The sequence below is a fragment of the Pseudoalteromonas holothuriae genome, from assembly GCF_945859825.1.
Classification (GTDB): Bacteria; Pseudomonadota; Gammaproteobacteria; order Enterobacterales; family Alteromonadaceae; genus Pseudoalteromonas; species Pseudoalteromonas holothuriae.
Genome location: NZ_CAMAPC010000018.1, coordinates 1 through 56,921, shown reverse-complemented (window position 1 = coordinate 56,921; position 56,921 = coordinate 1). Strand labels below are relative to the sequence as shown.

At 41.1% G+C, this 56,921-nt stretch carries 60 protein-coding genes (1 of these 60 running past the window's edge); 40 read left to right on the top strand and 20 right to left on the bottom strand.

The genetic code is table 11. The annotated features are described in order from the left end of the window. The 5 genes from OCI93_RS17270 to OCI93_RS17250 all read right to left on the bottom strand — a co-directional run. Positions 1-26 carry the 5' end (the start) of a YheU family protein gene (locus OCI93_RS17270; protein ID WP_261594666.1) on the bottom strand. The gene continues 223 nt to the left of window position 1, outside the view, so the window shows 26 of its 249 coding nt (coding positions 1-26); its start codon is at positions 24-26; its stop codon lies off the left edge, out of view. After that, positions 23-1,000 carry a hydrolase gene (locus tag OCI93_RS17265; RefSeq protein ID WP_261594665.1) on the bottom strand — a complete coding sequence of 326 codons (978 nt, stop codon included), beginning with the start codon at positions 998-1,000 and terminating at the stop codon, positions 23-25. The genes OCI93_RS17270 and OCI93_RS17265 overlap by 4 nt, the downstream gene beginning before the upstream one ends. A gap of 203 nt (positions 1,001-1,203) precedes the next feature. Next, entirely contained in the window at positions 1,204-1,344 is a 141-nt protein-coding gene (locus OCI93_RS17260; protein WP_261626912.1) for a hypothetical protein, read from the bottom strand. A gap of 119 nt (positions 1,345-1,463) precedes the next feature. Beyond that, complete coding sequence (locus tag OCI93_RS17255; protein ID WP_261626911.1) at positions 1,464-1,931, bottom strand: TIGR02444 family protein; 468 nt, start codon at positions 1,929-1,931, stop codon at positions 1,464-1,466. Next, a complete protein-coding gene (locus tag OCI93_RS17250) occupies positions 1,928-3,847 on the bottom strand; it encodes an ATP-binding cassette domain-containing protein (protein WP_261594661.1) in 1,920 nt (639 codons plus the stop codon). Before OCI93_RS17250 ends, OCI93_RS17255 begins: the two co-directional genes overlap by 4 nt. Before the next feature lie 173 nt (positions 3,848-4,020). Between OCI93_RS17250 and OCI93_RS17245 the strand changes: the two genes are divergently transcribed. Further along, complete coding sequence (locus tag OCI93_RS17245; protein WP_261626910.1) at positions 4,021-4,221, top strand: YheV family putative zinc ribbon protein; 201 nt, start codon at positions 4,021-4,023, stop codon at positions 4,219-4,221. Positions 4,222-4,238: 17 nt separating this feature from the next. Here OCI93_RS17245 and OCI93_RS17240 read toward each other — a convergent pair whose 3' ends face one another. Further along, positions 4,239-4,451, bottom strand: coding sequence for a SlyX family protein (locus tag OCI93_RS17240; RefSeq protein WP_261626909.1), 213 nt, complete (start codon positions 4,449-4,451; stop codon positions 4,239-4,241). Beyond that, a complete protein-coding gene (locus tag OCI93_RS17235; protein ID WP_261594658.1) occupies positions 4,448-5,437 on the bottom strand; it encodes a WD40 repeat domain-containing protein in 990 nt (329 codons plus the stop codon). The genes OCI93_RS17240 and OCI93_RS17235 overlap by 4 nt, the downstream gene beginning before the upstream one ends. A 254-nt stretch (positions 5,438-5,691) precedes the next feature. Between OCI93_RS17235 and fkpA the strand changes: the two genes are divergently transcribed. Next, positions 5,692-6,444 (top strand): FKBP-type peptidyl-prolyl cis-trans isomerase, encoded by a 753-nt coding sequence (gene fkpA / locus OCI93_RS17230; RefSeq protein ID WP_261594657.1) that lies wholly within the window; start codon positions 5,692-5,694, stop codon positions 6,442-6,444. Positions 6,445-6,519: 75 nt separating this feature from the next. Here fkpA and rsd read toward each other — a convergent pair whose 3' ends face one another. Then, positions 6,520-6,990 carry a sigma D regulator gene (gene rsd / locus OCI93_RS17225; protein WP_261594656.1) on the bottom strand — a complete coding sequence of 157 codons (471 nt, stop codon included), beginning with the start codon at positions 6,988-6,990 and terminating at the stop codon, positions 6,520-6,522. Between the two features lie 448 nt (positions 6,991-7,438). Between rsd and hemE the strand changes: the two genes are divergently transcribed. After that, positions 7,439-8,503, top strand: coding sequence for a uroporphyrinogen decarboxylase (hemE, locus tag OCI93_RS17220; protein WP_261594655.1), 1,065 nt, complete (start codon positions 7,439-7,441; stop codon positions 8,501-8,503). Between the two features lie 80 nt (positions 8,504-8,583). On the opposite strand, the gene speE is transcribed toward hemE, so the two are convergent. After that, complete coding sequence (gene speE, locus OCI93_RS17215) at positions 8,584-9,444, bottom strand: polyamine aminopropyltransferase (protein ID WP_261626908.1); 861 nt, start codon at positions 9,442-9,444, stop codon at positions 8,584-8,586. A gap of 393 nt (positions 9,445-9,837) precedes the next feature. Here speE and OCI93_RS17210 point away from each other — a divergent pair, with 393 nt between their 5' ends. The 5 genes from OCI93_RS17210 to OCI93_RS17190 all read left to right on the top strand — a co-directional run bounded on the left by OCI93_RS17210 (position 9,838) and on the right by OCI93_RS17190 (position 15,350). Continuing rightward, positions 9,838-10,107, top strand: a complete 270-nt coding sequence (locus OCI93_RS17210) for a hypothetical protein (RefSeq protein ID WP_261594653.1) — start codon at positions 9,838-9,840, stop codon at positions 10,105-10,107. Between the two features lie 221 nt (positions 10,108-10,328). Continuing rightward, positions 10,329-12,209: a biosynthetic arginine decarboxylase gene (speA, locus tag OCI93_RS17205; RefSeq protein WP_261626907.1), complete on the top strand. Its 1,881-nt coding sequence runs from the start codon at positions 10,329-10,331 to the stop codon at positions 12,207-12,209. 123 nt (positions 12,210-12,332) lie between these two features. Further along, entirely contained in the window at positions 12,333-13,208 is an 876-nt protein-coding gene (locus OCI93_RS17200) for an acyltransferase (protein WP_261594651.1), read from the top strand. A 19-nt stretch (positions 13,209-13,227) separates the two neighbouring features. Next, positions 13,228-14,148, top strand: coding sequence for an acetyltransferase (locus tag OCI93_RS17195; protein WP_261594650.1), 921 nt, complete (start codon positions 13,228-13,230; stop codon positions 14,146-14,148). After that, positions 14,145-15,350, top strand: a complete 1,206-nt coding sequence (locus OCI93_RS17190) for a mechanosensitive ion channel family protein (protein WP_261594649.1) — start codon at positions 14,145-14,147, stop codon at positions 15,348-15,350. Before OCI93_RS17195 ends, OCI93_RS17190 begins: the two co-directional genes overlap by 4 nt. Here the strand turns inward: OCI93_RS17190 and chrA are convergent. Next, positions 15,306-16,439: a chromate efflux transporter gene (chrA, locus tag OCI93_RS17185; protein WP_261626906.1), complete on the bottom strand. Its 1,134-nt coding sequence runs from the start codon at positions 16,437-16,439 to the stop codon at positions 15,306-15,308. The genes OCI93_RS17190 and chrA overlap by 45 nt on opposite strands. Positions 16,440-16,578: 139 nt before the next feature. Between chrA and OCI93_RS17180 the strand changes: the two genes are divergently transcribed. Then, on the top strand, positions 16,579-17,355 hold the full coding sequence (locus tag OCI93_RS17180; RefSeq protein ID WP_261626905.1) for a substrate-binding periplasmic protein: 777 nt from the start codon (positions 16,579-16,581) through the stop codon (positions 17,353-17,355). Positions 17,356-17,428: 73 nt separating this feature from the next. Beyond that, positions 17,429-18,058 carry a YiaD family glycine zipper/OmpA-like lipoprotein gene (locus OCI93_RS17175; protein WP_261594701.1) on the top strand — a complete coding sequence of 210 codons (630 nt, stop codon included), beginning with the start codon at positions 17,429-17,431 and terminating at the stop codon, positions 18,056-18,058. A 152-nt stretch (positions 18,059-18,210) separates the two neighbouring features. On the opposite strand, the gene OCI93_RS17170 is transcribed toward OCI93_RS17175, so the two are convergent. The 6 genes from OCI93_RS17170 to OCI93_RS17145 form a co-directional block, all read right to left on the bottom strand. Further along, positions 18,211-20,793 carry a serine hydrolase gene (locus OCI93_RS17170; RefSeq protein WP_261594646.1) on the bottom strand — a complete coding sequence of 861 codons (2,583 nt, stop codon included), beginning with the start codon at positions 20,791-20,793 and terminating at the stop codon, positions 18,211-18,213. A 204-nt stretch (positions 20,794-20,997) separates the two neighbouring features. Next, positions 20,998-23,091, bottom strand: a complete 2,094-nt coding sequence (locus OCI93_RS17165; protein ID WP_261626904.1) for a TonB-dependent receptor plug domain-containing protein — start codon at positions 23,089-23,091, stop codon at positions 20,998-21,000. Beyond that, positions 23,088-24,602: an amidohydrolase family protein gene (locus tag OCI93_RS17160; protein WP_261594644.1), complete on the bottom strand. Its 1,515-nt coding sequence runs from the start codon at positions 24,600-24,602 to the stop codon at positions 23,088-23,090. The genes OCI93_RS17165 and OCI93_RS17160 overlap by 4 nt, the downstream gene beginning before the upstream one ends. Positions 24,603-24,713: 111 nt before the next feature. After that, on the bottom strand, positions 24,714-25,754 hold the full coding sequence (locus OCI93_RS17155) for a helix-turn-helix domain-containing protein (protein WP_261626903.1): 1,041 nt from the start codon (positions 25,752-25,754) through the stop codon (positions 24,714-24,716). 283 nt (positions 25,755-26,037) lie between these two features. Further along, positions 26,038-26,382, bottom strand: coding sequence for a rhodanese-like domain-containing protein (locus tag OCI93_RS17150; RefSeq protein WP_261594642.1), 345 nt, complete (start codon positions 26,380-26,382; stop codon positions 26,038-26,040). 48 nt (positions 26,383-26,430) lie between these two features. Further along, entirely contained in the window at positions 26,431-26,559 is a 129-nt protein-coding gene (locus OCI93_RS17145) for a YgaP-like transmembrane domain (RefSeq protein ID WP_315942727.1), read from the bottom strand. 111 nt (positions 26,560-26,670) lie between these two features. Between OCI93_RS17145 and OCI93_RS17140 the strand changes: the two genes are divergently transcribed. Genes OCI93_RS17140 through OCI93_RS17130 form a run of 3 tightly spaced genes read left to right on the top strand, consistent with a single transcriptional unit; the run spans position 26,671 to position 31,311 of the window. Beyond that, on the top strand, positions 26,671-26,967 hold the full coding sequence (locus OCI93_RS17140) for an ArsR/SmtB family transcription factor (RefSeq protein ID WP_261594640.1): 297 nt from the start codon (positions 26,671-26,673) through the stop codon (positions 26,965-26,967). An 11-nt stretch (positions 26,968-26,978) separates the two neighbouring features. After that, the gene (locus OCI93_RS17135; RefSeq protein ID WP_261626902.1) at positions 26,979-30,266 is read left to right on the top strand and encodes an efflux RND transporter permease subunit; all 3,288 of its coding nucleotides are present in this window, start codon (positions 26,979-26,981) and stop codon (positions 30,264-30,266) included. Continuing rightward, positions 30,253-31,311, top strand: coding sequence for an efflux RND transporter periplasmic adaptor subunit (locus tag OCI93_RS17130; RefSeq protein WP_261626901.1), 1,059 nt, complete (start codon positions 30,253-30,255; stop codon positions 31,309-31,311). Before OCI93_RS17135 ends, OCI93_RS17130 begins: the two co-directional genes overlap by 14 nt. A gap of 24 nt (positions 31,312-31,335) precedes the next feature. On the opposite strand, the gene OCI93_RS17125 is transcribed toward OCI93_RS17130, so the two are convergent. Continuing rightward, positions 31,336-32,013, bottom strand: coding sequence for a nitroreductase family protein (locus OCI93_RS17125; protein WP_261594636.1), 678 nt, complete (start codon positions 32,011-32,013; stop codon positions 31,336-31,338). A gap of 764 nt (positions 32,014-32,777) precedes the next feature. Between OCI93_RS17125 and OCI93_RS17120 the strand changes: the two genes are divergently transcribed. The 6 genes from OCI93_RS17120 (at position 32,778) to OCI93_RS17095 (ending at position 38,220) form a co-directional block, all read left to right on the top strand. Continuing rightward, positions 32,778-33,506: a hypothetical protein gene (locus OCI93_RS17120; protein ID WP_261626900.1), complete on the top strand. Its 729-nt coding sequence runs from the start codon at positions 32,778-32,780 to the stop codon at positions 33,504-33,506. A 1-nt stretch (position 33,507) separates the two neighbouring features. Next, on the top strand, positions 33,508-34,206 hold the full coding sequence (locus OCI93_RS17115) for a hypothetical protein (protein ID WP_261594634.1): 699 nt from the start codon (positions 33,508-33,510) through the stop codon (positions 34,204-34,206). Between the two features lie 61 nt (positions 34,207-34,267). Then, entirely contained in the window at positions 34,268-34,882 is a 615-nt protein-coding gene (locus OCI93_RS17110) for a hypothetical protein (RefSeq protein WP_261626899.1), read from the top strand. 118 nt (positions 34,883-35,000) lie between these two features. Then, positions 35,001-35,663 (top strand): fumarylacetoacetate hydrolase family protein, encoded by a 663-nt coding sequence (locus OCI93_RS17105; RefSeq protein WP_261594631.1) that lies wholly within the window; start codon positions 35,001-35,003, stop codon positions 35,661-35,663. A 476-nt stretch (positions 35,664-36,139) separates the two neighbouring features. After that, positions 36,140-37,327: a formate-dependent phosphoribosylglycinamide formyltransferase gene (gene purT / locus OCI93_RS17100; protein ID WP_261626898.1), complete on the top strand. Its 1,188-nt coding sequence runs from the start codon at positions 36,140-36,142 to the stop codon at positions 37,325-37,327. After that, positions 37,327-38,220 (top strand): aldo/keto reductase, encoded by an 894-nt coding sequence (locus OCI93_RS17095; protein WP_261626933.1) that lies wholly within the window; start codon positions 37,327-37,329, stop codon positions 38,218-38,220. Before purT ends, OCI93_RS17095 begins: the two co-directional genes overlap by 1 nt. Positions 38,221-38,281: 61 nt before the next feature. On the opposite strand, the gene OCI93_RS17090 is transcribed toward OCI93_RS17095, so the two are convergent. Both OCI93_RS17090 and OCI93_RS17085 read right to left on the bottom strand, forming a co-directional pair. Next, entirely contained in the window at positions 38,282-38,950 is a 669-nt protein-coding gene (locus OCI93_RS17090; protein ID WP_261594629.1) for a TorF family putative porin, read from the bottom strand. A 233-nt stretch (positions 38,951-39,183) separates the two neighbouring features. Beyond that, complete coding sequence (locus OCI93_RS17085; RefSeq protein ID WP_261594628.1) at positions 39,184-40,350, bottom strand: hypothetical protein; 1,167 nt, start codon at positions 40,348-40,350, stop codon at positions 39,184-39,186. 262 nt (positions 40,351-40,612) lie between these two features. Here OCI93_RS17085 and OCI93_RS17080 point away from each other — a divergent pair, with 262 nt between their 5' ends. The 3 genes from OCI93_RS17080 to OCI93_RS17070 all read left to right on the top strand — a co-directional run bounded on the left by OCI93_RS17080 (position 40,613) and on the right by OCI93_RS17070 (position 44,114). Beyond that, on the top strand, positions 40,613-42,550 hold the full coding sequence (locus OCI93_RS17080; RefSeq protein WP_261626897.1) for an AsmA family protein: 1,938 nt from the start codon (positions 40,613-40,615) through the stop codon (positions 42,548-42,550). A gap of 71 nt (positions 42,551-42,621) precedes the next feature. After that, the gene (locus tag OCI93_RS17075) at positions 42,622-43,458 is read left to right on the top strand and encodes a phytanoyl-CoA dioxygenase family protein (protein WP_261626896.1); all 837 of its coding nucleotides are present in this window, start codon (positions 42,622-42,624) and stop codon (positions 43,456-43,458) included. 158 nt (positions 43,459-43,616) lie between these two features. Then, positions 43,617-44,114: a hypothetical protein gene (locus tag OCI93_RS17070; RefSeq protein ID WP_261626895.1), complete on the top strand. Its 498-nt coding sequence runs from the start codon at positions 43,617-43,619 to the stop codon at positions 44,112-44,114. A gap of 9 nt (positions 44,115-44,123) precedes the next feature. Here OCI93_RS17070 and OCI93_RS17065 read toward each other — a convergent pair whose 3' ends face one another. Then, on the bottom strand, positions 44,124-46,682 hold the full coding sequence (locus tag OCI93_RS17065; RefSeq protein ID WP_261626894.1) for a serine/threonine-protein kinase: 2,559 nt from the start codon (positions 46,680-46,682) through the stop codon (positions 44,124-44,126). Positions 46,683-46,831: 149 nt separating this feature from the next. Here OCI93_RS17065 and OCI93_RS17060 point away from each other — a divergent pair, with 149 nt between their 5' ends. The 18 genes from OCI93_RS17060 (at position 46,832) to rplQ (ending at position 56,439) form a co-directional block, all read left to right on the top strand. Further along, entirely contained in the window at positions 46,832-47,689 is an 858-nt protein-coding gene (locus tag OCI93_RS17060) for a polysaccharide deacetylase family protein (RefSeq protein WP_261626893.1), read from the top strand. A gap of 271 nt (positions 47,690-47,960) precedes the next feature. Beyond that, positions 47,961-48,329, top strand: coding sequence for a 50S ribosomal protein L14 (gene rplN, locus OCI93_RS17055; RefSeq protein ID WP_261594622.1), 369 nt, complete (start codon positions 47,961-47,963; stop codon positions 48,327-48,329). 10 nt (positions 48,330-48,339) lie between these two features. Further along, complete coding sequence (rplX, locus tag OCI93_RS17050) at positions 48,340-48,654, top strand: 50S ribosomal protein L24 (protein WP_261594621.1); 315 nt, start codon at positions 48,340-48,342, stop codon at positions 48,652-48,654. Between the two features lie 15 nt (positions 48,655-48,669). Next, positions 48,670-49,209, top strand: a complete 540-nt coding sequence (gene rplE / locus OCI93_RS17045) for a 50S ribosomal protein L5 (RefSeq protein WP_261594620.1) — start codon at positions 48,670-48,672, stop codon at positions 49,207-49,209. Positions 49,210-49,219: 10 nt separating this feature from the next. Next, complete coding sequence (rpsN, locus tag OCI93_RS17040; protein WP_261594619.1) at positions 49,220-49,525, top strand: 30S ribosomal protein S14; 306 nt, start codon at positions 49,220-49,222, stop codon at positions 49,523-49,525. Between the two features lie 20 nt (positions 49,526-49,545). Further along, positions 49,546-49,938 carry a 30S ribosomal protein S8 gene (gene rpsH, locus OCI93_RS17035; protein ID WP_261594618.1) on the top strand — a complete coding sequence of 131 codons (393 nt, stop codon included), beginning with the start codon at positions 49,546-49,548 and terminating at the stop codon, positions 49,936-49,938. A gap of 11 nt (positions 49,939-49,949) precedes the next feature. Next, positions 49,950-50,480, top strand: a complete 531-nt coding sequence (gene rplF / locus OCI93_RS17030; RefSeq protein ID WP_261594617.1) for a 50S ribosomal protein L6 — start codon at positions 49,950-49,952, stop codon at positions 50,478-50,480. A 9-nt stretch (positions 50,481-50,489) separates the two neighbouring features. Next, a complete protein-coding gene (gene rplR, locus OCI93_RS17025) occupies positions 50,490-50,840 on the top strand; it encodes a 50S ribosomal protein L18 (protein WP_261594616.1) in 351 nt (116 codons plus the stop codon). A gap of 9 nt (positions 50,841-50,849) precedes the next feature. Continuing rightward, positions 50,850-51,356 (top strand): 30S ribosomal protein S5, encoded by a 507-nt coding sequence (gene rpsE, locus OCI93_RS17020; protein WP_261594615.1) that lies wholly within the window; start codon positions 50,850-50,852, stop codon positions 51,354-51,356. Between the two features lie 6 nt (positions 51,357-51,362). After that, a complete protein-coding gene (rpmD, locus tag OCI93_RS17015) occupies positions 51,363-51,545 on the top strand; it encodes a 50S ribosomal protein L30 (RefSeq protein WP_016710201.1) in 183 nt (60 codons plus the stop codon). A 5-nt stretch (positions 51,546-51,550) separates the two neighbouring features. Beyond that, a complete protein-coding gene (gene rplO, locus OCI93_RS17010) occupies positions 51,551-51,985 on the top strand; it encodes a 50S ribosomal protein L15 (protein WP_261594614.1) in 435 nt (144 codons plus the stop codon). A gap of 12 nt (positions 51,986-51,997) precedes the next feature. Next, the gene (gene secY / locus OCI93_RS17005; protein WP_261594613.1) at positions 51,998-53,326 is read left to right on the top strand and encodes a preprotein translocase subunit SecY; all 1,329 of its coding nucleotides are present in this window, start codon (positions 51,998-52,000) and stop codon (positions 53,324-53,326) included. Positions 53,327-53,349: 23 nt separating this feature from the next. After that, positions 53,350-53,463 (top strand): 50S ribosomal protein L36, encoded by a 114-nt coding sequence (rpmJ, locus tag OCI93_RS17000; protein ID WP_002959476.1) that lies wholly within the window; start codon positions 53,350-53,352, stop codon positions 53,461-53,463. 129 nt (positions 53,464-53,592) lie between these two features. Then, a complete protein-coding gene (gene rpsM / locus OCI93_RS16995; protein WP_261594612.1) occupies positions 53,593-53,949 on the top strand; it encodes a 30S ribosomal protein S13 in 357 nt (118 codons plus the stop codon). Between the two features lie 13 nt (positions 53,950-53,962). After that, complete coding sequence (rpsK, locus tag OCI93_RS16990) at positions 53,963-54,349, top strand: 30S ribosomal protein S11 (protein ID WP_010363724.1); 387 nt, start codon at positions 53,963-53,965, stop codon at positions 54,347-54,349. Between the two features lie 21 nt (positions 54,350-54,370). Continuing rightward, positions 54,371-54,991 carry a 30S ribosomal protein S4 gene (rpsD, locus tag OCI93_RS16985; protein WP_171628000.1) on the top strand — a complete coding sequence of 207 codons (621 nt, stop codon included), beginning with the start codon at positions 54,371-54,373 and terminating at the stop codon, positions 54,989-54,991. 24 nt (positions 54,992-55,015) lie between these two features. Next, positions 55,016-56,002, top strand: a complete 987-nt coding sequence (locus tag OCI93_RS16980) for a DNA-directed RNA polymerase subunit alpha (RefSeq protein ID WP_261594611.1) — start codon at positions 55,016-55,018, stop codon at positions 56,000-56,002. Positions 56,003-56,040: 38 nt separating this feature from the next. Next, positions 56,041-56,439 carry a 50S ribosomal protein L17 gene (gene rplQ / locus OCI93_RS16975; protein ID WP_261594610.1) on the top strand — a complete coding sequence of 133 codons (399 nt, stop codon included), beginning with the start codon at positions 56,041-56,043 and terminating at the stop codon, positions 56,437-56,439. Positions 56,440-56,921: the final 482 nt, after the last annotated feature.

Here is a 56,921-nt window from a genome sequence, read left to right as displayed (position 1 = left end):
TTTAGTTGTTGATATGGAATGATCATTTTAATCTCTGCTGCAGCGAGTGGAAGTAGTGAGGTACTGCTTGTTCTAACCAAAATTCAGGCTTAAGTGGATTTTTACCGCCAATAAAGCCCACATGCCCTCCAGTCTCTGATACAGCAAGTGTTACGTTGCCACTAACTTGAGACGCGTTCGGCACTGCCTGAGATGACAGCATTGGGTCATCTTTGGCGTGAATAAGTAAAGTGGGTGTCTTAATATCATTTAGGTAACTTTGCGCACTGGCTTTTGTATAATAGTCTTCAGCTCCTTTAAAACCATGCAGTGGAGCTGTGATCAAATTGTCAAACTGCCATAGGTCATCAATTGCGTGCAGCTTTTTCTCGTCGATGGTGAGTACATCAGCAATGGTGTCGAGTTTGCGTGAAAATGAACGTTTCATTCTATCGAGCAAGTACTTTTGATATAAACCAAAACAGCTTTTGCGGATCACTTGGCACGATGAAGATAAATGGTGAGGAGCCGATATCACAGCAGCGCCTTGCAAACCACTTTGCTGCTGTTGTTCACCCAAATACTTAGCTAATACATTACCACCTAATGAAAATCCTACGGCATAAAGTGGTCTATCAGTAAAACGTTGTTTGAGCGTGTTTATTAAGAATTCAAGATCGGATGTTTCGCCACTATGATAGGCGCGTGGCAAGCGATTGGCCGCTCGTGAACAGTTACGAAAGTGCATTAATACGGCATCAAAGCCTTTTTGCGTTAATGCTTTGAGCATACCTTTAGCATAAAAACTATTAATATTGCCTTCAAGACCATGTAATACGATTGCTAAAGGCGCATTGGGGCGTTGCTCCTTTGCCCATGCTAACTCTAAAAAGTCCCCATCGGGCGTAGTGAGTTCTTCAAACTTAACCGGTACTTTTTGTAATGGACGAAAAAAGCGTGGCAGTATTGTTTGAGCATGTCGATTGCGCATCCACCATGCGCTGTTAAATAAGTAGTCCATAAAGCGTTTTTAAATTGAATGTGGTAGCAGTGTAACAAAGAACACCCAGACTGTTGAGCGTAAAATAAAAAGCACCTTACTAACTAGGTTAGTAAGGTGCTTTGTGCGTCGTGCTTAATTTGTTTGCTTTTGGGGGAACAGATTGTCAAAGTACCCTTAATATTAATTTAGCGCACCAGCGCCACGATCAACATGAACTTTAACTAACTGGGTACTTCAGCTTCTTGTATTTTTTTCACAAAGTAATAAACGTAGAAGATACCCAGCGCAATCACGGTGCCTAAGATCCCAAAAGAGAGAAACAATACTGGGTCACTGAAAAAATCTCTAAAGAATACGTTCATGGCTGATGCCTCCTAACTTGTCGATGGAGTAATCTTAGTCTAGGAGTAATAGGGCTGATATGATCTCGATCAAGTTTCAAAGTGAGTTGTATATGATGTTACTCAGAGCTTGATCTCGATCATGATTTTTTGTCTGTTAGGCTTGCTCTGAGTTGTTTAATTTGTATATCGCTAAGGTAAAACGACAGGTTATTGCTTGGTTTTTTACTTGATAGTGTAAATTTGTTAACTAGCTGAACTAGCTCAGATTGCTGTAATCTCTCTAATTGTAGTTCACTGTTTAATAATTGCTGGCGTGACTCGCTATAGCGCGGGTGCTTGATAAATTGTAGTTTGAGCTGTTGCCTGATATGTCTATGAGGAGTGAGCAGTTGCTCATCCATATCATGACACTTTGCCGCCAGTTGCGTAACTTCATATTCAGTAAGTTGCAGGTTTAAGTGTTCAAGGTAAAACAGCAACAAGCATAGATTAATATTTTTCTTCTGTTCATTTTGTAAATTCAGCAAGGTGTGTTGGGCACAACCTTGCTGGTATAGATCACATGAAAACGTCCAAAATGCTTGTTCGTTAAGTTGAACATTCATATGCAAATATTTTGCTCAAACTCAGCTTGCTTTTCCTCAAGCTCTTCTAATGCAAATAGCAAAGACTCTTCTACTTCATTGAGTAATGGTGTAATTGTGGCTTGCTTTGCGAGTAACTCAGTGAGCTTGGTTTTGTTTTCCTCTTGGTATAAATCGTTATCAGCAAGTTGTAGCTCAATATTGGTCAATTGCTCAGTGTATTTATCTAATGACTTTTCAAGTTTTTCAATATTTTTCTTTAGCGGTTGTACTGATTTTCTAAACTCAGCTTCAAGGCGCTTTTGCTCTTTGCGATTGTTACTTGAATGTGCTTTATCTTCGGTATCAGGTTTTTTAGTGGCTTCTTTGTTGGCGTTAAGTAACCATTGATAATATTCGTCTAAATCATAACCAAATTGCGTTACTTCACCGTTATCGACTAGGTAATATTCATCAGCGGTATTTTTTAGCATATGACGGTCGTGCGATACGGTGACCATCGCGCCTTCAAAGCCTTGCAAAGCCATAACCAGTGCATGGCGCATTTCTAAATCTAAATGGTTAGTAGGCTCATCTAATAATAATAAATTTGGCTTTTGGTATACCAGCATAGCAAGCACCAAGCGCGCTTTTTCACCTCCTGAAAATGGTGCAACAGGCTCTAACGCTTTATCGCCGTTAAAGGCGAAGCCCCCTAAAAAATCACGCAAAGATTGCTCACTTGCTTTTGGGTCTAAGCGTTGAAGATGGGTAATTGCGCTGGCACTTAAATCAAGTGACTCAAGTTGGTGTTGAGCAAAGTAACCAACCTGCAAACCTTGATGCATAAACACTTCACCAGCTTGTGGCAGGAGTTCGCCTGAGAGCAATTTGATCAATGTTGATTTACCCGCACCGTTACGACCTAACAATGCAATTCGGCTACCAGGTACTAAGTTAAGCTTTATTTTATGTAATATGGTTATCTCGCCATAGCCTGCTTGCGCACCATCTAGAGTCATTAATGGGTTTGGTAAGGTACTTGGTTGTGCAAACTCAAAGTCAAAAGGTGAGTCGGCATGCGCTGGCGCAAGTTTTTCCATGCGCTCTAGTGCTTTTACGCGGCTTTGTGCTTGTTTGGCCTTACTTGCTTTGGCCTTAAAACGGGTAATAAATTTTTCTAAATGTTCTATTTGTTCTTGCTGTTTTTCAAACAAGGCTTGATGCTGTGCCATGCGCTCTGCTTTTTGGCGTTCAAACTGTGAGTAATGGCCTTTGTATACATTGATTTTCTGTTGATCAATATGCCAAATTTGGTCGACTACGGCATCTAAAAACTCTCTATCGTGAGAGATTAGAACAAGTGTACCAGTATAAGCACGTAAAAAACGCTCCAACCAGTAAACCGCGTCTAAATCTAAGTGGTTGGTGGGCTCATCGAGTAATAGTAAGTCAGCATCACGAATAAGCGCTTGGGCTAAGTTTAAACGCATACGCCAACCACCGGAAAAGGCACTTACTGAATGACTAATTTGTTCGTTACTAAAGCCTAAACCGTGCAGAAGTTCACCTGCTTTTGCTTCAATACTGTAGCCCTTCATTAGCTCAAGCTGTTGATGTACAATTGCTTGCTTGGCTCCATCTTCAGCCTGTTCAGCTTCTTTAAGTGCCACGCGGCATAGGTAGTACTCAGGGTGGCCCTGCAACACATAATCTAACGCGCTGATATCCAGTGCTGGCGTTTCTTGTTTTACTGATGCGATTGACCAATCTTTTGGGATGGATAACTCACCAGCATCCAGTGTTAGCTCACCTTTTAACAGCGCGAAAAGGGAAGACTTGCCACAGCCATTAGCACCAACCAAGCCTACTTTATGTTCAGGAAATAAAGTGGCACTGGCATTTTTTAATAAACTTTTAGTACCACGCAGTAATTCAATATCAGTCAGCTGGATCATAGTGTTTTGTTGTTTAATCTGAATAAAGTGCATTGTAACATGAACGATTGTGTTTAAGTCAGCACCGATGTACTGATTATCCGTGTATATATTTTACGGTCGTATCTTAGCGCGTAGCTTTAGGGTAAAATTATAGCTAATGATGTTTGGCTGATAGTTGCAGAGGTATAACCATGAGGCAAAAGAAGCGTTTTATTGCAGGGGCATCTTGTCCAAAGTGTAAAGAACTCGACGTGATGATGTTGTTTAAAGAGCATGATGTGGAGAAAGTGGAGTGCGTAAAGTGCGGCTATGTCATGACACAACCTGAAGAGGCTGTGCAAGCTTCAACACGTCAGTTTGAGCAAGTAATTGGTGTATTTAAACCAGAGTAAACCTCTGGTTTAGTGTATTAGTAATGAGGCGGTGGTGGCTCTTGATGCTGAGGCATTAAACCTTCTTCTTGGCCTTCTTTGATTTTTTCACCCAGTAATTCTATTTGACGCTGCATTTTAGCAAGCCTTTGCTGGTGCATTTTGAGTTCATCATTGAGTGTGTCAATAGTATCATCTTGAAAAGATACTTTAGCTTCTAGCTCCATAACACGGTTTTCTAATTCAGTCATTGGGACTCCACATGATTAAAACGCTCTAATAAGCCACTTGAACTTTCGGTGATTAAAGCATTATTTTGTTCGACAAAGGTAACATCGAACACAACTGCCGATTTAGGCCGACTGCCTTCGCGCGGTTGCACTTTCCACAGCCCCAATTTTTGTCCATCTTTGACGCGCCAAAGTGTAAGTTCTCTGTTTGGCGAACCGGTGGCTAGAAGAGTGCCAGATTGATTGAAGCGGACCGCGCTGAATATCTTCTGGCGCGCAATATACTGTAATTGTGAAATGAGATCACCTGAAGTTAGCCGCCAAATACTGGCTTTTTTTAAACTATCGGCAGTGAATGCATATTGACCAGTCGCATCTAGCGCTACTTTCGTTACACGACTAGGGTGGTTGAAGCGGTGAATTACTTGTCCTGTGCGAGTATCCCAAAAATAAGCACTATAATCATTTGCCCCAGAGAGCGCAAAGTATCCATTAGGAGACAGGTCTATAGAATTTATTTTTTCTTGGTGACCTAGGAACTCTATGCGTCTTCCACTTTCTAAGTCCAGGTGCACAACCACGTTGTCGCTTCGTCCATAAAGTACATAACGTCCTTTATTACTAATAGCGATGTCTCTAATTGTGCCCGTTTGGATTTGATAAAAACCGAGGTTTTTGCCTGTGGTAATGTCCCAAATAGCAAAAGTTTCGTTTTCAGCTGTAACGGCAACGCTATTGTCATAGGCAATAGCTAATGAATGGACTAAGTTGCCATCAGGCTTTGATTGTTGCCATTGATATTTTAAGCCATGGACTTGATTGTCCCACAGGCTGACACCATGTTCTACAGATGACACTAAACTGTAACGACCATCATGTGAAATAGCAGCAGCAAAAGCGCCTCTGGTGGCATGCTCAATAGTTAAATCGGCTTTTTTATCAGCTGGTGTGCAGCTACTTAATAAAAATAGCGTTATTAACAGCAAGAAGCGATCAAGTTTGGGCATAATATAGGTATTTCCCCTTAACGCTGTGAGTTACACAAGGTAAACTATAAAAATCTAAACAATTTAAGTGTATTGTTACTTTGATAGTAGCGTATCGTTACCACAAAGTCGCTACAAGTCACAGAAAACGTTATATATCTGCATTGATGTCATACAAGTTGGCATCTATCGCGATGAATGGTAATGTGGCTAAATAGAATTAACCATTAATATAATATTAACAGGCAGCCGATGGGCTTGTCGGAGAAAAGAGAATGAAACAGACGATTAAATTGTCTTTGGTGGCAGCTGCAGTGCTTGCTCTGACTGCATGTAACCAAAAAGCAGAAGAAAAACCAGCTGAGTTAAAATTAGAAACAGAAGCACAACAGCAAGCCTATGGTATTGGTGCATCAGTGGGTAACTTTTTACAAAAAGATTTAGCTGATAAAACCAGTTTTGGTTTGGAGCTTGATCAAGCACTTTTAAAGCGTGGTTTTGAGGATGCACTTGCGGGTAATGCACAATTAGATGAAGCAAAAATTCGTGAAGTGTTGACTGCACTTGATACTTCAGTGCGTGAAAAGCAAGCTGAAAAAGTAAAACATGAAGCAGAAAAGAACAAAGCGGACGGTGAAAAGTACTTAGCTGAAAATGCGAAGAAAGAAGGCGTTGTTGTTACTGAGTCTGGTTTACAATATGAAGTGATTTCAGAAGGTGACGGTAAAAAGCCTGTTGATACTGATAAAGTAACTGTTCATTATAAAGGTACATTGTTAGATGGTACTGAATTCGATAGCTCATATGCTCGTGAGCAGCCTGCTACTTTTGGTCTGCGTCAAGTAATCAAAGGTTGGACTGAGGGTTTGCAGTTAATGTCTGTTGGTTCTAAGTATAAATTTACTATTCCAGCTGAACTAGGTTATGGTGAGCGTAATTTAGGTAAAATTCCGTCAAACTCAACGCTGGTTTTTGAAGTTGAACTACTTGAAATTCAAGATGAAGCTCAAAAAGCAGAAGCTGAATAAATTCGACTCAAAGCATTAAAAAAGGGCCCTATGGCCCTTTTTTAATGCTTAATACGTTCCGCTGCGTATTGAGCATTAATCGCTATGATTGGCGTACAAATTATCAATCAGTTCGTCTTCTAATTCAAAACGAGACTCTAACACTTCACCTAAGTGAGATAGGTCTTTATCAAAATCCTGTAACACCTGTTCCTGAGAATTTTCTGCATACTTATCATTAAAGTCTAAAGCCACATCGGTGGTACCAGCAATGCGTGGATACAGTGCTTGTGCAAGTTTAGCACTATCCGGACCCTTTTCTTCGCAAGCTTCTACTAAGTTATCGTAAATCTCAAAGTGCCCAGCTGAAAGGTAGTCCATTAGTATTTGACAAAAAGCTTGGATCTTCATCTGATCAGGCAAGGCATGATCTTTTTTGTCATAAGGAGAGAATCCTGCAAGTTTGTAGTACTGCAGTAATAATTCTTGTCGCTCTGCTAACCATGCATCAATAACACTATGGCTGCCTCCCCACTTTTCTTGGGCTCGTTCTAACCGTGAAAGCATAGTGATCTCCTATTGCGGATTGTTTCCTCTATAAAAAGGAAATCTGCGGCAAAGGTCAACCTATTTTTATTTTTATTGTAAAAAAACATAATAACTCATTGATAGTTAAGGGGTTCCTTTTTTGGGGTTTTCAAAAAGAAAAACCACCTACAAGAGGTGGTTTGAATGCAGTTTAGCTAGTTGATAACTATTGTTATTCTTATTCTAAAGGTGTTTTGTTGTTATTTTTGTAACGCGACAATTTTATACCAAGTTTTGACCTCTATTGTAAACACCTAGGCGACATGATTTTTGCCTATTTTTGATACTAATTTACTAACTTTTTGAGTTATAGGAACTTTAATTTAGATTATATGCGGATTAATTTGCGCTTGGGTTTAGATAGAGTGCTTGCCAAGATGGTGGTACAATCTGAACAATTTTTAAAGTTTTGGAGTCGAGATACGCTATGAGCGAATTGAAAAACGATCGTTATTTACGTGCGTTGATGAAACAACCTGTTGATGTCACTCCGGTGTGGATGATGCGTCAAGCAGGTCGTTATTTACCTGAATATCGTGCAACCCGAGCACAAGCTGGTGACTTCATGAGTTTGTGTCGAAATGCGGAGTTAGCTTGTGAGGTGACGTTACAGCCATTGCGTCGTTACCCGCTAGATGCAGCAATTTTATTTAGCGATATTCTGACGATTCCAGATGCAATGGGCTTAGGTCTGTATTTTGAAACTGGTGAAGGTCCTAAGTTTGAGCGCCCGATCAGTTCACTGCAAGATGTAAAAAATATCCCTAAGCTCGACCCGACTGATGAGCTGGGTTATGTAATGAATGCGGTGAGTACTATTCGTCGTGAACTCAAAGGTGAAGTACCTCTGATAGGCTTTTCTGGCTCGCCTTGGACACTGGCAACATATATGGTTGAAGGTGGCAGTAGCAAGGTGTTTGGTAAAATTAAGAAAATGGCATTTGCAGAGCCACAAACCCTGCATTTGTTGTTAGATAAATTAGCCGATTCAGTTATTGACTATTTAAATGCGCAAGTAGAGGCAGGTGCACAATCTTTGATGGTATTTGACTCATGGGGTGGAGTGTTAAGCCCACGTGATTATAAAGAGTTTTCTTTGCAATATATGCACAAAATTGTGGATGGCTTAATAAGAAATCACGATGGTCGCAAAGTGCCAGTAACGTTATTTACTAAAAATGGTGGCCAATGGATAGAGGCGATAGCTGCAACAGGCTGTGACGCTATTGGCCTTGATTGGACGATTGATATTGCAGATGCGAAACGTCGTGTTGGTGACAAAGTGGCACTACAAGGGAATATGGATCCTTCTATGCTTCATGGAACCCCTGAGCGTATTCGTGAAGAGGTACAATCTATTTTGGCTAGCTTTGGTGATGGTGCGGGCCACGTCTTTAACCTTGGTCATGGTATTACACCAGATGTTGACCCTGAAAATGCAGGTGTATTTATTAATGCGGTGCATGAGTTTAGCGCTAAATATCACAAGTGATGATTGGCTAAATGGCTAAATAGAAAAACCCAAGCATGCTTGGGTTTTTTGTGTTTTATTGGGTCATTTGAGACAGGCGCTTATTTAATAAATGCACGTTTCATAAAGTTAGGCGTGGCCAATGCGCCTTTGTGGATACCTGAGTTGTAATACTCAGTGTCAAATTTTGCATTGTCAGCGTCTTGTTCTCTAAAGCCGTTAAATGGTTCACCTTTACGTGCTAGAGTCGCAGACCAGAGGCCGCTAGGGTAGATGGGTTGTGGAAAAGGCAATGTATGTAAATCAACAAAGCCTACCTCGAGCATAGCATCACGCATATCTAACAATAAAGGCATGTGAGTAAGTGGTGACTCACTTTGTTGAACGAGAATACCTCCAGTGCGCAGAGCTTTTAAGCAGCTAGTGTAAAAGGCATGGTTAAATAGCCCTTCACCTGGACCAACTGGGTCTGTGCCATCAACGATAACTACGTCAACAGATTCAGGTGCAATTTCGCGCATGTACTTAATGCCATCGTCGAACATTACAGTAGCACGGGGGTCACTATTTGACTCACACAGCTCGGGAAAATATTTAAGCGACATTTGTGTAACAACTTCGTCTATGTCGATTTGTGTAACATTTTCAACGTCTGGGTGTTTTAATACTTCTCTAAGTGTACCGCAATCACCACCACCAATGATCACCACATTTTTAGGGGCTGGGTGAGAAAATAGTGCCGGATGGCTTATCATTTCATGATAAAAGAAATTTTCTCGAGAGCTGACCATAGTACAGCCATCGATAATCATGAGATTACCAAAGTTGGTTGTCTCATACATCTCAACATTTTGAAATGGAGACTGAATTTCATCCAATTTTTTGTTGATGCGCAACGAAAAGGCGCTGCCATCACGGTCACTCACCTCTGTAAACCAACGGTTTGCTTCTAAATTCGACATATCAATGTTCACACTTACTATAAATTGTTGGCAATTCTGCCAGTGCTTGCGCGTTAGCTCAATCTAAATTTACGTTAAAAGAAGTAACCTATCTGTTTATCGTACATAACACTGAACTATTTAATAATAGAGCAACTTTGAAATTTATGAGAAGCAATATTGCGCGCTTTTATTATTGACATATATGGTAGTGATAGGAAAAGCTAACAATGTAGCTTACGCTAGATACCATCGGCTTGGCGGTTTTAATTGTTGAGCAGGTATTTATATTCTTAAACTTACAGTCAAGGAATAAACCGTTTACATATTAAGCAAGAATAATGTAATGTTGGCATAGAGTACTCTAAAAGGTACTCAATGATTAATAACACTAAACTATAAAAAGGAAGATATATGAATATTAAATTGCACTTATCAGCTGTGGTAGCTGCAGGGGTTTTGCTACTAAGTGGTTGTAACTCTACCAGTGAGGGTAGTAGTGATACTCGTGTCGCAAAAGCAGATAATGCAGATTTGGTATGCGAATCTCGTCCAACAACAGGTAGTAACCTGCGGAAAAAGCGTTGCATGTCACGAGCGTTAGCGAAAGAGGTTCGTAAAGAAACCAGAGAAGCTATGCGTAGAGTTGAGGTTAAAGGTAGAGCTCAAAGTCATACTAAATAATTGATGTGACTATGCAGGTTTATTGTAAATCAATTGATAAGCCTGCGTATTGAAACTTACAGCATCGATTTCATAGGTTTATTTCACTGATAGTTACTTTAATTACCTAATAATACTTTCTTTTACACATCCCCTAATATGCTATTGACGAAATAAATTATGGTCGCTAATCCATACGCTGCGTATTAAAATAGGATTTTAGTAATTTAAAAGAGTGGGCTATGGATTGGGGTTTAGATACAGCACGTGAAATATACAATGTAACTCATTGGAGCGAAGGGTATTTCGATATTAATGGGCAAGGCGAGTTGGTCGCTTATCCAGATGGTGATAATAGTAAAACACCAATTTCATTCAATAGCCTCACCGAAGAGTTTAAAGCGCAAGGTTTAACCTTGCCCGTGTTAGTACGTTTTACCGATATCCTCAAGCATCGCGTAGATACCATGACTGAAGCGTTTGCTTTAGCATGTCAACAACGTGATTATCAAGGTCAATACAATTGCGTTTATCCGATAAAAGTTAATCAGCAGCGCTCTGTTGTGACTCAATTACTAGCACACCCAAGTGGCCAAGTTGGTTTAGAGGCTGGCTCAAAACCTGAATTAATGGCTATTTTAGGTATTGCAACACAGCCAATTACGATTGTTTGCAATGGTTATAAAGACAGTGAATTTTTGCGTCTAGCTTGTATTGGCCAAGCAATGGGGCATAAGGTCAATATTGTTGTAGAAAAGCTATCAGAATTAACCACACTTATTAAAGAGATAGATGACTTAGGCATTGAGCCTGCTATTGGCATTCGTATTCGTTTGAATTCGGTTGGAAAAGGTAAGTGGCAAAATACCGGGGGGGAGAAGGGTAAATTTGGTTTAACGGCGGGACAAGTACTCGATGCCGTTAATACGCTAAGAAGAGCCAATAAGTTGCATTTAATGAACTTGGTACATTTTCATATTGGTTCCCAAATCGCTAATATTCGTGATATCCATCGTGCACTCAAAGAGTGTGCACGTCACTTTGCAGAGTTATCACAATTAGGCGTGCCTTTGAAAACCGTAGATGTAGGCGGTGGTTTAGGCGTTGATTATGAAGGTTCAGGGTCGCGTAGTGCTTGTTCAATGAATTACACCATTGCAGAATATGCACGTAATGTAGTCAGTGCATTTGCTGAGGTGTGTGAACAGCATAATTTAACCCATCCGGCCATTATTACTGAGTCAGGGAGGGCTTTAACCGCTCACCATGCCGTATTAATTACAGATGTGATTGACGTTGAAAAGGCCCCTAATCAGCCTCAACCAGTTGCTCCTGCTCAAAATTCACACACGATTTTACAAGAGTTATGGCAAGCCTATAATCGGACAACAGCGCGTTTAGCGCTAGAGACTTATCATGATGCTATGCATTTATTTAGTGAAGCTCATGCACAGTACGTGCATGGTATGGTGAGCATGACTCAATGGGCCCAGATTGAACAATTGTACTTTACTATTTTGCATCGCGTTAGAGAGTTACTTAATGAAAATGCGCGTGCTCACCGTGAAGTGCTCGATGATTTAAATGAAAAGCTAGCCGATAAATTGTTTGTGAACTTTTCATTATTTCAATCATTACCAGATGTATGGGGAATTCAACAATTATTTCCTATTATGCCGATAGAGTCTTTAGATAAACCTCTGACTCAAAGAGCAATTTTACAAGATATAACGTGTGACTCTGATGGCCAAATTCGTGAATATGTGGAAGGCTCAGGCATTGAATCTAGTTTACCAATTCCTCCTTATGTCGCTGGCGAACAATACCATATTGCTATGTTCATGGTCGGGGCTTATCAAGAAATTCTTGGTGATCTGCATAATTTATTTGGAGATACGGACTCAGTTCATGTTGAGCTAAGTGATAATGGCTATACGCTGACGAATGCAATTAAGGGTGATAGTGTGCAAGAGGTGCTGAAATTTGTGCATTATGATCATGTTCAATTAGCAAAGAATTTTGAGGTAAGGGTTGAGCAAAGTGTTGAAGATGAATCACTTCGAGTGCAGTATTTGCAAGAACTCAATGCAGGGCTTGCAGGCTACACCTACTTTGAAGATTAGATAAATTATTAGCTGTTAGGTTTTTTGCAAAATAAAAACAAGGTATCATCCTGTATCATATTAAAGGCTTAGCCAGCATTTGGCTGGCTGCGCCAGTTGGCTTAGTTGTAAAGGAAGCATTGCATGTTGTTGTTACGCCGTATCTTAAGTTTGCTGCTATATACACTAAACACACTTGTATGGTTTGTCCCCATATTTATCTTCGGGTTAATAAAGTTGCTACCTATCATGCCTTTGCAAAAGGCATGTAGTTGGTTGGCAAAAGAATGCGCTAGTTTATGGGTTGCTGGTAATAGCTTGAATCAAAACTTGTTAAGTCCCTACACACTTAATGTTACAGGCTTAGATAGCCTTGAACGTCGTGATTGGTATTTAGTCATAGCAAACCATCAAAGCTGGGTGGATATTTTGGTGATGCAGCGTGTTTTACATCGAAAAATTCCTTTTTTAAACTTCTTTTTGAAAAAAGAACTGTTATATGTGCCTTTTCTGGGCCTTGCTTGGTGGGCGTTAGATTTTCCATTTATGACTCGAACGAGCAAAAGTCAGATAAGGAAAAACCCAAAACTAAAAGGTAAAGATGTAGAAACCACACGCAAAGCTTGCGAAAAATTTAAGACAATGCCTGTGAGTATCGTCAATTTTGTTGAAGGGACGCGCTATACACAAGATAAACATCGTCGTCAAAATAGCCCCTTTTATCATTTACTCAAACCTAAAGCAGGCGGGATTGCTTTTGTTATGCAAGCAATGGGTGAGCAGATAACAAAGGTTGTCAATGTAACTATTCATTATCCAGATGGGATCCCTACCTTCATTGATTTTGTTAGTGGTAAAGTGAAGCAAATTGAAGTGCATGTTGACGTTTTACCAGTGAGTGAAAACTTGATTGGTGATTATAGTAATGACAGTGATTTTAGAGTGCGCTTTCAAAGTGAGCTAAACCATCTGTGGCAACAAAAAGATGAGCAGCTGCAGCAATTACGTGGTTCAGAATAAATCTTGAGAGAGGCTGCTAGTGCATAGAAAGGTGTTACCGAATTGGTTTTTTGGCTTTTGTGCTACTTTACTCTTGTTATTTAATACAGTAGTAAGCGGGAGTATTGTATTTTTTTTGGGCTTGGTAAAGCTATTTTTACCAATTAGAGCCATATCAATTTTATTACACCTTGCATATGATATGTGGTGCAAAGGTAATAGGCTTGGGTTGTATGTGGGCTGTGAGCAGGTAAATATCAATGTCTCTGAGACGGTAAAACAGCAGGGCTGGTATTTACTGGTATCTAATCATATCAGTTGGTTAGATATTGTGGTGCTCAGTGCTGCAGAGGCTTTGCCTGCGCCAAAGTTTTTTCTTAAAGATGAATTAAAGTACATTCCATTTATAGGAACTGGTGCATGGGCAATGGGTATGCCGTTTATGAAGCGTGCTAGTAAATCACAAGTTGCTAAAAATCCTAAACTGAAAGGACTCGATGTTGAACGTACACAGCATAGTTGCCGTAACTTTCGACAACACCCTACAACCGTGATTAATTTTGCCGAGGGAACACGCTTTACGCAAACAAAGCAAAAACAGCAAGGTGGGGGCTATAACCACTTGCTTAAGCCGAAAGCGGGAGGTACGGCTTTTGCGTTAGAGGTATTGGCGCAGCAACTTGATGGGCTACTCAATTGTACGTTAATGTATCAAGCCAAGAGTCAGCATATCTGTGGCAGTTTTATGCTTGGCCAACTGCAAAGTGTTAATGTTGAAGTTGAGTTATTGGCAATCGCACAGGTGCCACAAGGCAGTTATCAAGGAGATAACAGTTACCGCACGCACTTTCAAAACTACCTCAATCAGCTTTGGCAGAATAAAGATGAACAAATAACCCAGTATATGGTTGAGCGTAGCGATATGAGTTCACACACAAACAAAAAAGTAGCATCACTATGACATTGGTACATTTAACAGATTTGTTGGATATTTGGTTTGCGAATGTACCACAAGGCAAATTCATAAGCGCATTAACCGCCAATAGTATAGGTTTTATCGGGCTTATTTTCTTATATCTATTTACTCGTCGTTTGGTGTTACCAAGTATTCAAAAAGGGTTAATGCGAGTTTCACCTGAACGTATGGGCCACCTTGCTCCAGAGCTTAATAAAGTCAGCGGTCGCCTTTCTGCAATGATCTGCGCAGTAGTGTTTTTGGCGTTTAACGATAAGGTATTGGTCGCACCGCCATGGGTTGTAGATGTATTGCACTCTTTGGGTCAAATAGTATTAATTGTTTTAACTGGTTTTTTATTTAGTAGCGTTGTAAATCTAGCGCACGCAATATACAACCAGCTACGTTTTGCTAAAGATGTTCCAATACTAGGAATTGTGCAGGTGACTAAGTTGCTGACATTCATAGTCAGTGGCATTTTGATTATTAGTCTGATTTTAGATAAGTCTCCCACATACATTCTTTCAGGTTTTGGTGCTATAGCTGCCGTTACATTGCTTGTATTCAAAGACACTATTTTAGGTCTTGTCGCCAGTATACAAATTGCTGCGAATCGATTAGTAAAGACTGGTGATTGGATTCAGGTTGATACTTTTGGTGCTGACGGTGAAGTCATTGATCTTGGCTTGAATACGGTTAGAGTACGTAACTGGGATAATACGGTTACAACGATTCCAACCTACATGCTGATCTCAGACTCATTTAAAAACTGGCGCGCCATGCAAGAGTCAGCAGGGCGACGAATTAAACGTGCAATATTAGTTGACATGTATAGTATTAAGGTACTTAAAAAAAGTGAAGTAGAAGCATTGCAAGCTCAATTTAGTGAGCTTAACGAGGTGGAGTCTATACCTGATGAGGCCACTAATTTGGGGTTGTTTAGGCGCTATGGTGAGCAGTATTTAGCGCAGCACCCAGCAATTAATCAAGAGTGCGTGTTAATGGTCAGAGAGCTGGCACCGGCAAGTAATGGCTTGCCTGTTGAGTTTTACTGCTTTAGTGCCGATAAAAGGTGGGTGGCTTATGAGCATTTGCAAGCAGATATCCTAGACCATATGTTCGCCATTATGGGCGCATTTGAACTACGCCCATATCAAAGCTTTTCAGGGCAAATGTGGCAACAAGACACCAACCCCACAAAACAGTAATAACATCATCCAAATGGGTGGCTTAGCGTATTTCAGTAGTATAAAGCCACCTATGACTACGGCAATATGCCATAGTGAGTAAACTGCTGATTGCCAAATAGGATTGTAAAAAGCGGCAGCTAATAAGCCGACCACTGCAGCGTTTAAAGCTGCGCTAATGCTGGCAAATTTAGGCAAGGAACTCAGAGATTGCCAGCTGTGATGACACGCCCACATTAATAGTAACCCTGGTAAGAAAATAGCAACGGTTGCTAAAAGCGATGAGGCAAATGCATGCTCCCCCCCGACCTCAGCGCCTAAGAACGAAGCTATGCTGAACATAGGCCCTGGCACAGCTTGAGCGGCGGCATACGCGGTTAAAAAGCTTTCTTGGGATAATCCTGAAACACCATTTTGCAATAGTGGCAGTACCACATGGCCCCCGCCAAAGACCAAGGCACCAGCTTGGTAAAACTGGGCAAATAGATTATTTGGTAAGCCAAAAAATGTTAAAGCAAATACAGCGAAAAATAGGCCAAGCACAGGCCAGTTAAGCATGATAGGTGAATTGTTTTTATCATCTACAATAGGACTAAAACGATAAAAATATGCTACAACTGCAACGATCACTAATAGCCATAATTGAGTATGCAAACTGGGTAATAACAACAGTGCCAGTGTACTTATAAATGTTATTACTTTTAAAGGTGTCGTCTTGCAAAAGCTTTTAGCCATACTAAATATGGCATCAGCGACAACTACAACCGCAAATAATTTTAACCCAACGATAATGTTTTCAATCGGTTCAGGCAGTTCAGAGGCTGTCATAGCAAGCATTAACATCAGCAAAAATGAGGGTAAGGTAAATCCGATAAATGCCGCAATGCCGCCTAAAATTCCTGCACGCTCTAAACCAATGGCAAAGCCAACTTGGCTAGATCCAGGGCCAGGCAAAATTTGCGATAAGCTGATCATTGCGCCGTAGCGTTCATTAGGAAGCCAGCCTAAGTTATCGACAAAATGTTTTTTAAAGATACCTAAATGCGCAGCAGGGCCACCGAAGCTGGTACAGCCGAGCAGAAAAAATTGATAGAAAATACTCAGTGCCATAGTTCACCTTATGATACAGTTAGCAATATATGCTGGCATACTATTATGACATTTTTATTACTTGCCGGTTGGGACGGCTATATTGATTTAACTGTTCAACAAATCACAAAAGTTGGGTCTAAGTTAGAGGTGTGATGATTTGCCGCGATTATTATTAGTTTTTTGTTTTCTCAGTTTTTTTGCTAGCCGTGATTTATATGCTGGTCATCAAACTATTCATGTAGCAATCGATCATGCCCCGCCTTATAGTTCGGTCAGTAACGATGGAGAATCTGCTGGGTTAATTCTAGACCTAGTTCGAGCTGCTGCAGGTGACAAATTTCAAGTCCGCCCTGTCCCTTGCCCTATGTCGAGATGTTTGCGTATGCTAGAACAGGGTGATGTTGATGTAATGGGTGGGTTAATTAAAACAGCACAGCGTCAAAATACCATGATTTTTGTAGAGCCACCTTATATGGCATTGTCTTCTTCGTATGTGTTTTACGCAAAAAAAGGCAGTAACTTATCTGTATCAAAATTTGAAGATTTATATGGTAAGCGTATTGCAGTTATGCGAGGTGCTGCTTTTTTTGAGCGTTTTGATGAAGATAAAAAAATTAATAAAGTTGATGTGACATCTGAACAAGTTGCACTTGAGTTAGTATTAAAAGAAAGAGTGGACTTAGCAATTGCAGTTGAGGATACCGCTGAAGTAGCTATGAAAGTATTAAAGCAGCCTATTTCTCAGTTAGAGAAAATGCAGTTTCGACACACCAATGTGATATATGGCTATATGGTATTTAGTCAGCATTTTTCGCAAACTGAAGCGGCAGAGTACATCACAAAAACAATGCAGGCGTTGGCTAAAAATAAGTTACTAGATAAGTTAATTGCCCCTTACTCCTTACCCCCAATCCCGCCTGAATTGGTGCAATAAGCAACATAAGTTAATTTTCTATTCACCTGAAATGAGCTAGCCTAGATTAAACAGTGACATAGAGAAATCAATGATGATCAATAGGCAACAATTAATTGTAGTGTCAGTGGGCTTAGCTTTACTTAGCGGTTGTGAAATGACGAATACTGGCAAAGGGGCTTCAATTGGTGCTGCAACCGGTGCCGTATTAGGAAAAGCGACTGGTAACCATAAAGATAAGCGTATTTTTATCGGTGCAGCCATTGGCGCAATTGCGGGTGCTGCGATTGGTGATTATATGGATAAACAAGAAGCCGCATTTAGAAAAGAGCTTGCAGGCTCTGGCGTTGAGGTCATTCGTGAGGGTGATAATATGCGTTTAGTGATGCCAAGTAATATCACGTTTGCATCAGGCCAAGCGAGTATTTCACCAAACTTCTATCAAACTTTAGATGCTATCACCAAGGTAATGAACAAGTATGAAAAAACCTTATTAAATATTGTAGGCCATACCGACAGTACCGGGTCACAGGCCCTTAATCAGCAACTGAGTGAGCAACGAGCAAATAGTGTAAAAAACTACTTATTAGGGCAGCAAGTGTTGGCTGTGCGTTTGCGCACGCAAGGTATGGGTGAGTCTCAGCCTGTGGCAAGTAATGAGAGTGAACAAGGGCGTTCTAAAAATCGTCGCGTAGAAATTCAAATTGTACCAAATAAAGCATAAAAATAGCGGTGCACATGTACTAATGCAGATCGTTTAAGAGCCCCAGATTTTCGTCAGGAAGACGGCAGAGGTTTGTTTGGGCTCTGCCGTCTTCCTCATTTCATAATCTCATCACCTTAAACGAGCGGCATTTTGAATATGCACCGTACTTTTTAGTTTGAGTTGACCAGCTTTAGAGCCAAGTTTTTTATCATATAGAAAGTATGATCATGTGGCTCATAATTTTCATCGCCGTTACTGAGCATGATAATGGCATTTTTTGTCTTTAAATCACCTATGACTTGCGACATAACACCGGGATCTGACCCGTTATGGTGAATATAGCTACCATCTAAGTCCCAAAAGTAGCCGATATCACGACTCGGTACCGGTGTATCGGTTTGTGGGCTTAACATTGCCTCAACAGCAGCTTGAGACAGCACTTGCTGTTGATCAATTTTACCTTTATTCATACTGGCGATTAAAAATCGGGCTAGGTCGTTAACTGTTGAAATAGCAGAGCCATCAGCATAAGTGATTGAACCATAGCTGGGCATTGCTGAACGTTCATCTGTTTGAGGGTTATGGACAAAGCGAGTGGCGACGTTCGCACTTGGTTTCCCTGTAGCCCAGCTGCTGTTAGTCATATTCAGTGGTGTAAATACGTAATCTTGCACCAGCTCTATAAAAGGCGTATTGCTTTTTTGCTCCAATGTATAGGCTGCAAGGGCAGTGGCAATGTTAGAATAGATATAGACTTGTGCGGTTTCAAAACCATATTGTGACGAGAAGTTAGCATCTTGATAGAATCGGCCCGTGCGATTTAGATAATTATTTAAATACTGTTGCAGATCGGTATTTATTTGCTCATCACACTTACTTGTACCAAGTAGCGCGTCACTGATATTTTGTTTAGTATCATGAAGGTAGTAAGAACATAAATACGCAGGATCAGAGTCAATAATTCCGCTTGTATGGGTAACAAGGTGGCGTAGTGTAATTGGTGTTTTCTGTGCTGGTATTACATTTGTTGTGAAAGGTAATATCGGGGCAACTGGCTCATCAAGAGATACGGTTTTTTGTGCTACTGCATGGGCAAGGGTTGCGCCAACTAAGGTTTTACTTACTGATGCAATGTAAAAAGGTGTGTCGGCAGTGACAGGCGTATTTTGCTCATCAGCAATACCGAAGCCATTAGCATATTTTATTTGACCATTTTTGATAACTGCAACTGCTAAGCCTGGTAATCCACTTTGTTTTATTAGCTGTTGTGCTTGTTGCTCAAAGTCGGCAACACTCAGATCTGAAGTAGCTGGCTTACCCATTGCTTCTAACGCGTAATCATAAGTAGCAAAGCGTGGAAGATCAGTTTCTAAATTTGAAAATGCACTGATATTGACATCTGGCTGTAAACCTCTCTTTTCAAAGTTTTCGCCTTGAGCATTGTGGTATACCTCATTAGATAAGCCAATTTCCCAGCCATTGGGTAAGGTAAAGTTTAGTATATCCGAAAAAGCGCCGGACGTTTCCTCACCAACCTGAGTAACATGGGGAAATTGCTTCATTGCCATGGCAAATACCTCTCCAGCACTGACGGTAATTTGGCTTGTTAGCATATAAACAGGTTTTGTATAACTATATGTTGGTTTTTTTATCATAGTCACAGTGGTGTGACCAAGGCCTGATTTATTTACAGCTTGTTTTTTAAAAGCGAGTTTGTTTTCACTGGCAAAGTGGGTTGCTAATGTTAAAGCGATGGCATCATCTCCACCTAGGTTGTTTCTAATATCTAAAATGAGCCCATCTGTATTTTCAAATTCTTTAAGTACTTTATCAATTAATTGCTTGGCGGCTTGTTGCTGTTGTTTTTCAGTGGCATTTGGGTTTTGGTGGTATTGAGCCATATTATTGATCACTAAAATTCCTACATTGTTTGGCGTAACGCCCCATAGCAAGGTTTTAGAATCGTCATCGTGTGGAAAGCTTTTTAAACTATCGGTCGTGATGTAGCTGGCAGTAGTATGTTGGTAATCATCTAAGGTGTCAGTAATAACATCCGAAATGTCAACATCAAGACCAAAACGTAAGTAGGATCTGGCTTTGCCGAGTGCGCTTCTTAATACAGGAGCGGGTTTCATACTGTTAAAAGATTGAGTGTCACTTTCAATAGAAACATGTGCATCTTGCAGTGGTGCTACCATCTCACTTAGTATTTTAAATAGTGCATCATCATTCATATTGTCATTAATCAATGGCGCGTAGCTATCATATTGGGCTTGCCAATCGACATCGCGCAGGTCAAAAAAGGCGTAATAATCATTAAATGTGTGCCAAAAGTATTGAAAAACTTGACTTGGGCTAGTGGCTTGGTTTTTTGTAATTGGAGTTTGGCATGATGCCGGTAATTGCTCGATATGTTTTAAAGTATATGAAGTTGGGCTACCTTTTTCTTGAATTCTTAAAAAATCAGTACCAATGACATTGAGCGTATCAATGTGTTCCTGCATCATTTTTTGATAGCTATTATCGTTGGTCAGTGTGCAGGCTTGGCTATTAAATTCATAACTTTTGACTTGCCCACTGCTTATCGACAGTATCTCTCCGTAGGCTTGCTTATGCCAAATACCTTGTGCTTTATACACATTTTCGTGATCTTTTATTATCAGATCGGTTTTAGTATTGTTGTTATCATTACAGCCGCTTAAGAGTAACCCTGCCACAATAGCGAGTGCCACAGGGGTGATAGATGACTTCATAAGGTTAATCCTTTTTGCTTTGTAGTATTAATTAAAGGGAGTCTAAGCGGGGCAGTAGTGAGTTACTGTATAAAAGTACACAGAAAATGTAATAAAGTATTGGGTTTGTATATGAATTTATATTGTTGATAATATGGCAGCAAAAAGGGCATCGACTGCTCAAGCAGACGATTACCCTCAGGGGAAGTAGGGTAAAGATGTATGTTAAAAATCCCACTTAACGCCAAAACTGGGTATTATTGGCAGCCAATGTCCATGCTCTTGTTTTACAGTAACATTGTTGTTATTAGTGAGTGTGTAGTTAGATGACTCTACACAGCATTGGTTTTTTCGATTTAGTAGGTTTGAAACCTCAAAAAACACTTGCAGTTGACTTTTATGTAGTGGGTATTGTTTAGATATACGCAAGTCAAAGCGTAAGTAGCTATCTAAGCTTTGTTGGTTACGTCGCTTAAGGTGCCTGACAATTTGCTGCTGCGCATTATTATTGGTTTGCAGCGTGCCATACTCACCCGTTGTGGGCCAACCGCTGTGGTAGTGGCCAGTGACATTAAGGTTCCAGCCATTATCAAACGCATAGTTTACCCCACCATTGAGGGTGTGGGTTTGATCCCAACTGCGTTTAACTTTCTCCCCATTAATTGTCTCCAAAGCTTTTGACCACGTATAGTTCAGGTGCCAACGAAATTTTTTGTTGATACGCTGTTCAAATGATAGTTCAAGCCCTGAAATGTTTCCCTCTGTCGCTTTTATTAAGTGTCTATCAGCTTGTGCTTCTGGAAAGAAGTTTAGAGGGTCAAGCACATTTTCAAAGCGTTTTGGTATGTTTGATAAGTGTTTATAGTAGCTTTCGATACGATAGGATAGTGATTGATAGGCCCCAGAGTAACCTACAATATAATGCGTTGACTTCTGGGCTGATGCATAATGTGTAACACCATCACTAATTTGTAAATCGAGTACATCTTGTGCTTGATAGAAGTGACCCCAACTAAAGTTTAGGCTGTCAGTTGTTGAAATATTATAAGTTAAGGCAGCACGAGGGCTTATTTGACTATCGCTAAAACCTTGATAGTTTTGTTTGTCATAGCGAATACCCAGCTGCGAGACCCAATCTGACGATAGCTTGTATTTGTTACTAATAAATACACCTGACTCAGATCCTTCAGCCGTGACTTTGGCACTATTACGCTGACTTTGTGGCGTATCTGCAAATACGCGATAGCGATGTACATCCATTTTGTAATCATAATGAGTATCAACTTGTTTGCTATGCAAACCAAACTCCAACATAAAATAATCGCTTGCAAGCCATTGCCAGTGATGTTTTAACCCATAAAATGAAAAGGATTTATCGTCATTGACCGTCAACTCAATCTCATAGGGATCACTTTGACCGCCACGTCTTTGTTCATCAATTTTACCAACAGACAATATAGTCTGTGATGATAAAGTGTCATTCCATTGTGAGCTTAATCGTGACCATAAGTACTGACTGGCATAGGAACCCGTGATTTTTTCTTTTACATAATATTTTTCAAACCCATTCCACTCATCAAAATTGTCATCCAAAATTTCATCGTCATAGGCATACAGCAGATTCATTGACACCGTGTGCCTATCGCTAAGTTCATAGCTGAATTTCGAGTAAAGATCTGCATAAACTGGTTCAAATTTACTGGTTTCATCATCCATGGCTTTGAGAACCATGTCTAAATAGCCACGCCTGGCAGATATGAGCCAATGGCCTTTTTGCGAGTCAAAACTGCCTTGGCCTGCCGCTCGGGCGTTGATAAAGCTGGCGCCTAAACTGTATATATTTTTTTGTGATGGCTGTAATGATTGAATATCAAGCACCCCGCTGAGCTTATTGCCATAGCGAGCAGAAAAACCTCCGGTATATAAGTTAACCTGCTCAGCATTTTCAGTATCAATAATGCTAAATGCGCTGTTAAAACTTTTCATATGAAAGGGTCTATATAGCTGCTGACCATCCAGTAGAACCAGCACTTCATTTTTTTGGCCACCACGCACATGAAAGTGAGCAGAATAGTCACCAGCGCTGACACCGGGTAAAGAGGGCATTAAACGAAATACATCATCAGCAATATGAGGAGCTTGCGCTATTTCTTCTTTACTAAATTGATGTAACGCGGAGCCACTATTTTTGAGGATAGCATAGTGACTAGCCCCAACTTCAATATGCTCGATAGTGTGCTCGTTTTGCGCGTAGGCAGGATGCCATAAAAATGTGAGACTACTGGCTACAAGAAGGTGAGTATGAAAACGAGTGTTCATGGTAGCTCCAAATATTGCACATTTTGGCTGGCGAATTCATGCGCCATATTGTCAAGTTGCTGTTGCGATAACCAATGTCCGTTGATAACGACACCTATGCGAGTTCTGATGTGGCTAATATCTTCTAATGGATTGTTTTTGAATAGTACAAGGTCAGCCAGGTAGTCTGGTTTAATTACACCCCTATCTTGAGGCTGTTGGGTAATTCGCGAGATCACCTGTGCGGGTATGTTAGTTGCTGCACCAAGCGCTTGTAGTGGTGTCAGCCCTGCTTCTACCATTAGCTCCATATCTCTGAGCAATAATTCAGGAATTGAACCTGCATCACCCGTATCAGATCCAACTTGTACAGCAATGCCCTCATCGACTAATGCTTTTACTAGCATCAAGGCGATGTCATGTAACTCAGGGTCAATATCAGTGTGTCGCTCTTCTTGTTGCCATGCATCTAAAATCGGTTGTGGAATTACGTTATAACTGTCAGAGCGATAGATATCCTCTCCTTGAGCCCAGCGACTTACCACTTCATCGGTAGACCAGTTAAATACTAAAGAGATGTTATTTTTGAGCATACGGTCAATCAGCCAATCGATATAGGTTTCATCGTCCATGCCTTCGGGCGCTCGGTCTCTTCCGGCAATGATCTCCGAGAGGTGAGCTATTTCATTTTGATTTTTAAGAGCTAATGACATAGGTACGTCAGGAATATGGCCGGCAAGGAACAAGTTTTGTACTTTCGCTGTTTGGCTGACTTGCGAATATATTTCTTCACTCACACCAGAGTAAACTTTAATAAAATCGTAACCTTGCTGCTTTTGTGTGAGCACCACTTGTTCTGCTTCAAGTGGGGTTTTTGGCCAGGTGAGTGATAGCGTATTTAAAAATTCTTCGCTGAATTGCTCATGAGGCGCACCTAAAAAAGGGTCTTCAGGTTCATATAAAGAGATAATTGGCCCACTGCTAATGATACGAGTACCTAGCCATTGTTGTGTATTTACTTTATCTCGCCATTGAAGCTCGTTAGGTGCGCCAGAATAATTTCTGAGTGTAGTAATACCTTGTTGAAGGAATATAGACATCTGTGCGGGTGACGTTTGAATTTCTACAATACTTTGTGACGCGCTGGGCTCATGTCTGAGGTGTGCGTGAGAATCGATTAGCCCAGGTAGTAAATATCCGCCTTGTGCATCGATTACTTTATCATCAACGGCAAAAGGAACGTCTTTTGCGTTATCAATGATTGTAATGCGGTTTGAAACGACCACCACGCGCTGCCCCATTAATATATCTGGCTCGTTTTCATCCATTGTAATAACATTTACATTGTCAAAAACTAACCTCCTAGGATGTTGTGGAGGCGTTAAACCGGTTTGAACGTGTATGGTTACTGGCAATTTTGATGTGCTTTTTTCTACTTTACTCTCAAATTCTTTACTGCATGCACCAAGTAAAATGAGTGTGGCAGCAATTAAACTAAGCAAGCAATATTGGATAAATAATCGTCGAGACATGGGATCTCCTAAATTTAGACCGACGCTTTATTCTGAGTGATAAATTGATTGGAATCGTCCGTATCGATAAACTAAGACAATATTTTAGTGCCATGAAAAATAAGCTTATTTTTATTTTATAGCCAGAGGTTGCGCTTTTTTGTATTGTGTGGGGGTTTGCTGGGTGCACTTTTTGAAAGCAGTGTAAAACGCAGAACGTGAGTTAAACCCCGTTTCAAGTGCGATTTCAAGTACCGTTTTTTGTGGCTGCGCTAACAATAGCTGTTTAGCGCTCTCAATTCTCAGCATATTGATATAGTCAAAAAAGTGTCGGCCACTGACTTGATTTATTGCTTGAGATAATTGGTGGCGAGACCAGCCGGTGATATTGGCAAGCTCGTCTAATGTTAGTATTGGGTTTGTATATATCTGCTGCTTTTTAACTTGAGCGTCTAGTTCGTTAAACAGCTGTTGGGCTAAAGGTTCAGACAGTGCAGAGTTAGCATAACGAGGAGTATTTTGGACTGTATGAGATGGGTCGTCTATTGTTTTTTCAAACTTTTGTATTTGTTGATAAAAAATAGCAGGCTGTTTAAGTGCGTAATAGGTTATCGCGTAAACACATATAATAATCCCAATTTCAGAGGGGTAAAAATAACGGTCTTCATTGACCCATGGCATGTTACACATCATATTTAAGCTGGTATCAAAACAAAGCCTAATATGTAGTGCTATAAGCTCATCTATTAACCACAATAATAACAGTACTGCAATGAATTTACTCAGCCATAACAACCAAGCTAAATTTACTTTTTCAAGGTATGAGAATTGTTTTTTAACATTAATTGCATGGTGTTTTAATACCTTGAAGATAAGCAGTAGATAGCAAGTTATTTGTATTAACGAAAATGCAGGAATAATAGTATCTACTAAGTGCTCGAACCGCTCATTGGCAGGGGTGAGAAGACTCTCTGCACTAATAAACTGGCTTTTGAGTGTCACATCTTGCATCAAAAACTCAACACTCAGAGCCGCAATAATCATACTGGGTATAAAGTGGTACCAAATTGGTGTGTTTGGCCCTTGTGCAGTTAACTTGAGTACATAAAGAAAGAGCAGCGGCCCAAGCAAGGGGATTAACCATTCTTGTACACCAATTAGGTGTGGATACACAAAAATAATACCGGATATATCCAGAAATATAAAAAAAAGAACGAATGAAAAAATACCAGTGAACAAACTTAGGTAAATATTAGCTGGGTTTTGAGTGCGCTGTTTCAATAAAAATAGACTCAATATTAGCGCGTGAACACAGCCAAGCAAAATCAAAATTTGCTCTAAAAATACGACCACTCAATATACCTGTTTGGTTGCTAGAGTCATAGGAGTAATTCCCCTTTTTAGAGACTCTATGCTGTTTTTAAACACCTAGCAAGCAGAACTGGCAAGTTACATTCTAGAATGTTTGGCTTACTTCTTCTGCCTTACAAGTGATCACACTGACATTCTGATAACCCAATCGAGTGAGTTGCTCTGCTGCAAATACGGCACGGCCACCTGCAGCACAATGCACGTAAATCGGTCGCTTAGCATCTTTTTCAATCTCAGGAAGTTTAAATTCAAGTAAGCCTCTAGGAACATTAATAGCTATCGCTGCTGCTTTGCTTTTGTACTCTGATGGCTCACGTACATCAATGAGTAAACCGTGGTTTTTTTCTATTTCATTTTTAGCTTGTAACGCGCTAATACATCTCTGATTTGGTTTAATAATTTTCAGTAGGTCTTGCACTGGGGTTAGCATGTCTTACTCCTTTATACCTAGTTGTTTAAGTAACGAGATCATTGGGCACTAATTAGTGAAAGCCGATTGAATTAAGTTAACAGCAATAAAGGCACTAAACCATCCCCAATTAGCATCAACGTAATAACTAAGTGATAAGGATAGCAGCAACATTAGGCCTGTTATCAGTCTTAACATTGGATTGAGTTTCATTCTGTAGCGCCTGTTACATTAGTAGCTTCTAATATTAGACATTGCTAATGTATGTATCTATACTTTTAGCTAAATTAATTTAGCTAGGCAGTTTGAATGGACTTTGAAGCGATGGCGCATAATGCAGAGCAAGCAGAAGCGCTTTTGAAAATGATGGCAAATAAAAATCGGTTAATGATTTTATGTAGTTTGTTAGAAAAAGAAATGAGCGTAGGCGCATTAAATGAAGCTGTGCCACTTGCCCAATCTGCGCTTTCTCAACATTTAGCTAGTTTGCGAAAAGCAGAGGTAGTATCAACCCGACGCGATGGGCAAACTATTTACTACCGTGTAACCGATGAAAAAGTTAAAGCAATTTTAGGCCAGCTTTATCAATTGTTTTGTGCTCCTTAGGAGTTATGTCAATGACACTTTTTAATCGAGTATTGGCGAGCAGCCTTGCCGGACGGACTCCTATATTCATATTACTTGTTGCATTGGTTTTGGGTATGTTTGCGCTTGAGTTCACACCGCGTGAAGAGGAGCCACAAATTGTAGTGCCGATGCTGGATATTCGTGTTGACACGCCGAACTTAAGTGCACCTGAGGTTGTGCGTTTGGTAACCGAGCCTTTAGAGAAGTTACTGCAGCAGATCCCGGGTGTAGAGCATGTTTATTCGACGACAGAAACTGGTGGTTCGGTGGTCACACTACGTTTTTTGGTTGGTCAAAGTCGTGAACAAGCTATTTTAAATACCTACACTAAACTTTATGCAAATCAGCACAATATGGCGAATGTGGTTGCCAATTGGCAAATTCAGCCTATAGAAGTAGATGACGTACCGATTATGATGTTTGGTCTATACAGTCAAGCGCCAGAGCGTTATAGCGACTTTGAACTAACCCGTTTTGCTCAGGAGATTTCAACACAACTTCAGCAGTTATCAAATACCAGTGAGGTGAAAGTAATTACAGGTCGCAAGCGACAGGTTAATGTGCAATTAGACGCCACTGCACTTGCGGCGTACCAGAGTACACCGATGGACGTATTGCTGGCATTGCAAGCTAGCAATCAGCTACAAACAATTGGTCATTCATTGGCTGGTGAGCAGTTAATAACGCTTGAATCGGGTGATGTGCTGCGCAATGTAGAGCAGGTGTCGCAATTGACGGTAAATGTACTCAATGGTCAACAAGTATTGCTTAGCGATGTTGCGAAGATCACCGATGGCCCTGCAGAGCCTGAGTCTTATCAATGGCTTGCAATAGATGATCTGCAGCAAAGCTTACCAATGGTGACAATCAGTGTGGCAAAGCAACAAGGCAGTAATGCGGTGCTCGTGGCTGAGCAAAGTCTAGCATTAATGACGCAGTTACAGCATCATCTTTTGCCCAGTGATATTAATTTTAAAGTACTACGTGATTATGGCCAAACAGCCAATGCGAAGGTAAATGATTTAATCGCAAGTTTAACTTTTGCAGTTTTTACAGTGGTGGTTTTTGTTGGTGTATTTTTAGGTTGGCGGCCTGCCATTGTCGTAGGGTTAGCCGTGCCAATCTGTTACAGCATTACATTGGCGCTCGATTTCGCCTTGGGCTATACCATCAATCGTGTCACTTTGTTTGCCTTAATTTTATCACTGGGGTTATTGGTTGATGACCCGATCACAGGGGTAGACAATATCAGCCGCTTTTTATCGCGGCGTAAACGAGGCGATAAGGCACAAACTAACAAACATATTATTGCTGCTATGTCCGAGGTTAAAGTGGCATTGCTTATGTCGACTTTGACCATTAGTGTGGCCTTTGTACCACTGGCTTATATTACTGGCATGATGGGGCCTTATATGGCACCGATGGCATTTAATGTTCCTGTTAGTGTCATAGCGTCTACGTTGGTGGCATTTTTAGTAACCCCTTGGTTGGCTAAAAAGCTACTCCATAACCAACCCATTCAAGCACTTTCTGTATCTAAGGAAGCTTCTCTATATGCACGTATATTAACGCCTTTACTCAAAAAACCTTGGCGTGCCAAAGCGCTTTTATGGGGCACGCTGGTTTTGTTTGTTATTAGCATCAGTATGCCTTTATTTAGAGCGGTACCGTTGAAGTTGTTACCCTATGATAATAAAAATGAATTGCAGGTGTTGATAGAACTGCCAGAGGGCAGTACATTAGAGCGCACAGCCAAGTTGACCAGACAAGTTCAACAGCAAGTTTGGCAACTTAATGAAGTAACAGCGATAGCGGCCTATGTAGGTAAACCATCAAGCATGGATTTTAATGGTATGGTACGTGGCTATTATCGTCGTCAAGCAACCCATCTAGCTGACTTACGCATACTCTTGTTGGATAAAACCGAGCGAACGCATCAATCTCATGCTGTTGTATTGCGTTTACGAGCAGCGTTACAGCGCTTTAACCAAAAGGGCGTTAAAGTGAAAGTGGTAGAAGTGCCACCGGGCCCACCCGTATTGAGCACTCTAGTTGCTCAGGTGTATGCTGCCCCTTTTGTTTCAGATCAAACGCACCAGCAAGCTGCTAAGACACTGATGAAGAGATTATCCTCAGAAGCACACGTTGTAGAGGTAGACAGCTCAATGGCGTCGGCTGTGCAGTTAAAGCGATTTGTGGTGGATAAAGGCAAGGCGTCATTGTCTGGTATCACCACCGAAGATATTAATCAGTCATTACGAATCGCCAATACTGGTTTAGATGCGGGATTACTTTATCTACCACATGAGTCAGAACCTGTCGCTATTAACTTACGCTTACCTTATGCCATTCGAAATCAACAGCAAAATCTTGATGCGCTGCAAGTTAGAGGTCAGCGTGCACTGAGCAAAGTTGGCAATGAATATGGACTTAATAGTGCCACTCGACCTCTAGTTGCTTTGTCTGAATTGGGGCATTGGCAAACAATGCAAGCATCGCAGCCTATTATCCGTAAAGATTTACAGCATGTGATTTATGTAACAGCTGAGCTTAATGGCCGCACGCCAGCGGAGGTGGTAGCGGATATTGTAGCGGATGAAAAAAGCGTAAAAAGTACTCAGGCCCCTTGGCAGCAGCGTAGCTTTATACATAGTGGAGGTGGCGAGAGTTGGCAATTACCAGCAGGTACTTCCTATAGTTTTAGTGAAGAAGGGGAGTGGCGTATCACTGTTGACGTATTCCGTGATATGGGTATTGCTTTTGCGTTTGCCTTAGGTGCCATTTTCTTTATTTTACGAATACAAACAGCATCTAATATGCTTGCTTTGATTATTATGTCAGCCATTCCATTGACTATGATAGGTATCATGCCGGGGTTTTGGTTACTTAATCAATTTGGCGAGCGTGAAATAGCAGGTGCACCAGAGCCTATATTATTCACGGCAACAGCAATGATAGGCATGATAGCTCTGGCCGGTATTGTAGTGCGAAACTCACTGATTTTAGTCGAATTCATTAATCAAAAGAGCGCGCAAGGCATAGCATTGCAACAAGCAGTGATCCAAGCTGGAGAGGTGCGAATGAGGCCGGTGCTACTTACTGCTGGAACAACGTTACTCGGAAACTTGGTGATTATTCTAGACCCTGTATTTAGTGGCTTAGCTCTGGCGATTATTTTTGGCATCATTGCGTCAACTATTTTTTCACTTTTAGTTGTGCCTTTGGTTTATTTTTTAGTATTCAAACATACAGAGGATAGTCGTCATGCTATTAACTGATAGCTCAATTAAAAGGATCGTTCTGCCCATTTTGGCGATTTTATTGTTGTTGAGCGTTGTTGCATATTTGGCAGGGGCATTTAATAACAGAGTATTGGCGGGAACTAAAGCACAATTAGCCATGTACCAAGGCGCGCGTTATACAGTAAGTAACAAACAAGTGGCGGAGCATGAAGTCGTTAATGCCAATGTGGTTGCTAAAGTGAATACGCTGGTGGCTAGCCGTTTACTGGCGCAATTAAAAACCCTTCATGTGCGTGCGGGTGAAACAGTTTATGCGGGACAGTTGTTAGCAACCATTAATGATGCCGATTTAAAAGCTCGTGTGTCTCAAGTAAAGGCTCAGAAAAATGCGATTTTAGCGCAGTTAACACAAGCAAAAAAACAGCTGTTACGAAGCGAAACTTTACAAAATCAAGGCGTCGTTGCCGTGAATGAAGTGGATGAATGGCGCACGACAGTAAATGAATTGTCTGCACAGAAGGTTGCCTTGGTTCAACAGTTGGAAGGGGCCAACGCTGCTTTAAGTGATACGAAAATTTTAGCACCTATTGATGGTACTGTTGTAGAGCGTTTACAGGAGCCGGGCGTAATGTTGACACCGAGTACGCCCATTGTTGCGTTATACAATCCTGCGCAGCTACAAGTGAATGCCGCAGTGAGGGAACAGTATGTGAACAGTTTGCAGTTAGGAGATAAACTGAAAATACATATTCCTGCAAGTGGGATGACACAGTATGCCAATATTAGTGAAATAGTGCCTGTAGCAGATAGTCATGCTCGACGCTTTATGATTAAGCTGGATATTGAGTTGGCAGAAGGCGTGAAACCAGGCATGTATGCTCAATTGTATTTGCCTGCAGTTTATCAAACTCGAATTGTGCTACCGAGTAAATACATCAAGCGTTATGGACAGCTGACTGTGGTTGAAGTAGTAGAGCGGGGGCGTGTGCAAAGGCGTTTTGTACGATTAGGGAAAACCATGGGCGATCAAGTAGAAGTGCTAACCGGATTAAGCGCAGGTGAGGAATTGGCAGCGTACTAACTGCCAATTTCAATAAGCTACCTTTTATAAAAAGGAAGCTATCTCATCAAAAGGCTTTTTCACAAGTGCATGTTCTGGCACCGTGGCATCTTCACTCGGGTAGCCTGCGATCAGCAGCATGTAAGGGCGCTCGTTGTCTTTGTCTCGCCCGCAAATATCGGTTAAAAAGCTCATTGGTTTAGGCGTATGTGTTAATGTAGCGAGCCCCGCATGATGCAGTGCTTGAATTAAAAAGCCTGTCGCAATGCCCACTGATTCATGCACATAATAGTTGGTATTTTTGTCTTCGCTGCTAATACCGCCCTTCTTTTGACTGAAGATAGCAATTAACCAAGGAGCATGCTCAAGGTAAGGTTTGTCGGCATCAGTGCCTAATGGTTTGAGTGCATCAAGCCACTCATCACCCGCTCGACCTTGATAGAATGAGCGCTCTAAGTCCTCTGCGGCCTCACGAATCTTATTTTTCACATCAGCACTGTGAATTGCTACAAAGTGCCATGGCTGATGGTTTGCACCACTTGGCGCACTGGCGGCGGCCTTTATACATGCAGCTATAATGTCTTGTGGTACTTCACGGTCACTAAAACTACGCACGGTATGGCGACGTTGGTATTCGTTTAAATTATTTTGTGCGCGTTGCAGCATGTCTTGTTGAGGGTACTCAATGAAGTCATTTAAAGGCACATTCTTATGATTTTGCATAATGTTAGTCCATGATTATTTTCGTTTGTTAGAGTTGTTTTATTATAGGCAGCAAATTTCTTGTTCCTTGCTGTCATCGTGAATCGCACTATGTTTACTCGTGGATCACAATTTCAAGAGTATGGGGGGCGCAGAAGTGGGTCAACATTCTAATCGTTATAACTAAGAACATTGCAAAATGGTCATTAATTTTTTTCATGTTGTATCTGGTGTGAAATATTAATATTTACATTTATGCGCTTTGATTGTTGTGAAAAACTATATTTTATCTTCGCTCACTTAGCGAACAAGGAAAACATCTCATGGTAATATCTTGTTGTTTTATTGTTAACTAATGTTGTTTTCTCTCTGTTTCCCCTATTTTTAATTGTGAAACTATAGTGCGATTTAATGATGAAAATATCAGTCTATTCGTCGTTTATCTAACGTGAAAAATTATACTTCAGATTGATATTTTGTTGGGCCTTGCCTAATTTTGAGGGGCGGTTGCAAAGCCGACAATGTGACTGGATAAGACAATAAGGTCTAATTAAATCAACCTATTACATACTAAAAAGGATGATAGTTATGGAAATAATCGCAGAAGTTGTTAACACTTTGGGTAACTTTGATGTTCAATTATTTGACCCACAAGCATTAGACCCTGTTTTAGTTATCCCAATTATTATTGTGGTTTCAGTGTAGTACACCGGAAGTACCTTGCTCTAGCTTAGGCTGGGGCAATATACAAGTGAATAAGGAAATGAATTAGATAGGGAAATCTTATGAATATTTTTCGTGAATTTGAAAATATACACTCAGTCCAAGATGTAATCGAGATATTAAAGTCGCACACTGATTATACTTTTTCACCAGATAAAAACCGCTTAGTACTTAAAGATACAGCGTCACATCGATTAGTACTTTATAAAGGCCCAAGCTGCTTTGGTGCGACATTGTGTAACTCTGCTGCGCATTCAATCTGTTTATTACAAGGGTCACTGCGACTTAAAAAGGTATCGCTAGAAGAGCGATTAACCCATAACGGCACATCGAGCATAATTGTTGCGAACGGACCTGCAACGATTACCAATTTAGTTCAAGGTGATGCCCTGCAAGTTGCCTACTTAGAAGCATTTGACTATCACGCCTCTAGCGATGCTTATTGGATGGCCTTGTACGACAAAGAGGTGAATCATACAAAAAGTGTGAAGCTTTGTGCTGTGACACTCGAACCTATCATCACTTCACTTTTGTATCAAAATCATGCTCGATTATTTAATTTTATAGAGATCTTAGCCCGTTCGACGTGTGAAAAAAGCTTTCAAGCATTATTAGCGCTTTCAACAAGCCATATTGATGAACTGGCTTGGCGAGCGATTGAGGGGATTTATTTAAGAGATCGTTATAAAGCGGCGCAGTTGGTAAATGAATATAAAACAGCACATTGCTGTGAGGTTATTCGTAACCGTGCTGCAGCTATGACGTCTACACTTGATAAAATGGAGGCTTAGCGTGACTTACTCATTTAGTTTTAGCAGTAAAGGCGCCATCTCTTTAGCCACCTTTATTGAAAGGGTTAAATTAAAATACCATGGTTTAGAGAGCTTGCATGAACATCAACTACATTATTTTGCTTTGCAGCTTCAACTTCTGGCGAATAATAAGTACTTTTTAACAGAGCTGGTGAGCGAGCGTGTTTTAAAAGATGCTTTGCAAGTAGACATAGGCAGTAAGTACGGTAATGACTCGTTAGTCGTATATGTTAATAAGTCGCCATTTTTTCAAGTTAGAGCATGTTTTTGGCACCCAGAGGGTGAGTACCAACATCAGAATGATAAGTTAAATGTTTACAGATGCTTGCATGATCATAACTTTGCCTTTTTGACAACGAATTACTATGGCCCTGGTTATACCTCTCGATTTTATCATTATGACTATGCGGATAAATTAGAGGCAGGATGTGATGCTAACTTAGCATTTAATGGGGCTCACCCATTGCGAAGAGGTGAAGTGATATATTATGAACCCTCCAAAGATGCTCATCTGCAAGTTGCACCCAAGGCATTTAGCATTTCTTTAAATTTGATGTTTGAAACAAATGGTAATAAGCAATTTGTTTTTAATGCAGCTAATGGACGAATTGTGCAAACGGTTACAAGCAGCAATGATGTTGCTAAACAGTTTATAAAGGAGTTGACTAGTGCTGTGTAGGCGCTCATGTATTTTGCTTATTTTTCTGCTGCTAATAAATGGCTGCAGTATTGTAGGAAAATTGAGTGAAGTAACATTAATTGCAGGCACCGCAGGCTGGAAGTTGCAGCCTGTTGCGGTACGCAATACATATCCAGAATTTATTCAAAAAGTATATTTTACTGCGGAGTTGTTTACCTCAAAAGTAACGGATTGGGAGTTATACTTAGTAACAACTAACCCTTTGGATGCTGCGTCTCATACAGCCTATATAGAACTGTCTTATCAACGAAGCGACGAGCTCATAGCACGACAGTTTCCACTCATTTTAATTTCAGAAAATGCGATTGCCGTGCAGGAGGCGGTGTTATATCGCTATAAATATAAAGTACATGAGCAAGCACAGGCCTTCTTTGCGGATGGAATGCAATTACGCTTGTCAAAAAGAGCGAAAACGATTCGATTTAATTACATTCAACCACTTTTTGAAAGTAATGAAAATCTAAAGGGGGGACAGGTTGAATATGCCCTTTTACCAGACTATGGGCTACTAAGCATAGGCGACTTTATGAGAAAGCTAAGCTTTTTAGAGGATGATGAGTGGCTAACTTTTTGCGCAGACCCTAATTACATATATAACAAAGTATCGGCTTGTGGTGATGTGCGTATTAACAGCTCAGGTGTGGCTGGTGAGTAGCTATACATAAATCTCTTTTATAGTAGCTATTGTGTAAAGTTAACTTAAAGATGATTTAAATTTTCATAAAGTAGCTTATGATCGGGTTCACCTCATAATATAAGTTTATGGAGATGTTATGTATAAACACCATTGGGTGACTGGGCAGGAAGTGAACTTAGCTGCAGGTAAAGTCGTTTGTATAGGACGCAATTATGCTGCTCACGCGCAAGAATTAAATAACCCAATCCCTTTAGAACCCCTAATATTTATGAAGCCTAACACCAGCTTTCAGAGCTTTGATGGTGAGGTTGAGTTAGATAGCTCCCTTGGAGCGCATCACTATGAAGCGGAAGTCGCATTATTGATTGGCGAAAAAATTGATAAACATAGCATTTCGGTAATTAATGCTGTTGTGGGTATTGGATTAGCGCTTGATTTAACGTTGCGTGCTGAGCAAACAAAACTAAAAAAGCAGGGATACCCTTGGGAGCGAGCAAAATCATATGATGGTAGTTGCCCTATCACTGCATTTGTACCAGTTAATTCTCTTGCTCAATTAAATCATATTGAATTTCGCTTTTGGCAAAATGACGAATTGATGCAGCATGGGCATTCAAACATGATGATTTTTTCTTTTGAGCAATTGCTTACAAATATTTCGCAATTTTGCACATTATTACCAGGGGATGTTATTTTGACGGGCACCCCAGAAGGCGTTGGCAAATTAGAAGATAATTCACGGTTATGCTTACAGCTCAACGATGGGCCTAGGCATTACGCGCAAATCTCTTTTCAATAAGCAGGGCTTTAGTTTAGTGAATGTTAATATAGCCTCAGGCTTGGATAAGGGTTTTGAAATAGTAAATAACTCGCATTATTTGCCACTCAATGATGATATTTTGTTTAATTATGAGTCATTTAGCTCGATAGAATGACCAATATTTTAATAAACGCAACGCAAAAAGTGGGCAAATTTGCTTATCTAGAGCTGATGTTAGGACGTGTTGATCTTTGAGGTAGAATTTTATTCAAATCAAAGGTTTTCAATGCAAGGTATAGGCTATGTTGCATAGTAATTTATGTTAATAGCCCATGACAACGCAGTGCAAGCCTTTGATTGAACCCTTTAGGCAGTGCCATTCGGGCATTTTTCTACGTTATCACCTGATTTACATCGAATAACTATGCAGCGCAGGTTCAGCCTTGGGAAAACACTCGAATGACGGCTGAAAAAACACACAGAATATAGCAACAAGCCCTAGTATAGGAAAGTAAATGAAAATAAAATCGTTAGGTACACCCTTTTCTACAACAGCATGTAAGGTGCTGTTATGTGGCGGCGGTGAGCTAGGTAAAGAGGTAGTACTAGAATTTAAACGCCTAGGCTGTGAGGTTGTGGTGCTAGACCGTTATCCGCATGCACCTGCTATGCAGGTAGCTGATAGAAGCTATGTGTTATCGATGCTTGATGGCGAGCGTTTAGAAGAAGTGATAAAGCAGGAGCAACCTGATTACATTGTACCGGAAATAGAAGCTATCGCGACCGACAGGCTTGTTGAATTAGAAAATCAAGGGTTTACGGTTGTACCCAGTGCCAAAGCAACCCAATTGACCATGAATCGCGAGGGAATTCGGCGTTTAGCGGCTGAGGAGCTTAGTCTTGCCACATCACCTTATTACTTTGTAGATACGCTAGCGGACTTTAAAAAAGCGATTACCGATATTGGTATGCCTTGTGTGGTGAAGCCAATCATGAGCTCATCAGGTAAGGGGCAAAGTGTTGTAAAATCAGCGCAAGATATTGATGCGGCATGGCATTATGCTCAAGAAGGTGGACGTGCAGGGCAAGGGCGAGTTATTGTTGAAGGCTTTGTCGATTTTGATTATGAAATTACCTTACTCACTACTTGCCATATTAACGGCACAAGCTTTTGTGAACCGATTGGGCATGTGCAAGAAAATGGCGATTATCAGCAAAGTTGGCAGCCCCAGAATATGAGCGACCTAGCATTGGCGCGCAGTAAAGAAATTGCCAGCAAAGTAACTGACGCGCTCGGTGGTAGAGGTTTATTTGGCGTTGAGCTATTCATTAAAGGCGATGATGTGTATTTTAGTGAAGTGTCACCAAGACCTCACGACACAGGTATGGTCACTTTAATTTCACAAGACTTAAGTGAATTTGCATTGCATGTGCGAGCGATTTTAGGGTTACCTATTCCCAACATTCATTTTCATGGTCCATCGGCATCAAGCGTGATTTTAGTCACCGGAGAGTCAAAGCAGTTGCAATATAGCGGCCTTGATGATGCTTTGTCTATGCCCAACACCGAGGTACGTTTGTTTGGTAAACCTGAGGTGATAGGTACGCGGCGTATGGGAGTGGCATTGGCAAGAAGTAATACAGTTGAAAAGGCCGTCACTAAGGCAGTAACGGCAGCAAGTTGTATTAAGGTATCATTATGATGAATAGCGCAAAGTCTATCATTGCGCCGTTTGCTGTAGGCTTCTGGCGTTTATTAGAATGGCAGCTAACAGATAAACAGTGCCTAACTTATTTACAACAGTGTATTGAATTAGGGATCACAGATACCGATCACGCGGATATTTACGGCCAATATGAATGTGAAGCCGCTTTTGGCAAAGCATTAAAATTGGCTCCTCAGGTACGTGAGCAAATTAAAATTATTACCAAATGTGGCATTCGCCCTGCTTTAGAGAAAAAGGGTTTAGCAGGTAAGGCCAACCATTATGATTCAAGTAAAGCGCACATTATTGCATCGGCCCAGCAAAGCTTGAAAAATTTTAATACTGATAGATTAGATGCATTACTCATTCACCGGCCTGATTATTTAATGGAGGCAGATGAAGTTGCAGAGGCATTTTATACTCTGAAGCGCCAAGGTGACGTATTAGATTTTGGCGTATCTAATTTTACGCCCTCACAATTAGAGCTTTTACAAGCTCGGTTGGACTTTCCATTATTTACAAATCAAATTGAATGCTCAGTTTATCAGATGAAAGCGTTAGATGATGGCACGCTTGATCAGTGCCAAAGGTTATTTATAAAGCCTATGCTTTGGTCTCCTCTAGCTGGTGGCCTCCTGTTTGATACTCAGGATGAAAAGGCCTCTCGGTTAGTGACAGTATTGGAACAAGTCGCACAAGAGATTGGCGCATCCGCTATCGATCAGGTGGCTTATACATGGTTAAATAAACTACCCAGTAAACCTTCGATTGTGTTAGGCACAAGTAATATTAACAGGGTTGAGTCGGCCATTTCAGCTTTGCAATTAACTTTAACGCGTGAGCAATGGTATCGTATTTGGCAAGCATCCACAGGGCACAGCGTACCTTAGTTGATTGTGTAAGCAAGGGCCTTTTGGCCCTTGAGTTTGCAGCAAGTATCAAAAACTAACTTTATAAAGAAAAGTCGACGCCATAACTCACGTAGGCTTTAATATCATCATTGGTGTTTAAATCTGTTTTTACTACCCCTAGGGTAAATCCGTCTTTGCTAACGCTAATGCCATAATCCATATAACTGTCATCTTCGCCCGTCCACTCTAATATAGTATCGCCACTGGAACGGCCAATGTGCAGCGCAAGCTCGCTATCAGTTAAAATGCTGAAGCTAGCATTAAGTTCTAAATAAAGCATATCGTCTTCGTTACTTGAGTCATTTTGGGCATGCGTGAGGTAACTGACTTTTGCGCTCAACCATTGCCAGCTGAGTGAGCCATATAATTCGCCAAAATCACTATCACCGGGGGCATCAGGGTAAGCGTAATAAATGTAACCAAGGTCGTACCCTAACCCTTGGGTTTCGCCACTAAAGCCGGCGTAAAAGTCCATCTCGTAACTGGTTTGATCGTCAAAGTCGACATTCGAGACCCAAGTACCAGCATAAAACCCGTTATCAGAGTTATAATCAATACCGCCGGAAAGGGCCGCAGCATCATCGGTTTGGGTTAACCCTCGCCAGTAGTAGTTTGAACTGGCCGCGACGTTGGCGCTAACTTCTGCACTTGTATTAAACGAGATGATTGAAAGGCATGTAAGAGCCAATAAAGAAGCTGTTTTTTTCATTATATTTCCTAAAGCGCTGTGAGATATAACTAATATTAGCAACGGCTACGCCAAATTTTTGAAAATCTTCGTGTTTTATTTAATGCGATGATAAATATGAATTTTATTCACCTAATTTACAGTATTAGAGGAGTGCTATTTCTACAAGTGCACTTTGCTGGTGCATAATGAGGGAAGGTTTTGCACATGTACCTAGCAAGTAACATGTGCAAATCAACTGTACAAAAGACTACTTAACCAAAAATAGTGCGCATTAATGAAATAGTTTCATTCACACTGCGTCCTTTTTCAACTTCAGCAATGATAGAATCACGTTTGGCACGAATGTGCTCAGGAATAGACTCGTCACTGAGTGCTCTATCAACTAATATCTCGGCAGATTCTTTACCACGGCGGACCGTTTTTTTACCACCGCTACTGGTTGTGCGCTTTGGCTTATTTAATAACTTTAAGTAGTTAGAGTTTTCAGAAGTGCTTTTGTCTACATAGTAAAACCAACAAGGCAGTAAGGCTTTAATGTCGACAAGTTGTTGTTCAAGCTCATTTGCAGGTGTTGGCATTTTAAACCAAGGCATTGCATGAACCGTTAATACGATATCTTGCCAATAGCGTTCAAAGTCGCGATTATTTAGTTTTGTAATCCCAAGTGCTGAACATAATGCATCGAGTTTTGAGTTGCTAATAGGTGTGAATACATCAGGGCGGCGCATAGCTAATAAACGTGTAGCAGGCGCAAGGGTCGGCTTTTCGTCACTCCCATTAAACGCCATAAAATAGGCAATCATAAACTGTTGGTAATCTTGCTCTGTGACGTCGCCTTGGGCTGGAATATGTGCCAACGCTTCATCAAAAGCACCCGGTAAATCGGCTAATAGCTGATGAAAACCTTTGGCATTTTTAGTTGAGCTAAACCATTCTACATCAAAGTTGTATACTGCTGGGTCTAATGAAGCAGCATGTTTGCCACTAAACGCTAAGCGGTCTTCAACAATCATCTCTTTTAAAGCAGCAGTACGTTTGTCAGCTAAATAGGTCACTAACTTTAACTGCTCATCAAGTGCTAATACTTCACTATGTTGTTCTACAAAAGCAGCCAACACCGGCCAAGGTGTAATACGTAGCGTTTTTAATTGCAAAAAGCTAATCGCAGAGGTCAGTTGGTCTTGTAGTTTTTTAACTGTTGGAAGTTGGTGATCATCTAATAAATCAAAATTGAGTCGGTTTTTTGCAATGTCTTGTAGTTCATAGCACCATTGTAAAAAATCTTCCGGGTGGTTCTCTACCTTCACCGCCATTAGGTTTAGGCTGATCTCGGTCGCTTGTTTTAAGATATTCTGGTAAATCTGACTTTCTTGTTCACCTAGAGCCATTTGCGACGGGGAAATGAGCAACTTTTTCATGCTGGTTTGAGTCTCCACACACTTGCTTAAAAATTCATCGTTAAAGTTTAGCCAATGTCAGATAAAAATGACAAGGGCGGGCGATCATACCGAAGAATTGCGAACTTACAATCCAATAAAGCGATATTTACGCCGCTTTCAAGATAAACATCATTCTGCAGCAATTATTTTTACTGTTATCATAGTGAATATGCATGAATTTAGTTATTAGCAGCGCTACTATAGTAGTAATCGCTTCAGCCATGAATCATTAAGGAATGTTATGAAAACCGCGATAAAGGTATTGGGTGGAACAATTCTGGTATTAGTTGGTGTAGTACTTGCTGCACCATTTTTAATTCCTACTGAACGTATTATAAGTGAGCTCTCTGAGCAAGTTGAATTAAATACAGGTAGAAAACTACAGATCTTAGGGCAAAGCGAGTTGTCAGTGCTGCCAAGCTTAAAAATAGAACTCAATGATGTACACTTTGCCAATATGTCTTCAGGCAGTCGAGAAGACATGGTGAGCATGCAAGCCCTTGAAGTTCACATTCCTTGGTTATCAGTATTTAGTGGCGAAGCTAAGCTTGAGAAGTTTGTTATTCGCCAGCCTGATATTTTATTAGAAACCAATCAACAGGGCGTGCCTAATTGGCAAATACTGCCTACACAGCCATCAAAAACAGACTCGCAAACAGAACAAAATAAAGAGACAACCTCTTTACCCACTAACTTTGATGTAAAGTTAGGGGAGGTGGCTATTTATGGCGGTACATTTACCTATGCCGATGGCCAAACAGGTGTAAAGCATCAGCTGAGTGATGTGGAGGTGACGGTGCAGTTACCTTCATTACGTGACACCTTGGCAATTGCGGGGTCTATTACCTATCAAAAACAAGTGTTTGAACTTAACACGATGTTAGCAACACCAGAAAAGCTCATTAGCGGCAACCCGTTTACGGTAACACAAACACTTAACTCAGCCTTAGTTGATATGACCTTTACAGGAAAAGTGGCACAAGGTGGCAAAGATATCCAAGGTGAACTTACACTCAAAGGTGGTTCAGTAAAAGCCATAGCACAATGGCAGGGTGTGGACCTAAAAGCAAAAGAGAATGCATTTAATGGCTTTGAAGTGAACGGCAGTATGCGTTTTTCAGGGCAAACATTCACACTTGAAAAGCTAGTCGCCAAACTAGATAAATTATCGATTGCAGGTCAAAGTGAGTTACAGCTAGGTAATCGTTTAAACGTGCAAGCGAATGTAGACTTAGGTATGTTGGATTTAAATCCTTACTTACCCGAACCTATAGAGCAATCTAAAGCACCAGTAGAGCCGCAACAAGCGCAACCTATTGTATGGGATGATACAACCATTGATTTATCTGCTTTAAAGTCGCTAGATGCAAATATAGTTGTTCGTTCAACAGGCCTTAAAGCGCGTGAGATAAAACTGGGTGAAAACCAGTTATCATTCAAGCTGAACAACGGTGTGGCAAATATTGGTTTAGATAAGTTCAATGCTTATGAGGGAACAGGCAAGGGCACGGTTACACTCAATACCAGTCGCACGCCTTACAAAGTAAAGACCCAGTTTGCGCTTGATAGCATCAATGCTGAACCGCTGTTAACTGATGCGGTAGGTTTTGACAAAGTATTAGGCAAAGGCAGTATAAATTGGGATTTAACCACGACAGGGCAAAGTCAAAAAGCATTTGTATCAGCGCTTGGCGGAAAACTGGCATTTAATTTAAAAGATGGTGGCGTTAAAGGTGCTAACATTGCTGAAATGACCCGTAAAGCCAAAGAAATGCTCAAAGGCGACTTTTCATCCTTAAAAGAAGGCTTAAACGCCGATTATAACCCCGAGCAAAAAACCGACTTTTCATCTTTAACGGGGAGCATGATTTTTACCAATGGCGTTGGCGTTAATACTGATCTGTATTTAGCAAGCCCGCTTATTCGTATTACGGGTGAAGGGGATGTAGACTTACCGCAAACTAATGTGAACTACCGTTTAGTGACAGGCATTGTTGATACCATTGAAGGCCAAGCCAGCACCGATGACAGCACTGGATTTAAAGTACCACTGCGTATCAAAGGTCCATTCCATAAAGTGGATGTGAACATTGATGTAGGTGGCGCGGCTAAAGACAAAGCCAAAGATAAATTAAAGGATAAATTAAAAGATAAGCTCAAAGGGCTATTTGGTGGTTAGGCTTTAGCGGTTTGGTTGGTGTTGGGGGCTTCAGTTTTTGTTTCCCCCTTTAGTAGATAGGGAAGTTAAACATGACACAAACACAGCAATGGTATGTAGATTTCCATAATCAGGGTTATGGCGTCATTAAACAAGCGTTGAGTGCTTCTTTACTTAATCAATTGCAACAACTGAGTTTGCAAGTGATGGAGAACACAACAGCGCTCGCTGATAACGAACAGCAATTAGAGCGAATTGCGGTTGGGCAATACCAAGGTACACGTTTTGTGTCTCGCGTGAATGATTTATTTTTATTTGCGCCACAGTTTATTGATTTGTTAGTACAGCCTAACATCATCCAAATTGCTGAACATATTATCGGTGAACCCGTGCTACCTATCTATGAGTCGCTGTTAGTTAAGCATCCATGGGATAATGCTTTTGATTGGCACCGAGATGTTAATACCAATACCACTGATACCATACTCACCGTGGGGGTGTATCTTGATGATGCCTATGCGGAACAAGGTGCACTCAAAGTACTTGCAGGCTCTCACTTAAATACCAAAACGGTGTGTAACTATAAGCGAGATTTAACCAGCGGCCATATTAAGGCCCACCATGTGGATGTAAAAGCCGCAGAGGTGGTATTTCATCATGCCAGAACCATTCATGGCTCTAATAAACAAAAAAGCGATAGCCAACGCAGAACAATTTATTTTGAGTTTAGGGGCCTATCTCATATCCACAATAATCCAAACTTTCCAAAGAGGTGGGTTCAGCAAAGGCAAGCCTTAGTTGATACAGTAAAAAATGCAGCTCAAGAGCGGCGCTATGATCAGGCAATACCCAGTCACTTTTATGATTGTAAAATAATTATTGATGCTGCTGAGTATTGTTTTGAGCCTGATTGTGTTGCTGATAAATGAACACTTAAGCTTCACTATTGAGTATACTTGCAGTTCGCCCCGAAAAATGCTGTTTATTGTTTATAATGCATTAAAATAGCTGTAATTTGATGTAATCGTATTTGCGTACTTAATATGGTTATATGACTTATCTCCTCACATAAACGAAGGAAACTCGCATGGACCAAACAAACACATATCACTATACAGTGAAACCTGATGCAACAGGTGAAGATTGGCAGATTACCCAACAGACAAATTCAAATGGTGACACGCTAAATATACAACTTAACAATGGCGACCAAGCGGTTTTAATTTATACGCTTGCGTCAGAAAGTCAGGGTGAATGGAAGTTCACTGAAAACGGCACCTTATTTACTGAAGCTCAAGATAACTTCAATTACAACCTTACGAGTAATGTATCAGCGGATAAGAACGCTGTGACAGTGATTATTGAAGCAGTTAGCTTGGATCACACATTAAGTGCTGATGACATAAAGCGCTTAATGACCGAGCCACAGGCAATGAGCTTTACCCTAGAGCCTTTGGGTGAAGCGACCATTGATTTTCGTTTAGTGGTTGAGCAAAAGACCGATAGCAATAATTCACTTGAACCAGTTAAGCGTTATTTTTCGCAAGATCCTAAAGTGGTAATTGGAGGCACTCAGCCAAGATAAAAATTATATTTAATTGACACAGAGACGTTCTGAGTTCTCTGTGCCAATTAGTTGTGTGAGTTTTGCCCTATGCTGACAAAGGTTTGTAAACCAAGGCAAAGTGAAAAAGTTTTTACTCCATCCTTCATTGATACTTTCTTCAACTGCTAATAATGCTGACTGATGTTCGCCTAGCGTTGTCAATATTAAAGCCTTAACAAACTTAAGATCATAGTTGTTCGGGTTCGTAGTTTCTATTTCTTTGAGCAGTCTTAAAGCTTCAAACTCAAGTCCAGAATGAAGTAATGCTTGGGCTCTAACGAGAAGGAAATCGGAATTATCCGACTCATGTGTTAAATCGAGAACCTCTTTATAAAGCTGCTCAGCTTTTTCAGTTTTACCTAAATATGAAAGACTGTCAGCGAAATTGATTATATAGCTTACATTCTCAGTGTTTAAGAGATAAGCCTGTTTTGCACTTTCTTCTGATTTTTGAAAACTCCCAACAAGTGCATAAGCGATAGAAAGGTTTGTCAGTGCTTGAGAGGCATTTGGAGAGTATGAAAGCAACTTGTTATATGCTTCTATTGCTTTTTGAGGTGAGTCGTTTAAAAGCGAAATATCAGCATATGCTTGCAGTGCCCAGTAGTCATCTGGAGCCGCATCTATTACTAGATTCAAATAGGTTAGTGCAGTTGAGTAATCACCATTTAGTAAATAAATAATGGCCGTGTTTCGTGTTATTTGTAGCGTAGGCCTTAGTTGGTAAGCTTTAAGAGTGTTATCGAGAGCGTCTTGGTAGAGGGCTCTTTCTCTGTAATAATTAGCTTTGATACTATATAGCTCATATGGTTCCATAGATGAGCTTTCTAATGAGTTAATTAGATTTTCAGCCTGTTTCCAGTCTTTTAATGCTTGATATACAAGAATAAGGCTAAGCGTATAGTCAGGGCTTGCTCTGTAGTTACTAGGTGCGTTTTCCAATATGTCTAAAAAGTCTAGCAGTTGTGCTGAATTTGAACTGACGCGATGAGTTTCAATTACAACACGGCGATACAAACTATATAAGGGGGTGAAGTTTGGAGCGAGTCGTATTAGTGTACGTATTTGGCTAAGGCTTTGTTCTAAATCTTGAACTCCAGTATCAAATATCTGCACTAGCTCGACATACTCATCAAAAAACTCTTCACTCATCTCATCATGCTGAGCCTCTTGCGAAAATAACCCACTCACATGATTCAAACTATTCCTATATGCTTCACTAAAACTCTCCGCATCAACACTATAACGTGTAGACTTGATCATAGTAGCCTTACCACCATCTATCGCATTCAATATCACTTCACAAATCGACCCGCGACACGATAGTTTGGGTTCTAATAAAATATTCGCACCCAGCGCTTTGCTTAAACTTGCCAACGATGTTTCTTCACCCATTAACTTAATCGCGCTTTCCACTTCGGAGTTAGACACTTGCAAGGTGCTACTATCTTGCAAAATAAAGTTACTAATCGCATCGTCTAGGCCCAGTTTAACAATGCGTTGTTGGGTATCCGTCAGCGACGATTGCTCATCATATTTAATTGGCAGTGCGGCAATATAGGTTTTGGGCTTGTTTACTTGCCAATACCAAATACCGCTGCCAATTAAACCGACCACAAAAAGGATAAATGAAAAGAAAGCCAGCAATTTACCTTTCGCTTTTTTTGGATTAGTGAGGTTTACGCTACTTATTTCAACGGTAGGATCGCTATTGTCGTAGCTCACCGTCATAATAATTTGTTTAAGCTGCATGGCAACTTCATCAGCGCTATTGGGGCGTAAGTCTTTATTAAATTGCAGTAAGCGATCGAGCAGTGTAATTAAAGCACTAGGTAGTTCAATGATAGCGCGAGCACTATTTTCAAGTGGGGTAAATTTAATTTGTTCTGCAATGGCTATATCGCTATCTTCGAGAGCTTGAGGGCGGTACGGGTGAGTACCAGCGAGCAATTGATAAGCTAACAAACCAAAAGAAAACAAGTCACTACGTTGATCAAGAGGCTCTTCACGCAGTTGCTCAGGAGACATAGAGGTTAAGCTGCCAAAACTCGACATATTGGCAAGCTCTTGCTCACCTTTTAGCTGAGATATACCAAAGTCGGCTATTTTAGCGCGGCCTTGGTCATCGACTAATATATTGGCGGGTTTTAAGTCTAAATGTAAAATCTGTTGTTTATGCGCAGCTTCTAGCCCTTGTGCAATATCAATCAAAACTGACAACTTTTGCTCTAAATCGAGGTGACGTTCTTTTGAAAAGTTGTATAAAGTGCTCCCTTGTACGTATTCCATTTCTAACACAAGGCAATCGTCAATTTCGCGTACATTATAAATTTGTACGATATTTGGGTGATTTAGCTTGGCAAGCAAGCGGGCTTCATCCAGCAGGCTTTGGCTGTGCTGGTTTTTATTATTTAACACTTTGAGCGCAACTTTACGACCTAGCGTTGTATCTGTCGCCAAAAAGACGGAACTCATACCGCCTTGGCCAATAGGTAAAACGTTTTGATAATGGGTGCTTAGGTCGATCACTGCAAACTCAAATTCCAACTTTATTCTTACTTTTCAGTTTATAGGGATGTACGCAGGTTGAGAACCTCTAATTACATAAAAAGTGTGATTAATTTTATTTAATTGCGGCAGTATTTAAGTCATGGTTTACTAATTTTTGAGTAAATTTGTTCACCAAGGAGGAACAAATGAAGAGCCGGTTAAAAAATGCTTTGCTACTGACGCTTACACTGGGTTTGGTTGGCTGCAATAGCGTAGAAGTTGAATCACAAGCAAAAGCAACGCAACAATTCCCCAAGAACAATGACCAAGCATGGCAATATCCTAACCAAGCGCGCAATGCCATTAGCATTACCTTTGACGACGCTAGAGCGAGCCAACTCGATGTAGGCATGCCAATTTTAGACAAATATAATGTTAAAGTGACCTTTTATGTAATGCCCGAACCTGTGCGGGCGAGGCTGGCCGATTGGCAAGGGGTTGCTAACAATGGTCATGAAATTGGCAATCATACACAAAGCCATTTATGCACGGGTAACTTCCAATGGCTAAGAGCTATGGGTAAAGGCTTAGAGCAAGTTGATTTAACGTGGATGCGTGATGATATTGAAAAGACCAATCAGTTTATTGAAAGTAATTTAGGCGTGCCCCCACGCTCATTCGCCTACCCTTGTGGTAATACCTTTGTTGGTCGAGGGAGCGAGGTGCAAAGTTACGTACCACTAATTGCTGAGCTATTTATCACGGGTCGTACTTGGCTTGATGAAACGGCAAATAATGCAAACTACACCGATTTTGCCCAACTTACAGGTATTCGCATTGATGGTATGACGTTTGAGCAAATAAAAGCCACGCTAGAGGCAATGCGCTTTAGCCAAAGCTGGATTATTTTAGCCGGGCATGAAGTGGGGTCAAAAGGTAAATATACAATTGACCGCGATGCACTTGACGCTTTGATTGTGTATTTAAAAGACCCAAGCAATGGTTACTGGTTAGATACGGTAGATAATGTAGCAAACTTTATTGATAAGCAAAGAGCAGAGTAAAATAACTTGGGTGCTTTTTAAACAATTGACGTTAAAAGAGACTTTTGTCTTGAATTAACTAACTTAGGCCCACACATAGTAAAACTGTACCTGCTGTAACGATTGCGTTTACTAAATTAATTAAAAATTGAACTATCCATAACCAATCTTTGCTGGTACAATTGCCCGCCCTTGAAAGACAAAGAACACGTTTTTTGAGTGGAATATAATCTAAATGCTTTGATTTTAAACAAAATTCAAGCGAGTTATTACTACACCGGAGCTCATTAATATGATCCAAATGCAAACTCAGCTGGACGTTGCTGATAACAGCGGCGCTCGCAAAGTGCAGTGTATTAAAGTCCTTGGTGGTTCGCACCGTCGCTACGCGGCTGTTGGTGACATCATTAAAGTTTCTGTTAAAGAAGCTATTCCTCGCGGTAAAGTGAAGAAAGGTGATGTTAAAAACGCGGTAGTTGTGCGTACTAGAAAAGGCGTTCGTCGTCCGGACGGTTCTTTGATCCGTTTCGATAGCAATGCGGCTGTTATCTTAAATGATAACTTACAGCCTATTGGTACTCGTATTTTCGGCCCTGTGACGCGTGAACTTCGTACTGAAAAGTTCATGAAAATCGTTTCACTAGCCCCAGAAGTACTATAAGGAGTCTATCATGGCAGCAAAAATCCGTCGTGATGACGAAGTAATCGTACTAGCCGGTAAAGACAAAGGTAAGCGCGGAAAAGTGCTTTCAGTTGTAACAGAAGCTGGTCGAGTATTTGTCGAAGGCATTAACTTAATCAAGAAGCACCAAAAGCCTGTACCTCAGTTACAGCAAGCTGGCGGTATTGTTGAGAAAGAAGCGTCAATCGACGTATCAAACGTTGCGATCTTCAACCAGGAAACTGGTAAAGCAGATCGTGTAGGTTTCAAGATTGAAGACGGTAAGAAATTACGTATCTTCAAATCTACTGGTAAAACTATCTAATAGTTGGAGTAGACGATGGCGAAACTGCATGAAGTATATAAAGACAAAGTAGTTTCTGAACTTCAAGAGAAGTTTGGTTTCAGCTCTGTCATGCAAGTCCCTCAGATCGAAAAGATCACATTAAACATGGGCGTGGGCGAAGCCCTAGCTGACAAGAAAATTCTAGAGAACGCAGTTAACGATCTAGAAGCAATCTCTGGTCAGAAAGCACTTATCACGAAAGCACGCAAATCAGTTGCTGGCTTTAAAATTCGTGAAGGCTACCCAATTGGTTGTAAAGTAACCCTACGCGGTGAGCGTATGTGGGATTTCCTTGAGCGTTTAGTCTCAATTGCAATGCCACGTATTCGTGATTTCCGCGGTGTTAGCGCAAAGTCTTTTGACGGTCGCGGTAACTACTCTATGGGCGTACGTGAGCAAATCATCTTCCCAGAAATCGATTATGATAAAGTTGACCGCGTTCGCGGTATGGACATCACAATCACAACTTCTGCGAAAACTGATGAGGAAGGCCGTGCGTTGTTAGAAGCGTTTAACTTCCCATTTAAGAAATAAGGGTAGGGTTATGGCAAAGAATTCTATGAAAGCGCGCGAAGCAAAGCGCACTAAACTTGTTGCTCAGTACGCTGAAAAGCGCGCAGCACTAAAAGCTATCATCAGCGATGTTAATACATCTGAAGATGATCGTTGGGATGCGGTATTAAAGCTTCAAAGCTTACCGCGTGATTCAAGCCCTGCACGTCAACGTAATCGTTGTAACATCACGGGCCGCCCACATGGTTTCCTTCGTAAATTCGGCATGAGCCGTATTAAAGTTCGCGAAGCAGCTATGCGCGGTGAAATTCCTGGCCTTAAAAAGGCTTCTTGGTAATAGAATCACGGGAGTAAGACATGAGCTTGCAAGATCCTATTGCGGATTTGTTCACACGTATCCGTAACGGTCAGACTGCGAAGAAGGTTGCTGTAGCAATGCCAACTTCAAAGCTGAAAGTAGCTGTAGCTAAGGTACTTAAAGACGAAGGTTATATCACTGACTTCGCAGTATCTGGCGACGTAAAACCAGAATTGACTATCGAATTAAAGTACTTCGAAGGCAAAGCTGTTATTGAAAACATCCAGCGTGTTAGCCGCCCTGGTCTACGTATCTATAAGAAACGTGATGCATTACCTAAGGTAATGGGTGGTCTAGGTATCGCTATCGTATCAACTTCTCAAGGCTTGATGACAGACCGCGCAGCACGTAGTGCAGGCGTTGGTGGTGAAATCATTGGCTTTGTAGCTTAATCGGAGGAACTATGTCTCGTATAGCGAAGGCTCCAATTACAGTTCCTGCCGGTGTAGAAGTTACAATTAAAGGCCAGGACATCACAGTTAAAGGCAAAAATGGTGAGTTGTCTCGTACTATCAACGACGCAGTTGAAGTAACTCTTACTGACAGCGTGATCACAACGACACCTCGTGACGTTGCGAACGCGTGGGCACAAGCAGGTACTGCTCGTGCACTTATCAACAACATGATTGTTGGTACGCATGAAGGTTATGAGAAAAAACTTCAGCTAGTTGGTGTTGGTTACCGTGCGGCTGTTAAGGGTAAAGTTTTAGACTTAACTCTTGGCTTCTCTCACCCAGTGAACTTCGATATCCCTGAAGGGGTTACTATCGAAGCTCCAAGCCAAACTGAACTTGTAGTTAAAGGCGCTGACAAACAACTAGTTGGTCAAACTGCTGCTAACATCCGTGCATACCGTGAGCCAGAACCTTATAAAGGTAAAGGTGTACGTTACGCTGATGAGCATGTGCGTCGTAAAGAAGCTAAGAAGAAGTAAGGTAAGACGATGGATAAAAAAACAGCTCGTCTACGTCGTGCTAAACGCACCCGTAGAAATTTTATTGAACAAGGCACTACGCGCCTTGTTATCCACCGCACGCCACGTCACATCTATGCTCAGGTTGTTAATGCTGAGGGTGGTGTACTGGCTGCTGCTTCTACTGTTGAAAAAGCGATTAGCGAAACAGTTACAGGTACAAGCAACGTTGCTGCAGCGCAAGCTGTAGGTAAAGCGGTTGCTGAACGTGCAGCTGACAAAGGCATTGAAAAAATTGCTTTTGATCGCAGTGGCTTTAAATATCACGGCCGTGTGAAGGCGCTAGCTGATGCTGCGCGTGAAGCCGGTTTGCAATTCTAGGAGTAGACAATGGCTAACGTAGAAGCAAAGCAACAACAGCCTGATTTAGCAGAAAAGCTAATTGCGGTAAACCGTGTGTCTAAAGTAGTTAAAGGTGGTCGTATCTTTAGCTTCACAGCACTAACAGTAGTTGGTGATGGCGCAGGTAAAGTAGGTTTTGGTTACGGTAAAGCACGTGAAGTTCCAGCTGCTATTCAAAAAGCAATGGAAAAAGCGCGTCGTAACATGATCAATGTAGATCTTAACGGTAACACATTGCAACACCCTATCAAGGGTCGCCATGCAGGTTCACAAGTGTTCATGAAACCAGCCTCTGAAGGTACTGGTATCATCGCAGGTGGTGCAATGCGTGCAGTATTAGAAGTAACGGGTGTTCAAAACGTTCTTTCTAAATGTTACGGTTCAACAAACCCAATCAACGTTGTACGTGCAACAATTGCTGCTCTAGAGAATATGAATTCTCCAGAAGGTATTGCTGCGAAACGTGGTTTAACTGTTGAACAGATTCAGGGGTAATTAACCATGGCTAATAAAACTGTAAAAGTTACTCAAGTAAAGAGCTCTATCGGTCGTTTACCGAAGCATAAAGCGACTTTACGTGGCCTTGGTTTACGTCGTATCAATCACACTGTTGAGTTGGAAGACACAGCATGTGTACGTGGTATGATCAACCAAGTTTCTTACATGGTTAAGGTTGAGGGGTAATTCGAATGCATTTGAATACACTTTCTCCTGCTGCAGGTTCAAAAACTACTGCTAAACGTGTTGGTCGTGGTATCGGTTCTGGTCTTGGTAAGACTGGTGGTCGTGGTCACAAAGGTCAAAAGTCACGTTCTGGCGGTAAAGTACGCGTTGGTTTTGAAGGCGGTCAAATGCCTATGCAACGTCGTCTACCTAAGTTTGGTTTCACTTCACGTAAATCTTTAGTATCTACAGAAGTAAACCTTTACGAAATCGCTAAAGTTGAAGGCGATGTGGTAGACCTAAACGCGTTACAAGCAGCTGGTCTAGTTAAAAAGAACGTTCTGTTCGTTAAAGTTGTTAAATCTGGCGAAGTTTCACGCGCAGTTACCGTTAAAGGCATGAAAGTGTCTAAAGGTGCTCGCGAGGCTATCGAAGCTGCCGGAGGCAAGGTAGAAGACTAAGGAAGTACACTAATGGCTAAACCAGGTCAAGATATGCAAAGTGCACAAAGTGGGCTTGCGGAACTGAAGCGTCGATTACTTTTTGTATTGGGTGCTATCATTATTTACCGTCTAGGTTCATTCGTGCCGATCCCTGGGATTGATGCCGCTGTACTTGCCGAATTCTTCGAGCAACAAAAGGGCACCATTGTTGAAATGTTCAACATGTTCAGCGGTGGTGCGCTTGAGCGTGCTTCGGTACTGGCACTCGGTATTATGCCTTATATATCGGCTTCAATTATTATGCAGCTATTAACGCACATACATCCTGCGATGATAGAGCTTAAAAAAGAAGGCGAGCAAGGGCGTAAGAAAATTAGTCAGTACACGCGTTATGGTACGCTTGTGCTTGCTACATTCCAGTCAATAGGTATTGCCACTGGCTTACCAAGCATGATGAACGGGTTAGTTGTTAACCCCGGTTTTGGTTTCTATTTCACCGCAGTGGTGAGCTTAGTAACTGGTACTATGTTCTTGATGTGGCTGGGCGAACAAATTACAGAACGAGGTATTGGTAACGGTATCTCAGTACTGATTTTTGTGGGTATTGTAGCTAACCTGCCGTCTGCGATTGGTTCGACAGCTGAAATGGCGCGCCAAGGTGATCTGAATGTTCTTGTACTGTTGTTGATTGCGGTAATCGTATTCGCAGTTACTTATCTTGTAGTCTTCTTTGAACGTGGGCAACGACGTATTGTCGTTAACTACGCTAAACGTCAACAAGGTCGTCAAGTATTTGCTGCTCAAAGCACGCATTTACCATTGAAAGTAAACATGGCGGGTGTTATTCCACCAATCTTTGCTAGCAGTATAATTTTGTTCCCTGGTACAATTGCAAGCTGGTTCGGCCAAGGTGAAGGTCCGGTCGCTGATGTGCTACAAGCTATCTCTGCAGTGTTGACTCCTGGTCAACCTCTGTATGCGATGGTGTTAGCTGCGGCTATTATCTTCTTCTGCTTCTTCTACACTGCGTTGGTATTTAACCCGCGTGAGACAGCAGATAACCTGAAAAAATCTGGCGCTTTTATTCCAGGCATTCGTCCAGGTGAGCAGACATCTAAATACATTGATAAAGTGATGACACGCCTGACATTGGCAGGTGCTTTGTATATAACCTTTATCTGTCTGGTGCCCGAGTTTATGACGATGGCGTGGCAAACGCCATTCTACTTCGGCGGTACATCAATTTTGATTATCGTTGTTGTTATCATGGACTTTATGGCACAAGTACAGACTCATATGATGTCACATCAGTATGATTCTGTGCTGAAAAAAGCAAACCTTAAAGGCTATGGTCGATAAGGTTATTTTCACGGAGTTGAGCAATGAAAGTACGTGCTTCCGTTAAGAAAATTTGCCGTAACTGTAAAGTTATCAAGCGTGCTGGTGTAGTACGTGTGATATGCAGTGAGCCTAAGCACAAGCAAAGGCAAGGCTAATAAAAGTCATGCAGGCTAAGTAAAATTTTACTTAGCCTGTGTTTTTGAATGTGATCCGATCTTCGTTTGAGTATCCTTGCGGGCTTTTCAAACACATGGGAATCGGATCTAAATATAGGAGATGTGTTAGTGGCCCGTATCGCTGGCATTAACGTCCCTGATCATAAGCATGCAGTTATTGGTTTAACTAGCATCTATGGTGTAGGTAAAACTCGCGCTAAGGCTATCTTAGCAGCGACAGGTATCGCCGAGAATACAAAAATCGGTGAACTTTCAGACGAAACACTTGACGTACTTCGTGAAGAAGTTGGCAAGTACACTGTCGAAGGTGATCTTCGTCGTGAAGTGACTTTAAACATCAAGCGTCTTATGGACCTTGGATGTTTCCGTGGCTTACGTCATCGTCGTTCGTTACCACTACGTGGTCAACGTACTAAGACTAACGCGCGTACTCGTAAGGGTCCTCGCAAGCCTATCAAAAGATAAGGTGAGGTAAGTTATGGCTAAAGCACCAATTCGTCGTAAAAAGGTCAAAAAACAAGTTGTTGATGGTATGGCTCATGTTCATGCATCATTCAACAATACAATCGTAACCATTACTGACCGTCAAGGTAATGCTCTTTCTTGGGCGACTGCAGGTGGTTCTGGTTTCCGTGGTTCACGTAAGTCTACTCCGTTCGCTGCACAGGTTGCTGCTGAGCGTGCAGGTACTGCTGCTCAAGAGTATGGTCTTAAGAATCTTGAAGTGTTCATTAAAGGTCCAGGTCCAGGCCGTGAGTCTGCTGTACGTGCATTGAATGCTGCGGGTTACCGTATCACAAACATCACTGACGTGACGCCAATCCCTCATAATGGTTGTCGTCCACCGAAGAAACGTCGCGTTTAACAATAGGTTAGGAGAAAGAACATGGCAAGATATTTGGGCCCTAAGCTCAAGCTGAGTCGTCGTGAAGGTACTGACCTGTTCCTTAAGAGCGGCGTAAGAGCTATCGACTCAAAGTGTAAACTTGAGACTGCACCTGGTCAGCACGGCGCTCGTAAAGGTCGTCTATCTGATTACGGTTTACAATTACGTGAAAAGCAAAAAGTACGTCGTATTTACGGTGTATTAGAAAAGCAATTCCGTAACTATTATAAAGAAGCTGCTCGCCTTAAAGGTAACACAGGTGAAAATCTATTACAGCTTCTAGAGCAACGTTTAGACAATGTTGTATATCGCATGGGTTTTGCAAGCACACGTGCTGAAGCACGTCAGTTAGTAAGCCACAAAGCGATTATGGTTAATGGTCGTGTTGTTAATATCCCTTCTTTCGTAGTTACTCCTGAAGATGTAGTAGTAATTCGTGAGAAGTCTAAAAAACAAGCGCGTATCATCGCTGCTCTAGAGTTGGCTGAGCAACGTGAAAAGCCAACTTGGATTGAAGTTGACGGTAAGAAAATGGAAGGTAGCTTCAAGCGCCTACCTGAGCGTTCTGATCTGTCTGCGGACATTAACGAACAATTAATCGTCGAACTTTACTCGAAGTAAAGTTAAGAGTTAAGAGAGGATAAAATGCAGGGTTCTGTAACCGAATTCCTAAAGCCAAGGTTAGTCGATATCGACGCTATCAACCCAACGCGTTCTAAAGTAGTTTTAGAGCCATTAGAGCGTGGTTTTGGCCACACTTTGGGTAACGCTTTACGCCGTATACTGTTGTCATCTATGCCAGGATGTGCAGTAACTGAAGTTGAAATCGACGGTGTATTGCATGAGTACAGCGCGAAAGAAGGCGTTCAAGAAGACATCATTGAAATTTTGTTGAATCTAAAAGGTTTAGCGGTATCTCTAGAAGGTAAAGATGAAGTTTTTCTGACCCTGACTAAGTCTGGTGTAGGCCCTGTGACTGCGGCAGATATCCAGCACGACGGAGATGTTACAATCGCCAATCCAGATCACGTTATTTGCCATTTAACGGCAGGTAACAGCGAGATCAGCATGCGTATTCGTGTTGAACGCGGTCGTGGTTATGTGCCAGCGTCTAGCCGTTTATCCTCTGATGACGATGAGCGTCCAATTGGTCGTTTGCTGCTTGATGCATCATTCAGTCCAGTTGAGCGTATTGCGTACTCGGTTGAGTCAGCCCGTGTTGAACAACGTACAGATTTAGACAAGTTAATCATTGATATGGAAACAAACGGTACTTTAGATCCAGAAGAAGCGATCCGCCGTGCGTCTACTATCTTAGCTGAGCAATTAGATGCATTCGTAGATTTACGTGATGTTTCTGAGCCAGAAGAGAAAGAAGAGAAGCCAGAATTCGATCCTATTCTGCTTCGTCCAGTTGATGATCTTGAGCTAACAGTACGTTCAGCAAACTGTTTGAAAGCCGAGCAAATTCAATATATCGGTGACTTAGTACAGCGTACTGAAGTTGAGCTTCTGAAAACACCAAATCTTGGTAAGAAGTCTCTAACTGAAATCAAAGATGTACTAGCTTCACGTGGTCTATCTCTAGGTATGCGCCTAGAAAATTGGCCACCGGCAAGCTTAGCTGAATAAGCTAAGTTACTATATTATTTAGTTAGAAGGATAGGGTCATGCGCCATCGTAAGAGTGGTCGTCAATTAAACCGTAACAGCAGCCATCGCAAAGCGATGTTCAGCAACATGGCTGGTTCTTTGGTGAAGCACGAAATCATCAAAACAACTTTGCCTAAAGCGAAAGAGTTGCGCCGTGTAATTGAACCTTTAATCACACTGGCTAAGACTGATAGCGTTGCAAACCGTCGTTTAGCGTTTGCTCGCACACGTGATAAAGAAGTAGTTGGTAAATTATTCAGCGAAATCGGTCCTCGTTTTGAGGGTCGTCCAGGTGGTTACACTCGTATTCTTAAGTGTGGCTTCCGTGCTGGTGATAATGCACCAATGGCTTATGTTGAGCTTCTAGACCGTCCAGTTGCGGAAGAAACTCAAGAAGACGTGCAGTCTGCAGAGTAAGTCTTATTATAAGACACAAAAAAAGCCGAGCTATTGCTCGGCTTTTTTCTTTCCTAAGTTTTTTGTTGCGTTAACTTACTTCAATAGCATCGTTATCACTTAATGTAGAGCATTTCACTGTTCTTTTAACTTAGCTTATAGAGTTTTTTATTTATAAAGTAAAAGTTAATGAACTTAACGCAAGTTTTCTGCTGCTTTTGTAATGGATATATAGATAAATAACGATTTGTATTGCAGTAAATACGAGCTTTAATGCCTAAAATCCAAAATTAAAGTGCTTTTATTGAGCTTTTAGCGTTATTTTTGTACGAACAACCTGTTTTTGTCACTTTTCTTAAAAAAGCGCTTGCGCTTTTTATTCATCGCCCTATAATGCGACCCCACTGACACGGAGCGCTACGCACAATAAGCAAAGCAAAACGAGTCAGCGTCGAGTAAAACTTAAAATGACTTTTTAGTAAAACAAAAACTTCAAATTAAGT

Coding starts and splice junctions, on each gene's coding strand:
- OCI93_RS17265 (WP_261594665.1), bottom strand. CDS start 1,000: ATGGACTACTTATTTAACAGCGCATGGTGGATGCGCAATCGACATGCT.
- OCI93_RS17260 (WP_261626912.1), bottom strand. CDS start 1,344: ATGAACGTATTCTTTAGAGATTTTTTCAGTGACCCAGTATTGTTTCTC.
- OCI93_RS17255 (WP_261626911.1), bottom strand. CDS start 1,931: ATGAATGTTCAACTTAACGAACAAGCATTTTGGACGTTTTCATGTGAT.
- OCI93_RS17250 (WP_261594661.1), bottom strand. CDS start 3,847: ATGATCCAGCTGACTGATATTGAATTACTGCGTGGTACTAAAAGTTTA.
- OCI93_RS17245 (WP_261626910.1), top strand. CDS start 4,021: ATGAGGCAAAAGAAGCGTTTTATTGCAGGGGCATCTTGTCCAAAGTGT.
- OCI93_RS17240 (WP_261626909.1), bottom strand. CDS start 4,451: ATGACTGAATTAGAAAACCGTGTTATGGAGCTAGAAGCTAAAGTATCT.
- OCI93_RS17235 (WP_261594658.1), bottom strand. CDS start 5,437: ATGCCCAAACTTGATCGCTTCTTGCTGTTAATAACGCTATTTTTATTA.
- fkpA (WP_261594657.1), top strand. CDS start 5,692: ATGAAACAGACGATTAAATTGTCTTTGGTGGCAGCTGCAGTGCTTGCT.
- rsd (WP_261594656.1), bottom strand. CDS start 6,990: ATGCTTTCACGGTTAGAACGAGCCCAAGAAAAGTGGGGAGGCAGCCAT.
- hemE (WP_261594655.1), top strand. CDS start 7,439: ATGAGCGAATTGAAAAACGATCGTTATTTACGTGCGTTGATGAAACAA.
- speE (WP_261626908.1), bottom strand. CDS start 9,444: ATGTCGAATTTAGAAGCAAACCGTTGGTTTACAGAGGTGAGTGACCGT.
- OCI93_RS17210 (WP_261594653.1), top strand. CDS start 9,838: ATGAATATTAAATTGCACTTATCAGCTGTGGTAGCTGCAGGGGTTTTG.
- speA (WP_261626907.1), top strand. CDS start 10,329: ATGGATTGGGGTTTAGATACAGCACGTGAAATATACAATGTAACTCAT.
- OCI93_RS17200 (WP_261594651.1), top strand. CDS start 12,333: ATGTTGTTGTTACGCCGTATCTTAAGTTTGCTGCTATATACACTAAAC.
- OCI93_RS17190 (WP_261594649.1), top strand. CDS start 14,145: ATGACATTGGTACATTTAACAGATTTGTTGGATATTTGGTTTGCGAAT.
- chrA (WP_261626906.1), bottom strand. CDS start 16,439: ATGGCACTGAGTATTTTCTATCAATTTTTTCTGCTCGGCTGTACCAGC.
- OCI93_RS17175 (WP_261594701.1), top strand. CDS start 17,429: ATGATCAATAGGCAACAATTAATTGTAGTGTCAGTGGGCTTAGCTTTA.
- OCI93_RS17170 (WP_261594646.1), bottom strand. CDS start 20,793: ATGAAGTCATCTATCACCCCTGTGGCACTCGCTATTGTGGCAGGGTTA.
- OCI93_RS17165 (WP_261626904.1), bottom strand. CDS start 23,091: ATGAACACTCGTTTTCATACTCACCTTCTTGTAGCCAGTAGTCTCACA.
- OCI93_RS17160 (WP_261594644.1), bottom strand. CDS start 24,602: ATGTCTCGACGATTATTTATCCAATATTGCTTGCTTAGTTTAATTGCT.
- OCI93_RS17150 (WP_261594642.1), bottom strand. CDS start 26,382: ATGCTAACCCCAGTGCAAGACCTACTGAAAATTATTAAACCAAATCAG.
- OCI93_RS17145 (WP_315942727.1), bottom strand. CDS start 26,559: ATGTTAAGACTGATAACAGGCCTAATGTTGCTGCTATCCTTATCACTT.
- OCI93_RS17140 (WP_261594640.1), top strand. CDS start 26,671: ATGGACTTTGAAGCGATGGCGCATAATGCAGAGCAAGCAGAAGCGCTT.
- OCI93_RS17135 (WP_261626902.1), top strand. CDS start 26,979: ATGACACTTTTTAATCGAGTATTGGCGAGCAGCCTTGCCGGACGGACT.
- OCI93_RS17130 (WP_261626901.1), top strand. CDS start 30,253: ATGCTATTAACTGATAGCTCAATTAAAAGGATCGTTCTGCCCATTTTG.
- OCI93_RS17125 (WP_261594636.1), bottom strand. CDS start 32,013: ATGCAAAATCATAAGAATGTGCCTTTAAATGACTTCATTGAGTACCCT.
- OCI93_RS17120 (WP_261626900.1), top strand. CDS start 32,778: ATGAATATTTTTCGTGAATTTGAAAATATACACTCAGTCCAAGATGTA.
- OCI93_RS17105 (WP_261594631.1), top strand. CDS start 35,001: ATGTATAAACACCATTGGGTGACTGGGCAGGAAGTGAACTTAGCTGCA.
- purT (WP_261626898.1), top strand. CDS start 36,140: ATGAAAATAAAATCGTTAGGTACACCCTTTTCTACAACAGCATGTAAG.
- OCI93_RS17095 (WP_261626933.1), top strand. CDS start 37,327: ATGAATAGCGCAAAGTCTATCATTGCGCCGTTTGCTGTAGGCTTCTGG.
- OCI93_RS17090 (WP_261594629.1), bottom strand. CDS start 38,950: ATGAAAAAAACAGCTTCTTTATTGGCTCTTACATGCCTTTCAATCATC.
- OCI93_RS17085 (WP_261594628.1), bottom strand. CDS start 40,350: ATGAAAAAGTTGCTCATTTCCCCGTCGCAAATGGCTCTAGGTGAACAA.
- OCI93_RS17080 (WP_261626897.1), top strand. CDS start 40,613: ATGAAAACCGCGATAAAGGTATTGGGTGGAACAATTCTGGTATTAGTT.
- OCI93_RS17075 (WP_261626896.1), top strand. CDS start 42,622: ATGACACAAACACAGCAATGGTATGTAGATTTCCATAATCAGGGTTAT.
- OCI93_RS17070 (WP_261626895.1), top strand. CDS start 43,617: ATGGACCAAACAAACACATATCACTATACAGTGAAACCTGATGCAACA.
- OCI93_RS17060 (WP_261626893.1), top strand. CDS start 46,832: ATGAAGAGCCGGTTAAAAAATGCTTTGCTACTGACGCTTACACTGGGT.
- rplN (WP_261594622.1), top strand. CDS start 47,961: ATGATCCAAATGCAAACTCAGCTGGACGTTGCTGATAACAGCGGCGCT.
- rplX (WP_261594621.1), top strand. CDS start 48,340: ATGGCAGCAAAAATCCGTCGTGATGACGAAGTAATCGTACTAGCCGGT.
- rplE (WP_261594620.1), top strand. CDS start 48,670: ATGGCGAAACTGCATGAAGTATATAAAGACAAAGTAGTTTCTGAACTT.
- rpsN (WP_261594619.1), top strand. CDS start 49,220: ATGGCAAAGAATTCTATGAAAGCGCGCGAAGCAAAGCGCACTAAACTT.
- rpsH (WP_261594618.1), top strand. CDS start 49,546: ATGAGCTTGCAAGATCCTATTGCGGATTTGTTCACACGTATCCGTAAC.
- rplF (WP_261594617.1), top strand. CDS start 49,950: ATGTCTCGTATAGCGAAGGCTCCAATTACAGTTCCTGCCGGTGTAGAA.
- rplR (WP_261594616.1), top strand. CDS start 50,490: ATGGATAAAAAAACAGCTCGTCTACGTCGTGCTAAACGCACCCGTAGA.
- rpsE (WP_261594615.1), top strand. CDS start 50,850: ATGGCTAACGTAGAAGCAAAGCAACAACAGCCTGATTTAGCAGAAAAG.
- rpmD (WP_016710201.1), top strand. CDS start 51,363: ATGGCTAATAAAACTGTAAAAGTTACTCAAGTAAAGAGCTCTATCGGT.
- rplO (WP_261594614.1), top strand. CDS start 51,551: ATGCATTTGAATACACTTTCTCCTGCTGCAGGTTCAAAAACTACTGCT.
- secY (WP_261594613.1), top strand. CDS start 51,998: ATGGCTAAACCAGGTCAAGATATGCAAAGTGCACAAAGTGGGCTTGCG.
- rpmJ (WP_002959476.1), top strand. CDS start 53,350: ATGAAAGTACGTGCTTCCGTTAAGAAAATTTGCCGTAACTGTAAAGTT.
- rpsK (WP_010363724.1), top strand. CDS start 53,963: ATGGCTAAAGCACCAATTCGTCGTAAAAAGGTCAAAAAACAAGTTGTT.
- rpsD (WP_171628000.1), top strand. CDS start 54,371: ATGGCAAGATATTTGGGCCCTAAGCTCAAGCTGAGTCGTCGTGAAGGT.
- OCI93_RS16980 (WP_261594611.1), top strand. CDS start 55,016: ATGCAGGGTTCTGTAACCGAATTCCTAAAGCCAAGGTTAGTCGATATC.
- rplQ (WP_261594610.1), top strand. CDS start 56,041: ATGCGCCATCGTAAGAGTGGTCGTCAATTAAACCGTAACAGCAGCCAT.